Raw genomic sequence first — 56,743 nt, 5'->3', positions numbered from 1 at the left:
GACCGGGCGCCGGTGGTGTGGTTCCCGGCGCTGCCCGGCCGGGTGGCCGCCGCGCGGGCCGCCGTCGCCGAGTTCCTGCGCGTGCCCGCCGGCGACCTGGCCCTGGTGCCCAACGCCAGTGCCGGGGCCAGCGTCGTGTACGGCAGCCTGCCGCACCGGCCCGGGGGCGAGGTGGTGGTCACCGACCACGGCTACGGCGCGGTCACCATGGGCGCCGAGCGGCTGGCCCGCCGCTGGGGCGGCACCGTCCGCACGGCACGGGTGCCGCTGGACGCCGGCCCGGAGGAGGCCGCGGCGGCGGTGCTCGCCGAGGTCACCGACCGGACCGGCCTGATCGTGCTGGACCACATCACCTCGGCGACCGCCCGCTGGATGCCCGTCGCGGCGGTCGGCGCCGCCGCCAGGGAGCGCGGCGTCCCGCTGCTGCTCGACGGGGCGCACGTGCCCGGCCTCGCCGAGGACCCGCTCGACGGGCTGGAGTTCGACGTGTGGGTGGGCAACCTGCACAAGTTCGGCTGCGCGCCGCGCGGCACGTCCGCGCTGGTGGCCCGCTCCGAACTGCGGCACCGGCTGTACCCGCTGATCGACTCCTGGGCCGCCCGCGAGCCGTTCCCGGAGCGGTTCGACACCCAGGGCACGACCGACGCCACCGGCTACCTGGCGGCCCCCGCCGCCCTCGACCTGATCGAGCGCACCTGGGGGTGGAAGACCGCCCGCGACTACCTGGGCGAACTCGCCGACTACGCCGAGCAGATCATCGGCGCGGCCTTCGCGGACGCCACCGGCGAACCCTCCGCGGTGGACGTCGGCATGCCGGTCAACGCCCTGCGGCTGGTCCGGCTGCCGGACGGGCTGGCGCCCGACCGGCTCGCCGCCGACGCGCTGCGCGACCGGGTCGCGGCCGAACTGGGCGTCGAGGCGGCGTTCACCAGCTTCGGCGGCACCGGCTACTTCCGGCTGTCCACCCACGTCTACAACACGCCCGAGGACTACGAGTACTTCGCCGACTGGTGCGTACCCGCCCTCACCGCCTGGGCCAGGAACGGCCGGACGGAAGGCTGAGCCCACCGGCGGCCCGGACGGTCTCCGGAGGGGCCCCTGCTACAGTGGCGGGCCGGGGTGCCGGCCGCCGATCCGCGGCCAGGCCCACCCCGTTCCGGTACACACAGAGCGATCGCGGGGCGGGGCCGGTGGACGATCTGGAGCTGGCGGTCAAGCTGGTCAACACGGTCTACGCGCTGGCCGATCCGCCGGACAGCCTGACCGACGTCTCGCGCTACCGCCACGAACTCGTCCGGCTCGGCGAGCCCGGACTCGCGGCCGAGCTGACCGCTGCCGATCTCGAACCGCTGCGGATGCTGCGCGAGCGGCTGCGCGGGGTCTTTCACGCGGGGACACCGGCCGAGGCCGCCGTGCTGCTCAACGGCCTGGTGCGGGAGGCGAACGCGGTGCCGCAGCTGCTGCCCGACGGGCGGGGCGGGGCCAGGATCGACTGGGGCTCCGACCGCCACGGCTACTCCGCGCTCGCAGCCCGCCTGCCGGGCGCCCTGGTCTCCTTCGTCGCGGACAAGGGCGTGCGCCGGCTCGGCATCTGCGCCGCCGCGCCGTGCGAGTGCGTCTTCGTCGACCGCACCCGGCCGGGCAACCGGCGCTTCTGCTGCGACGCCTGCAACGACCGGGCCGCCGCCGCGGCCTACCGCGACCGCCGCCGCGCGGGCTGATCCGGTCCCGTTCGGCGGGCAGTGGGCCGGCGGGCGGCCGGTCGCTCACGTCCGGTGCAGCGGCCGGAGGACCAGCCCGGTCGCGGGGTGCGGCACGGCGGGTGCGCCGTCGGGGGCCACCACCAGGACGAGCCCGGCACCGCCTCCCGGAATGCGCCAGTCCCGCAGCCGGTGGTAGGCGAGGTAGCGGTGTCCGCCGTCGGCGACGACGGCCTGACGGCCGGCCAGACATCGCCGGATCTCGGCCAGGTCCGGCTGCCGCTGCACGGCCCAGATCCGGTGGTCGGCGCCGTCCGCCGTCCGGACGGCCGCCAGCGGGGTCCGGTCGGCCAGTTCCGCGACGGCCCGCAGGGCCGGGCCGGCCCCGGCGTGCCGCAGGACGACCGGTTCGGTCTGGGCTCCGACCACCCGCATCCGCGCGAGTTCGCGGTCGGCGCGGGCCGGATCCGCCGCGGCGCCCGGCCCGGTGGCCGGGAGCACGACCCCCGTCCGGCCCGGCGCCAGGGGCAGTTCGCCGTACAGCCCGCGCCAGCGGCCGGCCGGCCCGTCCTGCTCGTAGAGGTACAGCGCCGGTTCCGGGTCCTGGCGCAGGACGCCGCCCGCCACCCAGGCCCGGTAGCAGCGGGAGGCGCGCTCCCAGCGCTCGGCCGCGCCGGCGGCGGCACCGCGGGCCGTACCGGCGTCGTCGGGCTGCAGCAGGTGCAGGACGCTGTGCAGTCCGTCCGCCCGGTGGCGGCGGGCCTGCCCGGTGGTGAGCGTGTCGGCGGCCGGCGCGACCGCGGAGTGCAGCGGTACGGCGGCGGGGTCGTAGCGCAGCGCGCGGAACGGCAGCAGCGGGATCCCCGGCTCCAACAGGGGCGGCCGGTGCGCGGCGGGCTGTGCGCTTGCGGGCGGGAACGAACGGGTCGGCATCGCGGCCTCCGTGGCGATCGGGGTCGGGCGAGCGGATGGGCGGGCAGCTGCGGGCGGGTCCACTGCCTGTACGTGGCTTGCGGGCTGCGGCCGTTCGGCGAAAAGCAGGGGCGCAGGGCGCGCGGAACGGCGCCGGGAGTGGGCGCCGAAGGCTGGTGAGCAGGCCCTCGGACGGCCCGTGGCATCGGAGTTCCGGACATCGGCCGGGGCCGGGACGACGGTGGCGCGCGGCAGGTACCGGCGCCAGCGGGGTGCGGGGGCAGCGTAACCGGGCCGCACTCCGCCGACCAGAGCGCGCCGGGCAAGGGCGCCGGCGCTCCGGCCGGTCCCCGGGTGTACGGCGCGCAGTCGCCGGACCGACGGAACGTCAGGTCAGCACGGCAGTAGGGCGGTCCCGTTCCGGCGGCGGTCACCGGCTCCGCAGGCGGCGTCCGATCGGCGATGCCGATCGGTCCGTTGACCCAAGCGGAATGTTCCTCCTACAGTCGATCGCATCATCAGCTAGACGCAGTTAGCAAGTGGCACACTCGCTTGAAGTTCGAGAAATCTCGAACACGAGACATGCCCTAATGCTTGATAGCAAGTGACATTGCCGCCATGCCGGAGAGCCCGGGGCGAACGGTCGGACAGCTCGTCCGCCGTAGGCCCGGTCCCGGCAGCGGCCCGCCCGTGACCGGGTACCGCAGCGCCCCGGGGTGCGGGCGGTGCGGCCCGGCGCGATTCCGTCAGGCGCATCCGTCGTCCGTCCGGCAAGGCCATGACCAGTCCGGGAGCCATGACATGCAGTTCGCTGATTCGATCCTCGACGCGGTCGGTGACACGCCGTTGGTCCGTCTCCGACATGTCGTCGACACCAGAGCGCTGGTGCTCGCCAAGGTCGAGTACCTCAACCCCGGCGGGTCCGTGAAGGACCGCATCGGGCTCGCCATGCTCGACGCAGCCGAGCGCTCCGGCGCGATCCGCCCCGGCGGCACCATCGTCGAGCCGACCTCCGGCAACACCGGCATCGGCCTCGCGATGGCTGCCCAGCAGCGCGGCTACCACTGCGTCTTCGTCGTCCCCGACAAGGTCAACGAGGACAAGCAGGCGGTGCTGCGGGCGTACGGGGCGCGCGTGGTGGTCTGTCCGACCGCCGTGCCGCCCGACCATCCCGACAGCTACTACAGCGTCTCCGACCGCCTGGCCCGGGAGATCCCCGGCGCCTGGAAGCCCGACCAGTACGCCAACCCCGCCAACCCCCGTGCCCACTACGCCTCGACCGGCCCGGAGATATGGCGGCAGACCGAGGGCCGGATCACCCACTTCGTGGCCGGTGTCGGCACCGGAGGGACCATCAGCGGCACCGGACGCTTCCTCAAGGACGCCTCCGCCGGGGCGGTCCGGGTGATCGGCGCCGACCCGGAGGGCTCGGTGTACTCGGGCGGCGACGGCCGGCCGTACCTGGTGGAGGGCGTCGGCGAGGACATCTGGCCGGGCAACTTCGACCGGTCCGTGTGCGACGAGGTCCTCGCGGTCAGCGACCACGAGGCCTTCGCCACCACCCGGGCGCTGGCCCGCCGCGAGGGCCTGCTGGTGGGCGGCTCCTCCGGTCTGGCGGTCGCCGCCGCGGCCAGGGCCGCCCGCGACCTCGGCCCGGACGACGTCATGGTCGTGCTGCTGCCGGACGGCGGCCGCGGCTACCTCTCCAGGATCTTCAACGACACCTGGATGGACGCCCACGGCTTCGGCGACGCCACCGAGGGCGACCTGCGGGTGCAGGACGTGCTGCGGGCCAAGCGGGACGCGCTGCCGCTGCTGGTCTTCGCCCGTCCGCAGCAGACCGTCGCCGAGTCGATCGACCAGATGCGGCGGCACGGCATCTCGCAGCTGCCGGTCATGCTCGACCGCCACCCGGCCAACATCGCCGAAGTGGTCGGCTCGGTCACCGAGTCGGACCTCTTCGACGGCCTCTCCTCCGGGCGGATCTCCTCCGCCGACCCGGTGCGGGCCCACATGTCGGCACCGCTGCCGTTCGTCGGCGCGGCCGAGCCGGTCGCCACCGCGATCGGCGCCCTGAGCCGGCACCCCGCCGTCATCGTCGCGGACGAGGGCCGCTCCAGCGACATCCTCACCCGCCACGACCTGCTCGGCTTCCTGACCGCACACGCGTGACCGGCAGGCCCGGGCCGGGCTCCGGCGAGGAGCCCCTCCGACCGCACCACCCCGCCCACCGGGGCGGGCCCACAACAGCACCCGTTCCCATCCCGAACCGAAGGAGCACAGCATGAAGATCCGTGTGTTCGTCGACAACGACGAGGCCGACCTGCACGCCTTCGTCATCGTGGACAGCCTCGCGCAGGGACGCGCCATGGGCGGCACCCGGATGACCCCGGGCGTCACGCCCGACGAGGTCGCCGAGCTCGCCCGCAAGATGACGATGAAGCTCGCGCTCGCCGGGCTGGACATCGGCGGCGCCAAGGCCGGCATCGTCTGCGGGCTGCCGCTCGGCCCCGAACGCGACCGCGTGCTGGCCGAGTTCGGCAAGGCCGTCTCCCCGCTGCTGCACGGCGGCCTGTACCTGGGCGGCGACCAGGGCGTCTCGCACCGCGACCGCGACGTCTTCTTCGACGCCGCCGGCTTCGACGCCACCCTCGCCACCGACTCCACCGGCCTGCCCTGCAGCTGGCCCGAGCTGTGGAAGAAGTGCTCGGACGTCACCGGCTTCGGCGTCTGCGAGGGCATCGACCAGGGTGTCGACACCCTCGGCATCCGCGGCGAGTGTCGCACCGTCGCCATCCAGGGCTTCGGCTGCGTCGGCAGCGCGGTCGCGGCGGGCCTGTCCGCCCGCGGCTTCACCGTCGTCGCGGTGGCCGACCGCGAGGGCACCGTCAGCCACCCGGACGGCCTGCCGCTGGAGGCCCTGTTCGCCGCCACCGACAGCGCCGGCACCATCGACCGCGGCCGGCTGCCGGAGGGCCTGACCCTCGACCCGACGCCGGACGCCTGGCTCGACGTGGACGCCGACGTGCTGGTGCTCGCCGCGGGCGGCGACGCGATCACCGAGGCCAACGCCGACCGGGTGCGGGCCCGCATCGTCGCCGAGGGCGGCAACTGCACCTGCACCCCGGGGGCGCAGCGGGCCCTCGCCGCGCGCGGCGTCAAGGTGCTGCCGGACATCGTCGTCAACACCGGTGGTGCGGCCGTCACCGCGCTGCTCCTCACCGGTGAGGCGCCCGCCGAGGCGATGGCCGACGCCGACACGCTCACCGCCTGGCTCTACCGCGAGGTCGGCCGCCGCATCCGCCGCAGCACCGACCGGTTGCTCGAGTTCGCGGAGAGCAGCGGCCTGCAGCTGATGGACGCCGCCGCCGAGCTCGCCGACCGCAGGCTCGCCGAGCGGGAGACCGCCGGGACCGCCGGCGGCCGCACCACCGCGCTCAGCCTGGTCTGACCCGGTCCCGCCGTCGCGGGGGCGGTGCCGCTCCCGCCCCCGCGACCGGCCGACCACTCACCACACCACCACGACGACGGACGAGGAGAGCACCGTGCGCTTCACCGACAAGGCCCTGCTCATCACCGGCGGCACCGCCGGCATCGGGCTGCGCACCGCCGAGCGGGCGCTCGCCGAGGGCGCGCGGGCCGTGGTCGTCACCGGACGGGACGCGGGCCGCGGTGCGGAGGCCGTCCGCCGGCTCGGCGACCGCGCGCACTACCTGCCGCAGGACGTCACCGACGAGCACCGCTGGGAGGAGGTGGTGAAGGAGGCGGAGGCGGTCGGCGGCCCGCTGGACGTCCTGGTCAACAACGCCGGCCACGCGGGCACCGAGGAGCGCCAGGACCCGGAGCACATGTCGCTGGCGGAGTGGCGGCGGCTGACCGCCAGCAACCTGGACAGCGTCTTCCTCGGCTGCCGGGCCGCGATCCGGGCGATGCGCGGGCGCGGCGGTGCGATCGTCAACCTCTCGTCCACCGCGGGCCTGGCGGGCACGCCTGCCTTCGCCGCCTACGGCGCGGCCAAGGCCGCGGTCGCCCACCTGACGCGTTCGGTGGCGCTGTACTGCGCGCGCAGCGGCTATCCGATCCGCTGCAACTCCGTCCACCCGGCGCTGGTCGAGACCGACCTGCGCGACCGCATCCTCGACCACTTCCACCCCGACCGGGAGACCGCCCTGGCCGGCTACCTGGCCCGGGTGCCGCTCGGCACCCTCGGCACCACGGACGACGTGGCCGCCGCCGTCCTCTACCTCGCCTCCGACGACGCCGCCTACGTCACCGGCACCCAGCTGGTGGTCGGCGGGGGCCTGGGCAGCTGACCCGTTCCGCGGCCCCGCGCCGGGCCGCCCCGCAGACCCCGAGGAGAAGCCCGTGAGCACCATCGACCTGAGCCCGACCGCCCTTCCGACCGCGCTTCCCGCCCTCCGCACCCCCGCACGCAGGCCCGACCTCGGACCCGCCACGGCCCTGGCCTGCCGCGAGTGCGGCAGCCGGTACGAGCTGGGCGCGCTGTACGCCTGCGCCGAGTGTTTCGGCCCGCTGGAGGTGGCGTACGAGTTCCGGGGCGTCACCCGGGAGTCGATCGGGGCCGGGCCGGCGAACATCTGGCGCTACCGTGGCCTGCTGCCGGTGCCCGAGGACGTCGCCGCCACCCGGAACACCGAGCCCGGCTGGACCCGCCTGGTGCGGGCCGACAACCTGGCCCGCGAGCTGGGGATGCGCGAGCTGTGGATCAAGGACGACTCCGGCAATCCGACGCACTCGTTCAAGGACCGCGTGGTCGCGGTCGCCCTGGCGGCGGCCCGCGAGCTCGGCTTCTCGGTGCTGGCCTGCCCGTCGACCGGCAACCTGGCGAACGCGGTCGCCGCGGCCGCAGCCCGGGCGGGCATCCGCTCGGTGGTGCTGGTGCCCGCCGACCTGGAGCAGGCGAAGATCGTCACCACCGCGGTCTACGGCGGCACCCTGCTGGCCGTCCGCGGCGACTACGACGACGTCAACCGGCTCGCCTCCGAGCTGTCCGGCGAGGAGGACTGGGCCTTCGTCAACGTCAACGTCCGCCCGTACTACGCGGAGGGGTCCAAGACGCTCGGCTACGAGATCGCCGAGCAGCTCGGCTGGCGGCTGCCGGAGCAGGTCGTGGTGCCGGTCGCCTCGGGCTCACAGCTCACCAAGGTGGACAAGGCCTTCGGCGAGCTCTCCCGGCTCGGCCTGGTGGAGGAGCGGCCGGTGCGGGTGTTCGGCGCCCAGGCCGGCGGCTGCGCCCCGGTGGCGACCGCCTTCAAGGAGGGCCGGGACGCGATCCGGCCGGTGCGGCCCCGCACCATCGCCAAGTCGCTCGCCATCGGCAACCCCGCGGACGGCCCGTACGCGCTGGACGTGTGCCGCCGCACCGGCGGCGCGGTCGAGGACGTGACGGACGACGAGATCCGCGACGCGATCCGGCTGCTCGGCCGCACCGAGGGCGTGTTCGCCGAGACGGCCGGCGGGGTCACCCTCGCCACCCTCCGCAAGCTGCTGCGCGAGGGCCTGCTCGACCCGGGCGCGACGACCGTGCTGCTCAACACCGGTGACGGTCTGAAGACCCTGGACGCGGTTTCGCCGCTGGTCGGCCCGACCGCGGAGATCGACCCGACGCTGGCCGCCTTCCGCGCCGCCGGCCTCTGACCGGCACCGCGCCCGCACCGACCGCCCGCACCCGACCGCCCGTCCCGTACCACCCGTCCCGCACCCGCCCCCGTCCGAGGAGGACCCGCATGACCGTCAACGTCCGCATCCCGACCATCCTCCGCACGTACACCGGCGGCGCCGGGGAGGTGAGCGTCGCCCCGGTCGGCGCCACCGTCTCCGACGTGCTGGCCGCGCTGGACGGCGACTACCCCGGCATCACGGCCCGCGTCCTCGACGAGCAGGGTGCGCTGCGCCGGTTCGTCAACCTGTACGTCGACGAGGACGACATCCGGATGCTCGACGGGCTGTCCACCGGCACCCGGCCGGGAGCCCTGGTGTCGATCATCCCGGCCGTCGCCGGCGGCTGACCCGCAGGCCGGGCGCCCGATCACAGGCATCAGATCCAAAGATCTGTTTGATTCTGACACTCGGCCGCCCGGCCCTCCCATCGAGGAATCCGATAGCAGGAGCACAGGGCGGCCGTACCGCTTGACGGCCGGTCAGCTCGGCTCTAGCTTTTCATCAGAAGCTAAAACTTATTAGGACATGACGACAACACATCCTTCCCACACCCCGGCAGAGGAGCAGTCATGACAGGGAACCCCGGACGCCCACCGGGCGGCGCCTCGCCCCTGCTGGCGACCTCCCTCACCTCCCCCGCCGACGGCCTCACCGGCTGGGTCGTGGTCGACTCCCTGGTCGACGGCGCCGCCATGGGCGGCACCCGGATGACCGGCACCGTCACCGAGGCGGAAGTCACCCGCCTCGCCCGGGCGATGACCACCAAGCTCGCCCTCGCCGGGCTGCCCATCGGCGGTGCCAAGGCCGGGCTCCGCTCCCCCGGCAACCGGCCCGGCGACCGCGAGCGCGCCCTGCGCGCCTTCGGCCGGTCCGCGGGCCCGCTGCTGCGCGGCGGCGTCTACCTCGGCTGCGACCTCGGCACCCGCCACTCCGACCGCAACCTCTTCTTCACCGAGGCCGGCTACGACGCCCGCCGGATCGCCCGCACCCCGCGGCTGCCCGCCGACTGGGCGGAGCTCTGCGGCCGGCTCACCGACATCACCGGCAGCGGGGTGGCCGTCGCCGCCCTCACCGCCGCCCGCGACCGGCTCGGCGACCGGCCGTGCCGGGTCACCGTCCAGGGCTTCGGCACCGTCGGCCGGGCGGTCGCCCGCACCCTCGAGCGGCACGGCCACCGGGTGGTCGCCGTCGCCGACGCGTACGGCACCGTGCACGACCCGGACGGCCTGCCGGTCGACCGCCTCGCCGCCGCCACCGACCACGCGGGCACCATCGCCCGCGAGGCCCTGCCGGACTCCGTCGCACGCTACGGCGGGCTGGAGGCCTGGCTCGACATCGACACCGACGTCCTGGTGCTCGCGGCCACCGGCGACGCCGTCCGCGGCGACACCGCGGACCGGGTCCGGGCGCAGGTCGTGGTCGAGGGAGGCAACCTCTGCTGCACGCCCGGAGCGGCCGCCCGCCTGGCCGAACGCGGCATCACCCTGGTGCCGGACGTCGTCGCCAACGTCGGCGCCGCCGCGGCCGTCGGCGCACTGCTCACCGGCCGTGCACCGGCCGGCCTCACCACCGACGCCCTCGTGCACAGCCTCTTCGACCTGGTCGCCGAGACCGTGCGGCGCAACACCCGGGACGTCCTGGAGATCACCGGCGCCGGCGGCACCGATCCCGTGCCCGCCCTGCTCGCCCACCGCAGGAAGGCGGCCTGAGCCCGATGACGACAGCACACACCGCCGGCACGGCACCCGCCACCGGCTGGCACGGCCTCGACGTCCGCCTCGCCCACAGCAAGATGGCGCCCAAGCTGCTGCCCGTCCTCGAGGGGGCGCCCGGCATCCGGCTGCACGTCTCGGAGACGGTGACCGCGGACGACGCCGACGTGCTCGTCGGCTTCCAGTTCCCGCCCGGCAGCCTGGCCGGTCTCGGGCGGCTGCGCTGGCTCCACCTGACCGGCACCGGCACCGACCACCTCGCCGCCGCCGGCCTGCGCCCGGATGTCCTGGTCACCAACTCCGCGGCGGTGCCGGTCACCGCCGTCGCCGAGTACGCCCTGGCCGGCCTGTTCACCCTGCTCAAGGACGTGCCGGAGCTGGTCGGCCGCAGCGACGCCCCCTGGTACCGCTCGGACGCCGTCCTGCTCGCCGGGAGCACCGTCGCGGTGGCCGGGGCGGGCCGGATCGGCCGCGCCCTCGTGGAGCGGCTCGCCGCCCTGGGCGCCCGGCCGGTCGCCGTCACCCGCACCGGCGAGGTGCCCGTGCCCGGCGCCGTCCGCACCGTGGCGGCGGCGCGGCTCGCCACCGAGGCCGCCGGCTTCGACCACCTGGTCGCCTGCCTGCCGGGCACCCCGCAGACCCGCGAACTGATCGGCGCCGACGTCCTGGCCGCGCTGCCCGCGCACGCCGCCGTCGTCAACGTCGGACGCGCCGAGACCGTCGACAACTCCGCCCTGCACGCCCTGCTGCGGGCCGGCCGCTGCGCGGCGCCTTCGTCGACGTCCACGACGCCGAACCGCTGCCCGCCGACGACCCGGTGCACGCGGTGCCGCGGCTGGTCGTCTCCCCGCACCGCGCCTTCGCCTTCCCCGGCGAGCCCGCCGAGGTCGCCCGGACGCTCCTGGCGAACCTGGACGACCTCCGCGCCGGCCGCACCCCGCGCGACCTCACCCCCTGGCCCAGCGAAAGGAACGCGTCATGACGACCGCAGCCGCACCGGCGGGCCGCACCAACCCGGCGGCGGCCGCCGGCCCCGCACCCTTCACCGAGGCCCTGCACCGCTTCGCCGGCGCCCTGCAGGACGAGGCCCGGCTCCGGCCCGAGGACGTCCAGCCGGTGTGGCGCTCGGTGCTGCGCTCCCAGGAGGTACTGGCCGACACCGCCGCCCTGCACACCGCCGACCCCTCCCTCGGCCGGCTCGACCTGAACGGGCCGGTGTTCGTCATCGGCTTCCTGCGCACCGGCAGCACCCTGCTGCACAACCTGCTCGGCCTGCACGAGGACCTGCACAGCCCGCTGCTGTGGGAGCTCACCAGCCACACCGACGCCGTCCGCAGCCCGCACGCCCACGACCGGCTGCGCAGCCGGGCCCAGGAGTACGTCGAGGACTACTACCGCAAGGCCCCGGACCTGCCGACCATCCACTACATCGACGCCGGCCGCCCCGACGAGTGCCACCGGCTGCTCGCCAACACCTTCCACAGCATGGTGCTGGAGATGCGCTACCGGGTGCCCTCCTACGGGGAGTGGCTGCACCGGCAGAGCCTCGCCGAGCCGTACCGCTGGCACCGCAGCCAGCTGCAGACCCTGATGAGCCTGCACCGGCAGGACGACGGCACCCTGCCGGTGCCCGTCCTCAAGTGCCCCTTCCACACCTGGTTCCTGCCGGACCTGGTGCAGGCGCACCCCGATGCCCGGTTCATCCACCTGCACCGCGACCCGGTCGAGGTGGTCGGCTCCACCGCCAGCCTGTGCCGCACCCTGCGCGGCGCCCGCAGCGACGAGGTCGACACCAAGGAGATCGGCGACCAGTGGTTCGGCCGGATCACCGGCCTCTCCCAGCAGCTCGCCGACGACCGCGACGGCCTGATCGCCGGCCGCCCGGTGCTCGACATGCCGTACGAGCGGCTGGTCGGCGACCCGCAGGCGGCGATGCGGCAGATCTGCGCCTTCGTCGGCGTGCCGTACACCGCCGGGTTCGCCGCCGCGGTCGACGACCACCTGCGCGACCGGCCCGCCCGGGCCCGCGGCCGGCACGTGTACCGCCTCGAGGACTTCGGGCTCACCGCCGACGCCGTCACCGGCGCCACCGCCGACTACCGCAAGCGCTTCGGCGTCTGACCCGCCGCACCCCGCACCCACCGCCCCGACCAGGAGGAGCCCACCGTGTCCCTGTCCTACGAGGCCGCCGAACGGGCCGCCGAGCTGATCGAGCAGCAGAACCGCACCGCCGGGGAGCACGCGCTGCCCGTCGGCGTCCTCACCCCGCTCACCCTGCCGGGCGACCCGGTGGCCGGCGAACTGTGCGTCCGCGGCGCCGTGCTCGGCGCCCGCTACGCCGCCGAGCACGGCATCGGCGACGGCGTCCGCCTCTTCCTCGCCAACGACCAGATCGGCGCCGACCGGGAGCACATGTCCCGCACCGCGGTCGGCGGCCTCGGCAAGCTCGCCTTCGTCGACCGGGTGAGCGCGCTGATCGGCCAGTGGCACCTGCGCACCACGCCCGGTGTGGCCGCCGCCGCGGAGGAGATAGGCCTGCCGACCTTCATCGAGAACGGCCACAACACCGTCAACCTCGGCCGCCGGCACGTCTTCCGCACCTACTTCTCGATCGCCGACCGGGCCCCCCTGATGGCCGGCTTCATCCGCAAGCAGGGCTGGCGGCGGATCGCCCTGGTCGCCGCCGACACCGTCTTCGGGCAGATGCTCGCCGACACCCTGCAGCAGACCCTGGTCGACACCGTCGAGGGCGTCGAGGTGCTGCGGATCGACTTCCCGCAGGACGGCGTCACCGACCTCGACGCGCAGCTCGGCGAGGTCGCCGCGTTCGGCCCCGACCTGCTGCTCAACGCGGCCGTGGTGCGCACCAACTACATGGTGATCGCCTCCGCTGTGGCGGCCGGCGTGCTGCCGGGCGTGCCGATGATGGTGTGCTTCCCCTTCCCGATGCGCTCGCAGGACTACTGGGCGCTGGCCGGCGAGGCCGGCGCGGGCGTGGTCTGGCCGGCCACCCGGTTCAGCCCCGACTGGCCGGGTCTGAGCGAGGTCGGCCGCTGGTTCGTCGGGACGTATGAGGCCGAGTTCGGCAGCGCCCCGCCGGACAACGCGCTGAACGCCTTCACCGACGTGGTGGTGCTCGCCCAGGCCGCCCGGGCCGCCGGCAGCACCGACCGCACCGAGCTGCAGGAGGCGCTGGAGGGCGGCACCTTCGACACCTGGCGCGGCCCGGTCACCTTCACCTGGACGGAGGAGACCGGCCACCACGACACCCCGGAGATCGTGCTGATGCACTACCGGCACACCGGGGACAGCGCCCAGGACGCCGTCGTCGTCTGGCCGCCCGAGTCCGCCACCGGGGACTACCTCGACCCGTCCACGGCGGTGCGGCGATGACCGCCGCGGCACCCGTCCGCCCGGGGACGGCACCCCGCCCGGCCGCGGCCCGCACCACCGTCGCCCACGCCGTGCTGCGGTTCCTGCGCGGCACGCTCGGCGTCGACCGGCTGTTCACCGTGCCCGGCGAGGCCTTCCTCCCGCTGCTGGACGCCGCGGGTGGCGACGGCGCACTGACCGTCGTCACCACCCGGCACGAGAGCGGCGCGGCCTTCGCCGCCCTCGCCGACGCCCGGCTGACGGGCCGTCCGGCCGCCGTCGCCGTCAACCGCTCGCCTGGCGCCACCAATGCCAGCATCGCCCTGGACGCCGCCACCGCCGACCCCACACCGCTGCTGCTGGTCGTCGGCGGCGCCGACCGCGGCACCGACCCCGTCCTCGGCTTCCAGGGCACCGACATCGCGGCACTGCTCGGCGGGATCGCCCCCGTGGTCGTGCTGGACGACCCGGAGTCGCTGCCCGCCGCGTTCGCCCGGATCGCCCGGGCGCTGCGCGGGCCCGTCCCCGGCCCGGCCGTGCTGGTCGTCCCCGAGGACCTGTGGGACGAGCGGGCCGAGGTGCCGGAGGCCGACCGGCCGCTGCCGCCGCGGGCCGCGCCGCCCGCCGCCGCACTGGCCGCCGCCGACCGCGTCCGCGACCTGCTGGCCGCGGCCGAGCGCCCGGTCGTGCTGGCCGGCCGGCTGCTGCGCCGCGGCGGCGCCGCGGGCGCGCCGGGCTCGGCGCTCGGCCGGTTCGCGACCGCCGCCGGCGTGCCGGTCCTGCTCGGCAACAAGCAGCAGGACCTGCTGGACAACCGCCACCCGCACTACGCCGGCCACCTGCACCTCGGCACCCCGGCCGCGACCCGGGCCCGGTTGGCCGCCGCCGACCTGGTGGTGCTGCTCGGCGACCTCCCGGACGAGGTGCACCTGGCGGGCTGGCACGATGCCGGCACCCGGCTGGTCACCGTCCACCCGGACCCGCGCGGCCCGGGCGAGCTGCTCGCCGCCGACCCGCTCGCGGTGCTCGCCGACCTCGCGTCCGGCGACGCCGGCGGCCCGGTCGGCGCCCCGGCGGCGGCCGCCCGGGAGGAGTGGCGCGCCGGCTGGCGGGCCCTGGAGGACACGCTGGCCGTGGCCGAGCCGCGGCCCCGCGAGGACGGCGTGGACTTCGCCGAGGTCGCCGCCGCGCTCGACCGGCGGCTGCCCGACAACGCGGTCCTCACCCTGGACGCGGGCAACTTCAGCAGCTGGATCCACCGCCACGTCCGGCTGCGCGCCGGGCAGCGGCTGCTCGCCCTGGCGGGCGGCTCGATGGGCTTCGGGGTGCCCGCCGCGCTCGCCGCGGCGCTGCGCTGCCCCGACCGCACGGTGGTCGCCGTCGTCGGCGACGGCGGGGTGCTGATGACCGGCAACGAGCTGGCCGCGGCCCGCGCCGCCGGCCGCCGGCCCGTGGTGATCGTCGCCGACAACGGCAGCTACGGGACCATCCAGGCGCACGCCGCGCGGCGCGGCGCCGGCCACGACTGCGCGACCTCCCTGGCCAACCCCGACCTGGTGCTGTGGGCCCGCTCGTTCGGCCTGCCCGCCGAGTCGGTGGCCCATCCGCACCTGGTCGGCCCGGCCGTCCGCCGGGCGCTGGCCTCCCGCGACGGATACCTCCTGCACGTCCGCACCAGCCTGCAGGCCGTGCACGCCAACTTCGACCTGCCGTCCGATTGTTAGGAGAAATCCCGTGACCGCACCGACGCCCCTCCGGCCGGACGGCGCCGCCCGCGACGCCGAACGGACCATCGCCGCGCACGCGGACGTGCTGCGGCTCATCGTCGGGGACAGCCACGTGCTGACCGGCCCCGACCTGCCCGTGCGCTACACCCAGGACCTCTGGGGGAGCGACCGCGTCGGGGTGGCCTCGGTGGTCGTCCGGCCCGGCACCCCGGAGGAGGTCGCGCTGGTGCTGCGGTACTGCCACGACCAGCGGCAGCCCGTGGTCGTCCAGGGCGGCATGACCGGCCTGGTCTCGGGCGGGGTGCCCGCCGCGGACGAGGTCGTGCTGTCGACCGAGCGCCTCACCTCGGTCGGTGCGGTGGACGGGGCCGCGGGCACCGTCTCGGCGGGCGCCGGCGTCACCCTGGCCGCCCTCCAGGAGCACGCCGCCGCCCACGGCCTGATGGTGCCGATCGACCTCGCCTCCAAGGACAGTGCGACCATCGGCGGCTGCGTGGCCACCAACGCGGGCGGCGTCAACGTCGTCGGCTACGGGATGACCCGCAGCCACGTCCGGTCGCTGCAGGTGGCACTGTGCGACGGCACCCTGCTCGAGCTCTCCACCGACCTGGTGAAGGACAACGCGGGCTACGACCTGAAGCAGCTGTTCATCGGCAGCGAGGGCACGCTCGGGGTGGTGACCTCGGCGGTGCTGGCGCTGCGGCCCGCGCCGACCGGCCGCACCGGCGCGTTCTGCGCGGTCGCGGACGTGGACGCGGCGCTGCGGCTGCTCGGGGCGCTGCGCAGCCGGATGCCGGGCGCGCTGACCGCCTTCGAGGTGGTCTGGGCGGACGCCTACGCCGTGCTGGACGGCACCGGGGTGCGGCTGCCCCTGCCGCAGGGCCACCCGCTGTACGTGCTGGCGGAGTGCCAGACCACCCGGCCGGACGACGAGGCGGCGTTCTTCGCCTGCCTGGATGAGCTGTCGGGCGAGCTGCTCGACTCGGCGGTGGCCTCCTCGCCGGCCGACCTGAAGGCGTTCTGGCAGGCGCGCGAGCGCATCCCGTCCGAGGTGCTGCGGATGCAGCCGCTGTTCGGCTTCGACGTGAGCGTGCCGGCGCGGGAGCTGACGGACTGCCTGGCGGGGATCGGCGAGCGGCTGCGGGAGGAGTGGCCGGGGGTGCGGCTGCTGGTGTTCGGGCACCTCGGCGACGACAACGTACACATCGCGGTCGCCACCGGGGAGCGCACCCGGGAGCGGAAGGCCGAGGTGGAGCACATCGTGTACCAGGCGGTGTCGGCGTGCGGGGGTTCGATCTCCGCGGAGCACGGCATCGGCTTCGAGAAGCGGGCGTTCCTCGGCTACACCCGGTCCGCGGGCGAGCTGGAGCTGATGCGGACGCTGAAGGCGGCGCTGGACCCGCGCGGTGTCCTCAACCGGGGCCGGGTCCTGCCGTGGGGCACGGAGGAGGAGCGGTGAGCACGGACGGAACGACACAGGCGCCCGGGCGCGGGCTGACCCGCTGGCAGGCGATCCCGCTGGCGATCGGCTCGATCGCCGGGTCGGGCATCCTCTTCCTGCCGTCCGCGGTGTACGCGCGGGCCGGCAACAACAGCCTGCTGGTGTGGGCGCTCTCCACCCTGCTGTGCCTGCCGATGCTGCTGATGTTCGACGACATGGTGCGCAGCAACCCGGACGGGCGCGGGATCGAGGCGTTCATCCGGGCCGGTCTCGGCGACATGTTCGGCCGGTGCGTGCCGGTGATGTTCATCGCGCTGGTGATCGTCGGCCTGCCGTCGGGCGCGTACGTCGCCGGGCGGTACGTGGCACAGACCTTCGAGGTGGGCCGGCCGGTCACGGTGGCGATCGCGGTGGCGGTGCTGCTGACGGCCGTGCTGGTGAACTTCGCGGGCGGCCGGGCGAGCACCCGGGTGCAGACCGCCGCGACCTGGGGGCTGGTGCTGGTGGCGACGGTGCTGCTGGTCTCGGCGGTGCCCTCGGCCCGGGAGGGCCTGCACACGGTGGCGCCGGGCACCCAGCACCTCGGGGTGGTGCTGCCGGGGATCATCCTCGCCTTCTGGGCGTTCGCCGGGTTCGAGAACCTGACCTTCCTGGCGCGCGAGTTCCGCCGCCCGGAGCGGGACTTCCTGCCGGTGAGCGCGGTCGCGCTGGCGGTGTACGGGCTGTTCACCATCCTGTTGACGGTGGCGATCGCGGTGACCGTGCCGCGGGCCGAGGTCGACCAGGTGGTGGGTCTGCTGCAGCTGGCCGCGGTGGCCGGCTGGGGCAAGGTGATCATCTGGGCGGTCACCTTCATCGCGTGCTCCGCGATGCTGCTGAACGCCGTCGCCTGGGTGTGGGGCGCCTCGCAGATGGTGCGGGACGCGGCGGACAACCGGATGCTGCCGGCCGCGCTCGGCGCACTGGACGGGCGCGGCACGCCGCGCCGGGCGCTGGCCCTGCTGGTGCTGCTGTTCTCCGGGACGTCGGTGCTGCTCGCTCTGAAGCCCGACCTGGTGATCGACACCACCGCCACGGCCAGTGCGATCTTCATGCTGCTGTACATCCTGAGCATCGTCTCCTACCTGCGGGTGCGCGGCCTGACGGTCCGTTCGGGGCTCAACCTGCTGCTGCTGGTGGTGATCGCGGTGAGCCTGGTGCAGTCCCGCTGGCAGGCGCTGTACGGCGTGCTGGCGCTGCTGGCCGCGCTCGGGGTGCAGGTGGTGCAGCGCCGCCGGGCCGCCGCCCGGCCGGTGCCGGCGGGAGCGTCCGCCGGGGCCGTGACCGCCGACCTGGGAGCGGAGGGGACCGTCCGATGACACCCACCGCCGCGGCCGCACCGGCCGCCGAGTCCGTCTTCGTCCGCATCCCCGCGCTGGCCGCCCGGCACGGCGCCGTCAACCTCGCCCAGGGCGTGTTCGACCACGGGCCCGACCAGGCCCTGCTGGCGGCGCTCGCCGCCCTGGGCAGCGGGCTCGAGCACCAGTACGCGCCCAGCGCCGGGCACCCGCTGCTGCGCTCGGCGCTGGCCGGCCGGCTGCGCCTGCTGGAGGGCGTCGCCGTCGACCCGGACACCGAGGTCACGGTGACGGTCGGCGCGACGGAGGCCCTGCACTGCGTGATCGGCGCGCTGGTCGGGCCCGGCGACGAGGTCGTCCTGGTCGAGCCGGCGTACGAGCAGTACGCGCCCGCGGTGCGGTCCGCCGGCGGCACCACCCGGGCGCTGCGGCTGACCGGCCCCGGGGACCGGATCGACGCCGCGGCGCTGGCCGCGGTCGTCACCCCCGCCACCCGCGCGATCGTCGTCAACAGCCCGTGGAACCCGCTGGGCCGGGGGCTGGACGCCGAGGAGTGGCGTGCCGTCGCCGACCTGACCCGCCGCGGCGTGGTGGTGGTCTCCGACGAGACGTACGAGGACCTGAACCTCGACGGCTCCCCGCACACCGGGGTGCTCGGCGCGGTCGCCGACCCGGAGCTGCGGGTGAAGATCTCGTCGGTGTCGAAGTCCTTCGCCGCCACCGGCTGGCGGGTCGGCTGGACGGTCGCCGGACCGGAGCTGACCCGGCGGATCAGGGCCGTCCACCAGTTCGTGACGTTCTGTCCGCCGACGCCGCTGCAGATCGCCGTGGCCTCCGTCCTCGGCGCACCGGACACCCCGGAGGTGCTCGCCCGGCGGGCCCGCGACCTGCGGGCCCGGGTGGACGGCTTCGTCTCGGCGCTGCACGGCCTCGGCCTGCCCGCGACCGCGCCCGCCAACGGCTTCTTCGTCCTCGCGGACGTCGGCGAGGACGCCGAACGGTGGTGCGACCGCACCATCGTGGAGGCCCGGGTCGCCGCGCTGCCGATGTCGGTCTTCTACTCCGAGCCGGTCCCCCCGATGGCCTCCGTCGTGCGCTTCGCCGTCTGCAAGCGCCGGGAGACGCTCGACGAGGCGGTGCGCCGGCTGCGTTCCCACCACACCCGCAGGAGGACCTCATGCACGTGGCCGTGACGGCCGGCGCCCTGCCGGCCCCGGGCGGCGAGGAGCCCCGCTGCACCTGCCGCCCCGGTGCCACCGTCTGGCTGACCGGCCGGCCCGGGCCGGGCAAGACCGCGCTGGCCCGCGCCGTCCGGGACGAGCTGCACCGCAGCGGCCGCCGCGCCGAGGTGCTGTACGGCGACGAGCCGCAGGCCGACCGGGTGCTCGGCACGGCCCCGGCGCCCACGGCCGCCGACGGGCGGCAACTCGGCCTGGCCGCCGAGACCCTGGCCCGCAACGGGATCACCGTGCTGGCCCTGGTGGACGGGCCGGGCGCCGACACCGCGGGCCCCGCCGTCCGCGCCCGGCACCGCGCCGCCGGCGTGCCCTACCTCGCCGTGGAGGTCGGCCCCGCCGGGGGCCCCGGTGACCGGATCGACGTGGCCGGGCAGGACCCGGCCGCTGCCGCCGCCTCGCTGCTGCGCCTGATGAACGGCAGGGGACCGAGATGAACTCACGCGTGTGGGGGGACGCCGCACGGGTGGCCCGCGCCCGGACGGACGGCGCGCGATGTGCCTGCGGACCGCGGCGGCCGGGGGGCCCGCCCCCGGGCCGCCGCCCCGGTGGAGGAGGTACCGCCCAGGGGCGGCCGTGAGCACCGCCCGGCCCGGGGACGACCTCGACCTCGCCGTGGCCCTGGTCAACAGCGCCTGCCCGCTCGCCGAGCCGGCCGACCGGCTGGACGGCCTGGACCACCTGCGGCGCACCTTCGCCGACCTCGGCGAGCCCGCGCTCGCCGCCGACACCTCCCCCGACGACCTGCCGTCGCTGCGGCTGCTCCGCGACCGGCTGCGCGGCGTGTTCGCGGCCGGGTCGACCGCCGGCGCGGCCCGGCTGCTGAACGGCCTGCTGCGCGAGAGCAACGCGGTACCGCAGCTGCCGACCGACGGCGAGGGCCCGCTCCGGCTCGACTGGGGCGCCGACCGGCGCGGCTACCCCGCCCTCGCCGCCCGCCTGCCCGGCGCCCTCGCGGCGTACGTCGCCGAACACGGCGTCCAGCGCCTCGGCAGCTGCGCGGCCGCCCCGTGCAGCTGCGTGTTCGTCGACCGGACGAGGCCGGGGAACCGCCGCTTCTGCTGCGACCAGTGCACCGACCGGGCCGCGGCCTCCGCCTACCGCGGACGCCGGCGCGCCCGCTGACCCACCGCCAGTACCGCTGCCGGCCGGCCCGCGCCGGCCCCATGACGAAGGGAATCCATGCCATGGCCTCGCCGCCCGGCCTCGAGAGCACCACCGCCGTCGTCTTCGTCGACGTGGCCCTGGTCCTCGGGGCCGCCCATGTCTTCGGCCGCCTCGCCCGCCGGCTGCGGCAGCCCCCCGTGGTGGGCGAGATCGTGGCGGGCCTGGCCCTCGGCCCCAGCCTGCTCGGACTGCTGCCCGGCAACCCCACCGCCGTGCTCTTCCCGAAGGAGGTCCGGCCGTTCCTCCACGTGCTGGCCCAACTCGGGCTCGTGCTCTTCATGTTCGGCATCGGCTACCGGCTGGAGGCCGACCACCTGCGCGGCCGCGGCCGGCAGATCACCGCCGTGTCGCTGAGCTCGGTGGCGCTGCCGCTCGCCCTCGGCACCGGCCTCGGCTTCCTGTTCTTCCCCTGGTACGACCACGGTTTCCTGCGCTCCACCACCGCCCTGGCGCCCGCGCTCTTCCTCGGCGCGGCGATGTCGATCACGGCCTTCCCGGTCCTCGCGCGGATCATCGCCGACCGCGGCATGCAGCGCGACCGCCTCGGCGGCATCGCCCTGACCTGCGCCTCCATCCAGGACGCCCTGGCCTGGGCACTGCTCGCGGTGATCGTCGCCGCGGTGACCGCCGGCGAGTCGCACTCCCTGCTGGTGAACTCGGCCCTGTCCGCGGCCTTCGTGCTGGTGCTGCGCTACGCGGTGCGGCCGCTGCTGCTGCGCCTGCTGGCTCCGGGCGGCCGGGCCGACGCGCGGGCCGCCGCCGCCTTCCCGCTGCTGATGGGCGGTCTGCTGGTGAGCGCCTGGTTCACCTCGGTGATCGGCCTGCACGCGGTGCTCGGCGCCTTCGCCTTCGGCGCGGCCGTGCCGCGGGGCGAGCTGGAGCGGCTCGCCCCGTACGTGCCGGAGCGGATCGACCAGACCGGCTCGCTGCTGCTGCCGGTGTTCTTCACCCTGACCGGGCTGTCGGTGGACCTCACCGGGCTCGGCACCCGCGGCGCCGCGGAACTGGCCCTCGTCCTGGTGGTCGCCTGCGCCGGCAAGTTCGTCGGCGCCACGGCCTCCGCCCGGCTCACCGGGTTCGACCGCGGCGAGTCGCTGACACTCGGCGTCCTGATGAACGCCCGCGGCCTGACCGAGCTGATCATCCTCAATGTGGGCCTCGAACTGCGGGTCATCGACCAGCGCCTGTTCACCGTCATGGTGATCATGGCGATCGTCACCACCGTGATGACCGGCCCGCTGCTGAACGCCGTGCAGCGCGCCCACCCGCTGTCGGTGCCCGCCCCCCGGCCCGCGCCACGGACGGACGCGGTCAAGGTCTGACGGCGTGCACGGCCGCCCGGTGCGGCGGGAGAGCGCCGCACCGGGCGGGGTCACGGGAGGGTCAGACGACCGGGCCGGTGATCGGGAGCACGATCTGGCACGGGACCGGCCGCGGGTGCGCCGGGTCCAGCGCGTTGAGCACGTCCGTCAGCGCGATCGGGTCGTAGCCGATCTCCAGGTGGTCGGTGGCGTCCAGCAGGCACTGGTCCTGCACGGTGATGTTGGTGACGTGCGGCCCCTCGGGCAGGAAGGCGTTGGTGTACGGGGTGACCACCTCGTCGAAGCGGGTGGCGATCACCGTGTAGTCGACGCCGGGAACGGTCGTGCCGCCGGCGTTGAGCTCGGCCAGGAACGGCGAGCCGACCTCCTGCTCCACACAGGCCGCGCAGAACGTGCTCAGGAACTCGTTGGCCGGCTCCAGGACGTGGAGCTGCCGGCCGAGTTCGGTGATGCCGTCCAGGGTGGTGCCCAGGTTGTTGGGCGCGATGCCGACCAGCTTGCCCACCTTGGCGGCGCCGCCGAGGTTCTTCAGGTAGTACCGCGGCAGCAGGCCGCCGCCCTGGGAGTGCCCGACCAGGTCGACCTCGGCGGCGCCGGTCGCGGCACGGACCCGGTCGACGAACCCGGCCAGCTGCCGTGCAGAGCCCGCGATCCCCTCGGTGCCCCGGGCGGGGGAGCCCTCGGCGCCGCCGTAGTTGAACGCGAAGACGCAGTACCCGGCATTGGCGAGCAGCGGCGAGGCGCCGGCCCAGTAGTCGTTCATCGTCTCGAGGGTGCCGTGCACCAGGACGACGGGGTTCGGGTGCGCGGCCCCCGGCCGGCAGCTCCAGTCGTTCGACCCGGCCGGCGACGCGTCCGGGTCGGCGAAGCCCTTCAGGAACCCGGCGGCGAAGTGGTACTCGACCGGGTACGGGGTGGCCGCCGCGGCCGGCTGCCCGACGCCGGCCAGCAGGCCCGCCGCGGCGAGCGCCACCACGGCGAGGGTCCGCACACGCTTCGTTCTCATATTCCACACCTTCCGATTCACTCCGGAATTCCCTGACCTCCGGACCGAAACCGAAGCTAAGGACGGCCCGATGGGCCGTCAACAGACCGGGTGCCGCCCGGGGGGAAATCCTTCGGCGAATGCCATTGATTGCCCCGCCCCACCGCAGAACATGTCATCCGCGCGAGCGATGCACCGTCACCAGCCGTGTGTGACAGGCAACAAGGACACCCCGGGCCTATTGACTCGCCGGTAACCCCGCCGCATACTCCACCCCGTGACAAGACCCTGGGATGCTATTCCGCGCAATTTCTCCACAGAACTGAGAGCCGAGGGCAAGAGCCTCGCCCTCGAGATCATCAGGGAGATCAGGGCGAGCATCCCGGAATTCTCCCGCCCGCTTGCCGGACAATTCGGGGCCGGAATCCAGCACGGGGTGGAGACCGCGCTCGAGGAGTTCGCCGACCGGGTCGAGGGGGCCGGCGGCCTCGGCGCCGAACGGCTGAGGGTCTACCGCTCGCTCGGCCGCGGCGAGCTCACCGAGGGGCGCAGCCTGGACGCCTTGCAGGCCGCCTACCGCCTCGGCGCCCGGGTCGCCTGGCGGCGCTACGCCCGGGTCGCCCGCCGCTGCGGCCTCGGCCCGGAACCGCTGGTCTCGCTGGCGGAGGCCCTGTTCGCGCACATCGACGAGATCGCCGCCGCCAGCGTGCAGGGGTACGTGGAGGCGCGCGCCGACCGGGCCGGGGTGCTCAGCCGTTCCCGGCTCCACCTGCTGGTCACGCTGCTGTCCGGGGCGACCGGCGAGGAGATCCGGCAGGCCGCGGCCGCCGCCGACTGGGCCCTGCCGGAGCGGGTCGCCTGCGTGGCACTGGACCCGCCGGCCGCCGGCCGCCCCCGGCTGCCCCGGCTGCCCGATCCGGTACTGGCCGACCTGGACCGGCCCGAACCGCACCTGCTCGTCCCCGAACCCGACCTCTACCTGCGGGACGGCCAGGTCCAGGAGGCGCTGCGCGACCGCGGCGCGGTGATCGGCCCGCCGGTTCCGCTCACCGAGGCTGCCGAGTCACTGCGCTGGGCGCGGATGGTGCGCGACCGGCTGCCCGGCCCGCCGCCCGAACCGGTGGACTGCCGCGACCGGCTGGCCGACCTGCTGCTGCTCGTCGACCCCCCGCTGGTGCGGCTGATCGCCGAACGCCGACTGGCACCGCTGGAAGGCCTCACCGACAAACAGAACCACCGCTTGGCGGCCACCCTGCTGGCCTGGCTGCAGACCGACCACGGCACCGCGCCCGAGGTCGCGGCGCGGCTCGGCATCCACCCGCAGACCGCGCGGCAGCGACTGCACCGGGTGCAGGAGCTGTTCGGGGAGTCGCTCGGCGGTCCCGACGCCCGCTTCGAGCTGGAGGTCGCGCTGCGCGCGTCGCTCTGTACGGGCCCGCCGGCCGCCCCGGCGTACTGAGCGGGCCCCGGCCGCCGGGCCGGGTCAGCGGGTGGGCCTCCGGCCGGCCCGCCGCGCCCGGGCCGTACCCAGGGCCAGGGCGAGCAGGAAGACCAGCACTCCGATCACCAGCAGGTAGAACAGTCCTTCGGCGACCGCTCCGACGATGCCGAGCACGATCGCCACGATCACCAGCAGCAGAACCCATGCCATGGCGCCCTACCTCCTGTCGTCCCGGTCAGCGGCGGGCCAGCCGGCGCTCGCCGCCCGCCCCCTGCGTGTACGCCAGCTGGTAGTGGGCAAACACGTCCGGCTCCCGCTCCGCGGTCAGGACCCCGTCGATGTCGATCGCCGGAGCGTCCTTCACCTGCGTCTTCGGGAACGCGACCTTCACGTAGCCGGGCCCCAGCGTGGCACCCTCCAGCGGCACGAACACCAGCCGGTGCCGCGTCGGCAGCCCGACCCTCACCGTGGCGAAGGACGGCTCGTCCGTGGCGGTGTCCACGTACACCGACTCCATGGTGCCGATCTTCTTCCCGTCCTCGTCCACCACGTCGTGCTCGCGCCACTCGCGGACATCAGCACTCTGGATCACCACGGCCTCCCGATGGGTTCAGCTCCATCCTGCGGCCGCCCTGCCGCCCGCGCAGTCGGGCGGCCGACGGCGTCGGGTGCCCTCCCCCCGGACTGCGCAGTTCCCCGCGCCACCGACGGGGTTGCCCGGTTACGGTGAGCGGATGATCGGTGACTCCGCCACAGTGGCGATGGTCGGTGTCCGGCCGGCCGAACAGGTCCGAGAAGCCCTGGACTGGCTGGTGCTGCGGTCCCGCGACGAGACGATAGGCCCCGGCGGGCGGGGTGCCGCCGCGGCCTACCGCTGGGCGCTCGGCCACCCCTGTCCCCCGCCGACCAGCCCCGCGGCCGCCCTCCGCCCCGTGGTCGCGGCAGCGGACCCCGCCCGTTCCGGCCCCCCGGTGGACGAATCCCGGCTGATGGCCGAGGAACGCGCAGCCCTGGCCGCAGCCCGCGCCGAAGGCCGCAGCACCGAGGAGCAGGACTTCGCCCACGGAGCCGCCCAGGCCCTCGGCTGGGTCCTCGGCTACACCCACGTCCGCTTCTGACCGGCCCGTCGGACAGCCGGGCCGACGGTCAGGAGCCGCGGCGGACGGCCGGGGCGGGCTGGGAGCTGTCTTCAAAGGTGCTTGGGTGGTCACTTCAGGGGCGCGTGGGGCCTCCCGGCCGAAGGCCGGGGGAGAACTGCGCAATCCGGGGGTGGGTGTCACGACAGCACGGGCCGAGCCGTGATGTGTACGGTGGCCCGCATCCGGATTGCACAGTTCCCCGCGCCCCTTGTGGTGCACCCATGGCCTTTGAAGACACGCCCTGGGTGGCAGTGCGCCGGCCTTCGCCTCACGCGGCTTCAGGGTCCGGGCCACACCGGCGTTGTAGGCGGTGTCGCCCCCGGCGGGGCGCACCTGCCATCCGGCGGCGCCGTCCGCGTCGCACGCCCCCAGGTAGCCGAGGATGCCGTCCCCGTCGGCGACCGTGACGTGCTCCACCGCGCTGCCCGTCTCACGGCGGTATCCGACCGGGCCGCCCTCCACCACGCCGAACTGCACGTCCTCGCCGAGGCGGGCACTCGTCCAACCGCGTTCGCTCGCGCGCCGCACCTCGTCGTCCGCCGGGTCGCCTCCGGCGGTGCGGTGGGACGCGGTTGCCTGATCGTGTCGCTGTTCGCCGGTCATGGGAGCCCACGGTAGCCGCGCCTCAGCCCTCGGAATCACGCCCGGACCGGCGCCTGTGCCACCGTTCCTCCAGCCAGGAGGCTCCGAGGAAGACCGGCAGGGAGATGCCGACCAGCAGGGCGCAGCCGGTGAAGGCGCTCGCCAGGAACGGGCCGGCGGCCCGGGCCACGCCCTGGTAGTAGCCGACGACCACGGCCATCAGCAGCAGGTATCCGCCGACGGCCGTGCCCACGACCTTCCGGACCAGGCCCGGCCACCCCCGGCGCTCTGCGGGCGGGGCGTCCGGCCGTCGGCGCATGACCCGCAGGGCGAGGGCCAGGTACCCCATCAGCAGCAGGTAGCCGCCCAGCATGATGCCGACCGTCACCGGCACGGACAGCAGCGGGGCCGGCTGCGCCCCCACCGCCGGTGTCACGCCCCGTCCCGGAGCAGGAAGTGCCAGCCGCGGACGAAGGTGTGCCAGCCGAACCACAGCCACAGCGCGAACAGCGCCCACCTGGCCACCGGGTACCGCATGACCGCCCGCGTGGCGTCACTGAGGGTGGGGAAGCCCGCCTCCGCCCCGCCCTTCACCAGGGCGATCCCCTCCCATGCGAAGACCGCTCCGAACACCGCCGCCCAGACCAGATAGCCGATCACCGGATGCTGCGCCATCGCCTCGCCTCGCCCTCGCACGTCCCGCCCCCGATCGTCCGCCACCGCATGCCGCGGGCGGCGGAGCGCAGCCCGATCCGCCCGCCGTGTCGCCGCCCACCCGGCCGGAACGGGGGTTGGCCGAAAGGGGCGTCCATGACCGGGCACCGAGCGGTGGATCCCGGCTCGATGCCGCCGGGCCGTGCCCCGGGTGTCCGGCATGGAGGGTGGAGTGACCGGATACCGGCCAGTAGCGGATTCGGTCCGAAGCCTTGACGCATCCTCAGCCGCTCGCGATTCTCAGGTGATCCGGATGTCGTGCACAGCTCCACTCCCCCGCCACCCGACGAGCAGAGGTGTGATCATGACCAGGAACACCAGCGGCAGACGCGTCGCCATCTCCCTGTGGTCCGTACTCCTCGCCCTGGCCGCCACCGTGCTCGGTGTCGTGCCGGGCCCCACGGCCCGGGCCGCGGACAGCTGGTGGGAGCCGTCCGCCCGGCCGGCGCCCGACTCGCAGATCAATGTCACGGGCGCGCCGTTCAGCGGCACGGATGCGAACGGCAAGGTCCGCGGGTTCGTGGACGCGCACAACCACCTGATGTCCAACGAGGGCTTCGGCGGGCGCATCATCTGCGGTGCGACCTTCTCCGAGAAGGGGGCCGCCGATGCGCTCAAGGACTGTCCGGAGCACTACCCCGACGGCGCGCTGGCGCTGTTCGAGAACGTCACCGGCGGCGCCGACGGCCACCACGACCCGGTCGGCTGGCCCACCTTCCGCGACTGGCCGGCCCACGACTCGCTGAGCCACCAGCAGAACTACTACGCCTGGGTCGAGCGGGCCTGGCGCGGCGGCCAGCGCGTCCTGGTGAACGACCTCGTCACCAACGGCCTGCTGTGCTCGATCTACCCGTTCAAGGACCGCAGTTGTGACGAGATGACGTCCATCAGGCTGCAGGCGCAGCGAACGTACGAGCTGCAGGACTACGTCGACCGGATGTACGGCGGCGCCGGCAAGGGCTGGTTCCGGATCGTCACCGATGCGGCCCAGGCGCGGAACGTGGTGGCGCAGGGCAAGCTGGCCGTCGTCCTGGGCGTGGAGACCTCGGAGCCGTTCGGCTGCAAGCAGATCCTCGACATCGCGCAGTGCAACGAGGGCGACATCGACCGGGGGCTGGACGAGCTGTACAAGATCGGTGTGCGCAGCATGTTCCTGTGCCACAAGTTCGACAACGCGCTGTGCGGGGTGCGGTTCGACGAGGGCACCATCGGTGTGGCGGTGAACGCGGGCCAGTTCCTGTCGACGGGGACGTTCTGGAAGACCGAGAAGTGCGCGGGCCCGCAGCACGACAACCCGATCGGGCTGCCCACCGCGCAGGCGGCGTCGCTGCTGCCCGAGGGCGTGCGCATCCCGTCGTACGCCTCGGACGCCCAGTGCAACACCCGTGGTCTGACCCGGCTCGGCGAGTACGCCGTCCGCGGCATGATGAAGCGCCACATGATGCTGGAAATGGACCACATGAGCGTCAAGGCGGCGGACCGGTCGTTCGAGCTCCTGGAGTCCGAGGGGTACCCGGGTGTGATCTCCAGCCACAGCTGGATGGACCAGCAGTGGACGGAGCGGCTGTACCGGCTCGGCGGGTTCGCCGCCCAGTACGCGCACTCGGCCGAGGGGTTCGTCGGCGAGGCGCGGCGCACCCGGGCGCTGCGTGACGCGTTCCACGTCGGCTACGGCTACGGCACCGACATGAACGGCGTCGGCGGCTGGCCTGCCCCGGTCGGCGAGAGTGCGCCCAATGCGGTGCGGTACCCGTTCCGGAGCGCCGACGGGCAGTCGGTGATCGACCGCCAGGTCACCGGCGAGCGGACGTGGGACCTCAACAAGGACGGCCTGGCGCACAACGGCCTCGTCCCGGACTGGATCGAGCAGATGCGGCTCAGCGGCGGCCAGGACGTGGTGGACGACCTGATGAAGGGCGCCGAGTCCTACCTGGGCACCTGGCGGGCCACCGAGCGGCACACCGCGGGGACGAACCTGGCCGCGGGCCGGTCCGCCGGCGCCAGCTCCTCGGAGTGGGCGCTGTTCACCAGCTACCGTCCGGACCGGGCCGTCGACGGGGACCGCGGCACCCGCTGGGCCAGCGGGTGGAGCGACGACCAGTGGTTCCAGGTGGACCTCGGTTCGGTGCGCACGGTCGACCGGGTGACGCTCGACTGGGAGCGGGCCTACGCGAGGGAGTACCGGATCGAGGTGTCGTCCGACGGCAGCAGCTGGCGGACGGTGTGGTCCACGGCCGCCGGCAACGGCGGGCTGGACACCGCGCTGTTCGACCCGGCCGCCGCCCGCTGGGTGCGGGTGCACGGGGTCAAGCGCGGCACCGGCTGGGGCTACTCGCTGTACGAGGTCGGCGTCTTCGGCCCCTGAGGCCGGCGGCTGTCGTAGGCGCGACGGGCCGCGTCGACGGCCGGCAGGGCGCGCTCCACCCAGTGACCGAGGCCGCCGACGAGTTCGGCGGCCTCCTCGCCGAGCGGGGTGAGGCTGTAGTCGACCCGCGGCGGGATGACCGGGTGCGCCTCGCGGTGCACGAAGCCGTCCCGCTCCAGGGTCTGCAGGGTCTGCGCGAGCATCTTCTCGCTCACCCCGGCCACCGCTCGGCGGAGCTCGCTGAAGCGGTGGCCGCGCTCGCGCAGGGCGATCAGCACCAGGACGCCCCAGCGGCTGGTGACGTGCTCCAGGATGCCGCGGGAGGGGCACATCCGGTCGGTCACGTTGCCGGTGAGGGCTGCGGGGGCGGCGTCGGCCTGGACACTTACCTTCATGTAAGTACCGTACTTCAAGGTGGGTACTTCCGAATAGTTAGCGCCACGCCTACGGTGATGGTTGAAGTCGAAACCATCCCGAGGGAGCGCATCATGATCGTCGTCACCGGAGCCACCGGACAGCTCGGCCGCCTGGTCGTGGAAGGGCTGCTGGAGCGGGTGCCCGCACAGGAGCTGGCCGTGGCCGTCCGTTCGCCGGAGAAGGCCGCGGCCTGGGCAGCCCACGGCGTCGAGGTCCGCGAGGCGGACTACAGCCGCCCGGAGACCCTCGCGGGCGCCTTCCGGGCCGGCGAGACCGTGCTGCTGGTCTCCGGCAGCGAGGTCGGCTCGCGGATCGCGCAGCACACCGCCGTCGTCGATGCCGCCGCCGCGGCCGGCGTGGCCCGCCTGGTCTACACGGGCGTGCTGGGCGGCGACGAGGCGACCTTCGACCTGGCCGCCGAACACAAGGCCACCGAGGCCGCGATCCTCGCCTCCGGCCTGCCCTACACCTTCCTGCGCAACGGCTGGTACACCGAGAACTACACGGCCGGCGCGGCCCGCGCCGTGGAGCGCGGCACGGTGCTCGGCAGCAGCGGCGAGGGCCGGATCGCAACGGCCGCCCGCGCCGACTACGCGGCCGCCGCAGTCGCCGTCCTCACCGGCGCCGGCCACGAGAACCGCGCCTACGAGCTCAGCGGCGACACCGCCTGGAACCTCGGCGAGTACGCGGCCGAGCTCGCCGCGCAGTCCGGCCGCCCGGTGGCGTACCAGCACGTCGCACCGGCGCAGCACCTGGACGCCCTGGTCGGTGCCGGGCTGCCCGCGGGCTTCGCGGCCGTGCTGGTCGACGTCGACGCGGCGATCCTCCGCGGCGAGCTGGACCGCGACCGCGGCGTGCTGTCCACCCTCATCGGCCGCCCCACCACCCCGCTCGCCGACTCGGTCAAGGCCGCCCTCGGCGCCTGAGCGGACCCCGGGGGTGCGGGGCGCTGCGCGAGCAGTTCCCCGCACCCCTGAATCGGCCGCGGTGTCAGTGCCGGGGGGACTTGCGGCGCATCACCAGCACGCCGCCCGCGGCGACGAGGCCCAGGCCGGCGAGCACGGGGAGGACCACGTTCGCGCCGGTGGACGCGAGGCTGCCGGGGCCCGACCCGGTCGGCGACGCCGAGGACGGTCCGACGGAGGCCGACGACGAGCCGGTCGAGGGAGCGCTCGGGGATCCGCTCGACGGGCTCGCGGAGGTGGACGTCGACTGCGAGCCCGAGGGGCTCGGCGAGCCCGACGTGGACTGCGACCCCGACGGGCTGGGCGAGGCCGAGGTGGACGGCTTCGGCGAGGTGCTCGAGGAGGCCGAGGTGCTGGGCGCCGGGCTCGACGGAGTGGTGGTGGCCGGGCAGGTGTGCGAGAGGTTGAACCACTTCACCTCGCCGCCCTTGACCTGCGCCACCGCCGAAGTCAGCTTCGCGCCGGGCGCGGACGCCACGTAGGCGTGCTTGTCCGAGGGCGGTCCGAACGCGGTCACGACCACCGGCGCCCCGTTGTCGAAGGCGACCGTCAGCTTGACGAAGTCCGTGCTGCTGCCGGGGAGCACGAAGTGCCAGCCGTCCTTGGACGCGCTGATCCCGGCGCAGGTCTTCTCGTGCTCGCCGAAACCGGCGGCGGTGACGGGGAGGGTCTGGTGGACGGACACGGTGTAGGTGTCCGAGCCGACGGCGAGGGCCGGCGCGCCGGTCGCCAGGGCCGTCAGGCCCGCTGCCACGGCGGCGGCAGCACGGAGGGTGGTGGTTCTTGGCATGGCTTCCGTTCGATGCGCGTGGAATGAAATGAGCCAAAGGTGGTTCAGGGTTCCGTGGCATCTGGCGGAGGGTCAAGAGGCAGGACGAACCAATCGGGCACAAACGACGGAAACGGCCCGTACCGGGTGGAGTCGACCCGGCCCCGGGAACGGGCCGTCAGGGCCGCCAACCGGCGGTGCTGCCGAGGAGGACGAGCAGCAGGACGGCGCCGGCGTTGGTGCGCGGGTAGGCGAGCAGCAGCGCGCCGAACTCGCGGAGCACGGCGCCCGGCCAGTACCAGCCGGCCGTCGGTGCGCCCACGACCCGGCCCGGCACGCCCGCGTGCCGGGCCGCGAGGGCGGTCCGCAGCACATGGAAGTTGCTGGTGACGACGGTGCAGCGGTACTCCGGCCGCTGCTCGCGCATCAGCAGGTTGCTGAACCGAAGGTTCTCCTCGGTGTTGCGGGAGCGGTCCTCGCGCAGCACCGCATCGGCCGGGTGGCCCTGCTCCGCGGCGTACCGGGCCATCGCCTCGGCCTCGGAGAGCTGCTCGTCGCCGCCCTTGCCGCCGGAGACCACGAGGACGGGCGGCGGTCCGTGCTCGGCCTGCGCCGTGCACAGCGCCAGCGCGAGGTCGAGCCGGGCGGCGAGCAGCGGCGACACCCGGTCCCCCTCGTCCAGCCCGGCGCCCAGGGCGAGCACGAAGTCCACGTCCCGGGGCGGAGGGAGCCGGCCGTACAGGGCGGAGTACCCGAGGAAGCACAGCAGCAGGAAGGCCAGGTAGCCGGCGACCAGCAGGGCGGCCGCGGCGGCGGCGTGCAGCGGCTTCGAGTCGATCCGGGCGGCCGTCCACAGCAGGCCGGTCAGGGCGAGGCCGGCGAGGCCCGCCAGCAGCGGGAGCAGGTTCACCGGGCGGCCGCCCTCCCGGCGGAGCATCACCAGCCCGTTGCCGACCAGGAGGACGGCGACCGCCATGACGGCGAGAACGGCTGCGGCCGGCAGCGCGTCGGCGGCCGCGCGCGCCGCACCCGGCGGGAGCCGGTCGAGTTCGCCCAGCAGGCCCGCCGCGACGGCGGCCACGGCGAGGCCGAGCAGGACGGCGTTGCCGAGCCGGCGCAGGTCGCGTGCCGCACCGATGACGAACAGGGCCAGCAGAACGGCGGCGAGCAGGAAGGCGACCATGCGGCGATGGTAGGCGGCCCGGGGTGCGTCCCGAGAGCGCCTGCGAGGGGCGCGTGGGGTACCTCCCGGCCGAAGGCCGGGGGAGAACTGCGCAGTCCGGGTGCGGGTGTCGCGACGGAACGGGCCGGCCCATGGCCCGAACGGCGACCGCATCCGGACTGCGCAGTTCCCCCGCGCCCCCGAGTGAGCACCCACACGCTTTTGAGCACGCGCCCTACCGCGCTGCGGCGGGACCGTAGTCGGGCAGTTCGATGTCGCCGGCCTTGGAGAACTGGGCGGCGAGCAGCTGCCGCATCGGCCAGCGGTTCATGGAACGCATCGAGAGCTCCCGCAGGCGGATGCCGAGCGCGCTGTTCGGCGCGAAGCCGCCCGCGCCGCCGGGCGGCAGCTCCTGGGCCTTCGTCACGTACGGGCGCATCACCCGGTCGTAGTTCCGGAAGGCGGCCTGCAGGTCGCCGCCCGACCGGGCCGCCTCGCCGGCCAGCACGTAGGCGCCGACCAGGGCGAGGCTGGTGCCGAGGCCGGTGAGCGGCGAGGGGCTGTAGCCCGCGTCGCCGAGCAGGGCGACCCGGCCGCGGGACCAGCCGTCCAGGTGGACCTGGCCGAGCGAGTCCAGGTGGAAGTCGGTCGAGTCCCGCATCGCCTCCAGCAGCCGCGGCACCTCCCAGCCGACGCCGGCGAACCGGCGCGCGACCACCTCCTTCAGCGCGGCGGTGTCCCGGCGGTCGAGGGCGAGCGGCCCCGACCGGAAGGCGAATCCCGCCTTGATCTCGCGCGGCCCGCGACCGGGGCGGGCCGAGGCGACCAGCCCGCCCGGGGCGTTGTGCATCAGGTACCAGCCGTCGAGTGCGGGGCCGTCCTCGGCGGTGAACCAGGCGAGGTAGAGGTCGAGCGGCCGGACGCACTCCGGCTCCGGCCCGAACGCCAGGGAGCGGACGACGGAGTGCAGGCCGTCGGCGCCGATCACGGCGGCGAAGCGCCGTGTGCCGGCCCGTTCGAAGTCGACGGTGACGCCGTCGCCGTCCTGCGCCAGGGCGGTGACCGTGTCGTCGAAGAGGTACTCGGTGTGCGGTGCGGTGGCCTCGTGCAGCAGCCCGGCGAGGTCGCCGCGGAGGATCTCGATCTCGGAGACGATCCCCTCCCCGCCGAAGGTGTCGGCGGGGAGCCGGGAGGTGATCCGTCCGCCGGAGTCGACGGTGGCGATGCCCTTCTGGTCGAGGCTCAGCTCGCGGGCGCGCTCCATCAGCCCCATGCGGCTGATCACGGTACGCCCGGCGCCGCGCAGGTCGACGGTCTGGCCGCCGGGGCGGGGCGCGGGCGCGCGTTCGACGACGGTGACGGTGAAGCCCGCCGCGTGCAGCCAGTGGGCGAGTGCCGGGCCGGCGATGCCGCCGCCCGAGATCAGGATGTCGGTGTTCCCCATGGCCGCGACTGTACGCCGTACGCATTGACCGATGCAAGCGCTAAAGTGCGTCTCCAGCAGGGGATTTGACGACAGTGCACTAGTGCTCCAGGGATAGTGCACCGCCGCCCGGGGCCGCCGCCGCGGGAAATCGCTAGGCTGGCGGGCGCAGCAGGTGCACTAGTGCGGGAGGGAAGACGGTGGACGGAACGGACGGTGCGCGCTACCTCCGGATCGCGGCCGAGCTGCGGGGCCGGATCGAGTCGGGCGAGCTCGCCCCGGGCGACCGGGTGCCGTCCACCCGGGAGATCACCCGGCAGTGGGGGGTGGCGATGGCGACCGCCACCAAGGTCCTCACCGAACTCCGCACCGCGGGCCTCGTCCGCGCCGTGCCGGGCGTGGGCACGGTGGTGGCCGACCCCCGCGCCGGGGCCCGCCCGTCCACCCCCGCACCCGCCCCCGTCCCGAGCAGCGGGCGCAGCGGCGCACCCGCCCGCAGGAGCCCGCGCGATACCGCCCTGACCCGGGAGCGGATCGTGGCCGCCGCCGTGTCGGTCGCGGACGCCGAGGGCCTGGCCGCCGTCTCGATGCGCCGCGTCGCGTCGGACCTCGGCGTTGCCGCCATGTCGCTGTACCGGCACGTCGCCGACAAGGACGACCTGGTGCTGCGGATGATGGAGGACGTATTCGGCCGCTGGACCTTCCCCGAGCAGCCGCCCGAGGACTGGCGGGAACGCCTCGCCCTCGCCGGCCGGATGCTCTGGGAGGCCTTCCGCAGCCACCCCTGGCTGGCGCCGGCGCTCTCCATGACCAGGCCGCAGATCGTCCCCACCGCCCTGCCGTTCACCGAGTGGGTGCTCACCGCCCTCCAGGACCGCGGCCTGGACCGGTGGACGGTGTTCACCACCCACCTCACGCTGTTCAACTACGTCCGCGGCACCGCGGTCAGCGTGGAGGCGGAGGCCGAGGCAGAGGCACTGAGCGGCCTCGACGCCGAGGAGTGGATGACCACCCAGGAGCCGGCCCTGCGCGCCCTGTTGGCCACCGGCCGGCATCCCCTACTGGCCCGGTACCTCACCGACGGCTACGACTTCGACCTCGACCGCCTCTTCGAGTTCGGCCTGCAGCGCATCCTGGACGGCATCGCCGCACTCATGGCCGACGCTCCGTAAGAGTCCAGCGCCGTACCACACTTCCTCGCCGCCGCGTGCAAATCACCGTAGAAAACGCCCACTTGAGCGAATCCGGGGGCCGGGCGGCTGCATGACATGCCCTGAGCGACAAGCCTGGTGCCGGCGGCGGGTCGGGGAGACTCTCCGACAGGCGTGCGAATACCCGGCATGTCCCGCAAGATCGCACTAAATCGCTTGTAAGGCAGTGTTTTTGAGCTTGCGTCAGGTATGTCCTGAAACCGGCTATGCTACTTCCGCCCGGCCCGCCGGACCGCTCGCCGTACCAGGTCACGAGGACCGGTGCGGGCACCGGTCGGCCCGCCCGGACGCAGCCGCACGCCGCCGGAGCCGGCCGCCGCCCCGTCCGTCTCCGCACTCTTTCGACCGCTTGAGGATGCTGATGCTTCGTGCTGGATCGTCACCCGGAAGCCGGGGTTCTGCTCCCGTTCTCGTGTGGCTGCTGCCCACGTTCGTGACGGCGGCCGCCGCCGCGTTCGCCGTGTCGGCGGTCCCCGCCGGTGCCCGCGCGGGGGTCGTCTTGTGCGGGCTGGCGAGCACCGCGGCGGTGGCCGTGGTGGCCGCCGAAGCGGCCCGCAGGGGGCGCGCGATGACCGCTCTGCGCGCGCGGTGCGCCCGACAGGAGCACGAACTGCAGCGCCGGCTCGCCCAGCAGGAGGCCGAGACGGCCGAACTGGCAACCGTCGCCCTGCCCAGGGCGGTGGCCCGGCTCCAGCGCGGCGAGTTCCCCGAGGACGTGCTGAAGGCGTACGAGGCCCAGTACGGCGGCGACGGCTCCGGATTCCACGCCGCCCGGCAGGCCGTGCTGCGCACCGTGCTCGACGCCGTCGACAACGAGGAGGGCATGCGCGAGTCCGCCCAGCGGGCCTTCGTCAACATCGCCCGCCGCGTCCAGGCGATCGTCCACCGGCAGGCCCAGGACCTGCGGGAGATGGAGGACCGGCACGGCAACGACCCGGCCGTCCTCGACGACCTGCTGCTGCTCGACCACGGCAATGCGCTGATCGGCCGCCTCGCGGACAGCATCGCCGTCCTCGGCGGTGCCCGCCCCGGCCGGCAGTGGGGCAGGGCCGTGCCGCTGTACAGCGTGCTGCGCGGCGGCATCTCGCGCATCCTCGACTACCAGCGGGTCGACCTCCACCCGGTGTCCGAGGTCGCCGTGGTCGGACCGGCCGTCGAACCGCTCATCCACGCGGTCGCCGAGCTGCTGGACAACGCCACCCGCTACTCGCCGCCGCACACCAGAGTGCACCTGACCGCCGCCGAGGTGCAGGCCGGAATAGCGATCGAGATCGAGGACGGCGGCCTCAGCCTGAGCGAGGAGGGCCGGGCCCGCGCCGAGCGGATGCTCAAGGACGCGCAGGCCGGCATCGACCTCAACGACCTCGGCGAGACCCCCCGGCTCGGCCTGGCCGTGGTCGGCCGCCTCGCGCAGGCGTACGGGTTCCAGGTCTCGCTGCGCCCCTCCGCCTACGGCGGTGTGCGCGCCGTGCTGATCGTGCCCCAGGAGCTCATCACCACGGCGCCCGCCACCGGCAGGGCGCACGGCATCGGGGCGACGGCCGGTCTGCGGCCGCTCCCGGCCGCCTTCCCGGCGCCGGCGACCGATACGCGGTCGCACGGGCAGACGCCGGCGGCCGCCGCGGGGCCGTCCTTCGGCTCCTTCTCCGTGCCCCCGGCCGGGTCCGGCCCGGCAGTCGACGGGATTCCGGTGGTCGACGGACGGACCCCGAACGGTCTGCCGCAGCGGCGCCGCCACGCAGCACCCTCCCGGCCGGTCCTCCCGGAGGTCTCCAAGGTCCCCGAACCGGCCCCGGCGCCCGTCCAGCCCGGAATGTGGCTGGCGGCGTTCCACGAGGGCGTGAACGGGCACGCGCCGTCCACCGGAGCGGCCGGCCACACCAGTGACGAGCAGGCAGGGAAAGGCGAGCAGTGATTCAGCAGCGCACCAACATGGACTGGATGCTCAAGGACCTGGCGGACGGGGTCCCGCACACCCGCCACATCATCGTGCTCTCCGCCGACGGCCTGCGGATGGCCCAGTACGGCACCGACCCCGACACCGCCGACCGCCTCGCCGCCGCCTGCGCCGGGCTGCAGAGCCTGGCCACCGCGGTGGGCCACGAGTTCCCGCACGGCGACGGCCGGATGCGGCTGGTGGTGATCGAGGTGAGCGGCGGCTTCTTCTACCTGATGTCGGCCGGCGCCCGGGCGTACCTCGCGGTGCTCGCCGACGAGGGCGTCGACGCCGGGCTGATGGGCCAGCGGATGCGGGACCTCGTCGCCCGGATCGGCGAACACCTCAGTACCCCGCCACGCAACGGCGGGCAGGTCGCATGAGCGGGCGCAGCACGCGGCCCGCCGCCGGCGGCGGCGTGCCCCGCGGAACGGGTGCCGAGCAGAGCGGGGCGGGCACATGAGTGCGGACGGCCAGGACTGGGACGACGGCAACCCCGAGCGCCTGTACGTGATCACGCGGGGCCGCAGCGGCCTGGCCGAACAGGCCGTCTTCGACCTGGTCACCCTGATCGTCTCCCGCGCGGAGCCGACGCCCGCCATGCAGCCGGAGCACGCCGCGATCCTGCGGATCTGCGGCTCGCCGCTGTCGGTGGCCGAGATCTCCGCGTACCTGCGGCTGCCGACCAGTGCGGTCACCGTGCTGCTGGCCGACCTCCTCGCCGAGGAGCGGATCGAGGCCCGCTCCCCCGTGCCGCAGGCGATCATTCCCGACCGTGCCCTGTTGGAGGCGGTGATCCATGGACTTCAGAGGCTCTGACACGGTGGTGGGGCCGCGGCAGGCGGACCTGCTGCCGGACTCGGCCGCCATGGCGGTCAAGGTGGTGATCGTCGGCGGCTTCGGCGTCGGCAAGACCACCCTGGTCGGGTCGGTGAGCGAGATCCGCCCGCTGACCACCGAGGAGACGATGACGCAGGCCGGCGCCGGCATCGACGACACCGCCGGGGTCGAGCGCAAGACCTCCACCACGGTCGCGATGGACTTCGGCCGGATCAGCCTCAGCGACGAACTGGTGCTGTACGTCTTCGGCACACCCGGCCAGGAGCGGTTCTGGTTCCTGTGGAACGGCCTGTTCGAGGGAGCGCTGGGCGCCGTCGTGCTGGTCGACACCCGCCGCCTCGAGGTCAGCTTCGACGTGATCGGACGGCTGGAGGACCGCCGCGTGCCGTTCGTCGTCGCCGTCAACTCCTTCCCGGAGTCCCCGGGTTACCCGCTCGACGAGCTGCGGTCCGCCCTGGACCTGCCCGCCGAGGTGCCGATCGTGGCGTGCGACGCCAGGTCCCGCGAGTCCAGCCGGGACGTCCTGCTGGCCCTGGTGCGCTACCTGTACGACCTCTCGGCCCGGCCCGTGCACTGAGGCCGCCGCCCACCCCGGCGGCGTCCCGGGACAGGGACGCCGCCCTCTCCCCCTGCCCGCCCCGCGAGGACCCCGGAGCCATCGTGACCAGTCCGTTCCCCGACGACACCGCCCCGACCCCGCCGCCCGGCTGCCCCGCCCACGCGTTCGGCGCCGGCAGCCCCAGACGGCTCTACGGGCCCGAGGCCGAGGCCGACCCGGCCGGCCTGTACGAGAAGCTGCGCGCCGAGCACGGCGAGGTGGCGCCGGTGCTGCTGCACGGCGACGTCCCGGCGTGGCTGGTGCTCGGCCACTCCGCGAACCTCGCCGCCATGCGCACCCCGTCCCGGTTCTCCCGGGACTCCCGCCGCTGGTCGGCGTTCCAGAACGGCCTGGTGACACCGGAGTCCCCGCTGATGCCGGTGGTCGCGTGGCAGCCGCTGTGCGTGTTCGCGGACGGCGAGGAGCACCGGCGCCTGCGCGGCGCGGTCACCGACGGCCTGAACCGCTTCGACCGCCGCGGCATCCGCCGCTACGTCACCCGCTTCGCCGACCAGCTGATCGAGGGGTTCGGCCCGGCCGGCCGGGCCGACCTGGTGGCCCAGTTCGCCGAGCACCTGCCGATGCTGGTGATGACCCAACTGGTCGGCATGCCCGAGGAGTACGGCCCGCGGCTGGTCGAGGCCGCCCGCGACCTCATGAAGGGCACCGAGACGGCCGTCGCCAGCAACGAGTACGTCGTGGAGACGCTGCGCCGGATGATGGAGCGCAAGCGGGTGGCTCCCGGCCCCGACCTGGTGACGTGGCTGATGGAGCACGAGGCCGGGCTCACCGACGACGAGGTCCTGGAGCACCTGCGGGTGGTGCTGCTCGCAGCGAACGAGACGACCGTCAACCTGATCGCGGACACCCTGAAGATGGTCCTCACCGACCGGCGGTTCCGCGCCCACCTGTCCGGCGGCCAGATGACCCTGCCGGACGCCCTCGACCAGGTGCTCTGGGACTCCCCGCCGATGCTGCTCGTCGCAGGCCGGTGGGCGACCGGCGACACCGAGCTCGGCGGGCAGCGGATCAAGGGCGGCGACATGCTGCTGCTCGGCCTGGCGGCCGGCAACGTCGACCCGGCCGTCCGCCCCGACCTGGCGAAGCCGCTCTTCGGCAACCGCTCCCACCTCGCCTTCGGCAGCGGCCCGCACGAGTGCCCCGGCCAGGACATCGGCCGGGCCATCGCGGAGACCGGCATCGACATCCTGCTGACCCGCCTGCCGGACCTCGGGCTCGCCGTCCCCGAGGCCGAACTGGCCTGGACCTCCGCCTGGATCTCCCGCCACCTGGTCGAACTCCCGGTGCAGTTCTCGCCGAGGACGGCCAAGGGGCAGGCCGAGGCCGAGGCCACCACCGCGGCCGCGACCCCCTCGACGGCTGCGCCGGTACCGCCCGCACAGCCGTCCGCGGCGCCGCCGGCTCCGGAACCCGCCGCCCCGACCGCGGCCGTTCCCCGCCAACGGCGCAGCTGGTGGACCGTCCTGACCGGCCGCTTCCGGCGCTGACGGGCCGTCCGGGGGCGCGCTCGGCGAGTGCGTCCCTGGACGGTGTGCCCCGGCGGCCCTGGGCATCAGGTCCGGTCGGCCCTCCCGTCTCCCCGTCGGCCGCCGGAGGATGGAGGCAACGGACCCCGGCCTCCCGCTGCGAAGGCCCGCAGGGTCCGTCGGGCCGATGCGAGGAGAGGTGGGATCTGCCATGCAGGCGGTGATCGTCTACGAGAGCATGTACGGCAACACCCGGCTGATCGCCGAGGCGATCGCGGAGGGCGTCCACCGGGCCGCACCCGACGCCGAGGTCAGCTGCCTCCCGGTGGCCGACGCGGGCGCCGACGTGACCCGCGGGGCGGACCTGCTGGTGGTCGGCGGTCCCACGCACATGCACGGGATGTCGTCCGGCCTCAGCCGCAAGCTCGCGCGGAGCGCGGCGGAGAAGCACGGGACGGACGTCGAGGCCCCGGGCGGAGCGGACAGCCCCGGCCTGCGGACCTGGCTCCGTGCACTGCCCGAGACCGCGACCGGCACGCACGCGGCGGCCTTCGACACCCGGGCGGACATGAAGATGAGCGGCGGTGCGGCCGACGGGATCGCCAAGCGGCTCTCGCACCACCACTACGACGTGATGGTGGAGCCCGAGGGCTTCGTCGTCGAGGACTCCGAGGGCCCCCTGCGGGCCGGCGAACTCGACCGAGCCCAAACCTGGGGCGCGAGCCTCGTCTAGCCCGGTGACCGCACGCAGGTGGGCACCCCTCCCCGGGGTGCCCACCTGCGTCCCTCACTTCCCGAGGGTCTGGGTGAAGCGCAGCATGTTTCCCGACGGGTCGCGGAAGGCGCAGTCGCGGACGCCGTACGGCTGGTCCATCGGCTCCTGGAGCACTTCGCCGCCTGCGGCGCTGATCCGCTCGAAGGTGGCGTCGCAGTCGTCGGTGCCGAAGATGACGCCCCGCAGCATGCCCTTGGCCATCAGCTCCGCCATGGCCTGCCGGTCGGCCGCGGAGGCGTTGGGGTCGGCGAGCGGCGGTTCCAGGACGATGTTCACCTCCGGCTGGGAGGGCGCGCCGACAGTCACCCAGCGCATCCCCTCGAAGCCGACGTCGTTGCGCACCTCGAGGCCGAGCACGTCGCGGTAGAAGGCGATCGCCCTGTCGTGGTCGTCGACGGCGATGAAGCACTGCGAAAGCATGATGTCCATGCCGTTCACGCTACGGCCGCGCGGCGGGGCGTGCTTCTCCGTTCCTGACCGGCCTGGTGTGGATCTTGGCGATGCACGCCGGGATGGCCGCGCCGTGGTCGTGGCTGCGGGCGCGGTAGGCGCTGGGGCTCTCGCCGACCAGCTCGGTGAAGCGCGAGCTGAAGGACCCCAGCGACGTGCAGCCGACCGCGAAGCAGACCTCGGTCACCGTGAGGTCGCCGCGCCGCAGCAGCGCCTTGGCCCGCTCGATGCGGCGGGTCATCAGGTAGCTGTAGGGCGTCTCGCCGAAGGCGGCTCGGAAGCTGCGGGAGAAGTGGCCCGTTGACATCAGGGCGCCGCGTGCCAGTGCGGGGACGTCGAGCGGTTCGGCGTAGTCGCGGTCCATCCGGTCGCGGGCCCGCCGCAGCCGGACGAGGTCGTCGAGGTCCTGCCGTTTCACCCGCCCAGTTTCCCACAGCGTCCGCGGCGGGCGGCCCGTGCGCGGGGCCCGCGCCGGACCGGTCAGGATCGGAGAAGCCCCGGCCGCCGGGGCCGACCTAGTGTGACGGACATGGACATCACCATTCACTGGACCTTCCTTCCGCACACCGACCCCGAGGCCTCGCTGGCCTTCTACCGCGACCTCCTCGGCTTCGAGGTCCGCAACGACGTCGGCTACGGCGACATGCGCTGGATCACGGTCGGCCCCGCCGGACAGCCGGGCACGTCCGTCGTCCTGGAGCCGCCGGCCGCCGACCCCGGCGTCACCGAGGACGAGCGGCGGACGATCACCGAGATGATGGCCAAGGGCACCTACGCGCGGATCACCCTGGCCACCGCCGACCTCGACGGCCTGTTCGCCCGGCTGGAGGCCGGCGGCGCCGAGGTCGTCCAGAAGCCGACCGAGCAGCCGTACGGCGTGCGCGACTGCGCCTTCCGCGACCCGGCGGGCAACATGATCCGCTTCAACGAGACGAGCTGAGCTTCCACCGCGGAAAAACACCCGGCCGCCCGGCCCGGAACTGGTTGGATCGGGGCGGGCGACCCCGGCGGAGACCGCAGAGGCGGCTCCGCGTCACGGATGGAGACACGATGAGCAAGGCCGCGAGCCACGTTGCCGACAGCCACGATCTGATCCGCGTGCACGGCGCGCGCGAGAACAACCTCAAGGACGTCAGCATCGAGATCCCGAAGCGCCGGCTGACGGTGTTCACCGGTGTCTCCGGTTCGGGCAAGAGCTCCCTGGTGTTCAACACGATCGCCGCCGAGTCGCAGCGGTTGATCAACGAGACGTACAGCGCCTTCGTCCAGGGCTTCATGCCGACGCTGTCGCGGCCCGAGGTCGACGTCCTCGAGGGGCTGACCACGGTGATCACCGTCGACCAGCAGCGGATGGGCGCCGACCCGCGCTCCACGGTCGGCACCGCCACCGATGCCAACGCGATGCTGCGCATCCTGTTCAGCCGGCTCGGCAAGCCGCACATCGGCTCGCCCAAGGCGTTCTCCTTCAACGTCGCCTCGATCAGCGGAGCGGGCGCGGTCACCGTGGAGCGCGGCGGGCAGACCGTGAAGGAGCGGCGCAGCTTCAGCATCACCGGCGGCATGTGTCCGCGCTGCGAAGGCCGCGGCGCGGTCTCCGACATCGACCTCGCCCAGCTCTACGACGACTCCAAGTCGCTCTCCGAGGGCGCGATCACCGTCCCCGGCTACACGGGGGGCGGCTGGAACTCCCGGCTCTACAGCGAGTCCGGATTCTTCGACGCGGACAAGCCCATCCGCACGTTCACCAAGCGGGAGCTGCACGACTTCCTGTACCGCGAGCCGACGAGGATGAAGATCGCGGGCATCAACATGACGTACGAGGGGCTCGTCCCGCGGATCCAGAAGTCGATGCTCGCCAAGGACCGGGAGGGCATGCAGCCGCACATCCGGGAGTTCGTGGACCGGGCGGTCACCTTCACCACGTGTCCCGAGTGCGACGGCACCCGGCTGAACGAAGGGGCCCGGTCGTCGAAGATCGACGGGGTCAGCATCGCCGACGCCTGCGCGATGCAGATCAGCGACCTCGCCGAGTGGGTCCGCGGGGTCGCCGAGCCGTCGGTGGCGCCACTGCTCGCCGCGCTGCAGCACACGCTCGACTCGTTCACGGAGATCGGCCTCGGCTACCTCGCGCTCGACCGGCCGGCGGGCACGCTGTCGGGCGGCGAGGCGCAGCGCGTCAGGATGATCCGCCACCTCGGCTCCTCGCTCACCGATGTCACCTACGTCTTCGACGAGCCGACGATCGGGCTGCACCCGCACGACATCCAGCGGATGAACGAACTGCTGCTGCGCCTGCGGGACAAGGGCAACACGGTGCTCGTCGTGGAGCACAAGCCGGAGATGATCGCGATCGCCGACCATGTCGTCGACCTCGGCCCCGGCGCCGGTTCGGCGGGCGGCGCCGTCTGCTTCGAGGGCACCGTCGAGGGGCTGCGGGCCGGCGGCACCGTCACCGGCCGCCATCTCGACGACCGGGCCTCCCTCAAGGGATCGGTGCGCACGTCCACCGGTGCCCTGGAGATCCGCGGCGCGACGGCGAACAACCTGCGCGACGTCGACGTCGACATCCCGCTCGGGGTGCTGACCGTCATCACCGGTGTCGCCGGGTCCGGCAAGAGCTCGCTGGTGCACGGGTCGCTGCCGCACCGGTCGGGGGCGGCCGGCGAGGGTGTGGTCTCGATCGACCAGGCTCCGATCCGCGGCTCGCGGCGGAGCAACCCGGCGACGTACAGCGGGCTGCTCGACCCGATCCGCAAGGCGTTCGCGAAGGCCAACGGGGTGAAGCCGGCGCTGTTCAGCGCCAACTCCGAGGGTGCGTGCCCCACGTGCAACGGCGCCGGCGTCGTCTACACCGACCTGGGGATGATGGCCGGCGTCTCCACCACCTGCGAGGAGTGCGAGGGCAAGCGGTTCCAGGCGTCGGTGCTGGAGTACCGCCTCGGCGGCCGCGACATCAGCGAGGTGCTGGCGATGCCGGTGACCGAGGCCGCGGAGTTCTTCGGCGGCGGCGAGGCGCACACGCCGGCCGCGCACCGCATCCTCGAGCGGCTCGCCGACGTCGGGCTCGGCTACCTCACCCTCGGGCAGCCGCTCACCACGCTCTCCGGCGGCGAGCGGCAGCGGCTCAAGCTGGCCACCCACCTGACCGAGAAGGGCGGTGTCTACGTCCTCGACGAGCCGACCACCGGCCTCCACCTCGCCGACGTGGAGAACCTGCTCGGTCTGCTCGACCGGATCGTGGACTCCGGCAAGTCCGTCATCGTCATCGAGCACCACCAGGCGGTGATGGCGCACGCCGACTGGATCATCGACCTCGGGCCCGGCGCGGGCCACGACGGCGGCCGGGTCGTCTTCGAGGGCACCCCCGCCGATCTCGTCGCCGCCCGCTCCACCCTCACCGGCGAACACCTCGCGGCCTACATCGGCAGCTGACCGGCAGGGCCGACGTCCTTGAGGGGGCACCCGTCGGGGTGCCCCCTCAAGTTCCTTCGAGCGCACACCTCTTGCCAATTGGTATAGGCCAATCGTAGGCTCCCAGCGGCTGACGGCGCGTCGGGTCCGCGCCGCCGCGCCCGAAGGCTCCCCGGGCTGGCACCTCTCCCCCACAACCGGCCCGATTCGCAAGAGGAGAACCATGTCCTGGACTCGCAGACTGCTCGCCACCGGCGCGCTGACCGCCGGCGCGCTGGTCGCGGCCGCCGGCACCGCCGGTGCCCACGGCGCCATGTTCGGCCCCACCAGCCGCGTCGCCGCCTGCTACGCCGAGGGGCCGGAGACCCCCAAGTCCCAGGTCTGCAAGGACCTCGTCGCGATGAGCGGCACCCAGCCGCTGTACGACTGGAACGAGGTCAACATCGCGAACGCCAACGGGCAGAGCCGGCAGATCATCCCGGACGGCAAGCTGTGCTCGGCCAACCGCGACAAGTACAAGGCGCTCGACATGGCCCGCACCGACTGGCCGGCCACCGCCGTCACGGCGGGCACCAACACCTTCAACTTCCGTGTCACCGCCCCGCACCAGGGCGTCATGACGCTCTACATCACCAACAGCGGCTACAACCCGACCCAGCCGCTCAAGTGGTCCGACCTCGACCTCGCCCACCCGGTCGCCCAGTACGCCACCGGCCGGACGTCGACCAACGGCTACTACAACGTCACCGGCACCCTGCCCAACCGGACCGGCCGCCAGCTGGTCTACATGGTCTGGCAGCGCACCGACAGCCCGGAGGCCTTCTACGGCTGCTCGGACGTCGACTTCGGCGGCACCGCGGCGGCCCCCGCGGCCGCAGCGGCCCCCGGCAACCCCACCGAGCAGCAGCTCACCGCCGACGCCGCCAAGTCCACCGTGGCGTACCACGACCACGGCACGGCCGCCGCACCCGCGACCCTCGCGACCGCCCCGGTCGCGCTCGCGTCCGACTCCGGCTCCTCCGCAGCACTGCTCGGTCTGGTGGGCGCCTCCCTGGCGTCGGCCGCAGTGTCCGGCGTCATCCTCTACCGCCGCACCCGGGCCGCCGCCACCGCATAACCGCACACCCGCACGGCCACCGGCCGGGCCCGGCACCGGGCCCGGCCCCACTGATCGTCGCCCGCTCGCCTCCGGACCCTCTGAACCCGGCGCCGACAGTCGTCGCTCCGTCGCTCCTCCTTTTCGGCACCGGCGGGCCCTTCGGCTCGTGGCGGCCCGCAACCCGGCTGCCTGCGAAGGATGCTGATCATCCGTCGTCCGGGATCACAGCTCAGCAACGCCGCGGTGCGGGGGCGTGCCGCGGCGATACGGTCGTCGGCGCCTCACCACACCCGTCCCTGGGGAGCCCATGCAGCGACGCACCACCACCCTCATCTGCACCGCCGTCCTCGCCGCGGCCACCGCCTGCGGCAGTACCGGTTCCACGGCATCGGCCGGAGCCGCACCGGACAGCCCGACCAGGATGGTCGGCGACGCGACCGCCGTCACCAAGCAACTCCTCGCCACCGGCCTGCCGGTGAAGCTGACGGTCACCTACGACGGCACCACCGATCCGGACGGCCGCCTCGGCCAGCCCCACCAGTACGTCTCCAAGACGGCGTTCGACGACACCCGGGTGTCGAACAGCCCGCTGGCCAAGGAGGACGCCGTCGGGCACCGGCGCGACGCCGTCTCGTACGGCGGCACGGTCGAGGTCTTCGCCACCCCGGAGGACGCCGAGGCGTGGGTGCAGGGCCCCGGCAGCGGTCAGGCCGCGGGCAGCAGCGCACGGCCCGACTACGTCTACCGCTCGGGGGTCGTCGTCGTCCGGGTGTCCCACCTGCTGACGCCCGAGCAGGCGAAGGCCTACGCGTCCGCCATCGGCTGAGCACGCGCCGACGAGCGGGAGGCACGGCCGGGAGACCTCTGGAATCCTGGCCGTGCAACGCCCCACGCACGGCAGGCAGGAGCGAACATGTCGGGACAGTTCGAGGCGAGCGTCGAGATCGACCGCCCGGTGGAGCAGGTCTTCGCCTATCTGGCGGACGGCCGCAACGACGCCGAATTCAGCCCCCGGGTCCAGCAGATCACCAAGACCCCGGAGGGTCCGACCGCCGTCGGCACGGTCTTCCGCAGCACGGTGAAGGACGCCGGCCTGAAGACCTCCCGGGAGTTCCGCATCACCCGGCTGGAGGCACCCCGCACGGTGCGGTGGAGCGAGCAGAGCAAGAACCTCATCACCGCCGAGGGCGGCTACGACCTCGAACCGCTGCCGGACGGCCGGACCCGGGTACGGATCTTCAACGAACTCGAGGGCCACGGCATCGGCAAACTGCTCCTCGGCCCCGCCCTGCACGCCGCCCGCAAGGACGCACCCGCCTTCGGCGAACGCATCAAGGCGGCCGTCGAACGCTCCTGACGGGTGCCCCGCGCCCTGGCGGAACGGCCCGCGGTTGCCGTTCGGTGCGCGGCCGTCCACCGTGGGGAGGTGGAGTCCTGCTGCGGCCGACGGTTCGCAGCCGCCGGACCGGACCGGTGCAGAGCGCCGGACCGCGGCGTCCGATCCCCCGGACGCGTGTGCACCTCGGACGCCCGACGCCTCCGCGGTTGCGCCCTCCCGGCCCGAATGCAAGGGAGCAGCCCCATGACCGAGGCCCGACCCGGAGTGGACCGGCGTACCGCCGACGGCCGGCCGGAGTTCCCCGTCCGGCCGGACGGCGATCGCCGCCACACCGCCGCCGACCTCCGCCGTATCGGGATCAACCCGGACTTCTGGTACCCCGTGGCCGTGTCGCGCCGGGTGGCGAAGCAGCGCACGTTCGCCGCCGTGTTCGCCGGTGAGCGGATCGTGCTGTACCGCGGCCGGAGCGGCCGGGTGTACGCCCTGGAGGACCGGTGCGCGCACCGCCAGGTGCCGCTGAGCATGGGTGTCGTCGAGGGCGAGGTGCTGCGCTGCTGCTACCACGCCTGGGCCTACCGCGGGAACGGCCGCATCTCGCAGATCCCCTACCTGCCGAAGGGCTGCGAGCGGCCGCCGCGCGGGGTGGCCTCGTACCCGGTCCGCGAGGCCTACGGGCTGGTGTTCGTCTTCCCCGGGGATCCGGAGAAGGCCGAGTCGGCGCCGTTCCCGGTGCTGCCGCAGTACGCCTCGCCCTCGCACCGGACGATGACCTTCTCCCGCACCGTGCGCTGCCACTACTCGTTCATGCACGAGAACCTGCTGGACATGAACCACCAGTTCCTGCACCGCGGGGTGCTGGGCAGGATCAAGCCGGAGCTGCTGGGGTACGAGAGCGGTCCGCGGTTCGTGGAGGCCCGGTACCTGTTCGTGCCGGCCGGGGGCCGGAAGGACCGCGGTGCGGGCCTGCTGTCCGCGGAGGGGCTCGGCGGGAAGCAGACGCCCGACGTCGTCACCATCCGCACCGAGTACCCGTACCAGACGCTGCAGGACGTCCCCGAGGGCGCCGACCTGCCGGCCTTCTCCCTCTGGGCCGCCTACGTGCCGGAGGACGCCGAGCAGCGCACCAACCACGCCTACGGCCTGTTGATGATCGCCAAACCGCCGATCCCCGGGGCGATCCAGCTGGCGTGGCCGTTCATCCGGCGCTTCACCGAGCGGGTGTTCGCCCAGGACCGGATGGCGGTCGAGGCCGAGCAGCGCGCATGGGACGAGCAGGGCGCGGACCGGAACAACGAGGTGTTCCCGTTGATCCTGGACGTCCGCGACGTGCTGCGCAGCAACGGCATCCCGCTCGACGGGGACACGTCCGCGACCTTCGCACCGACCGACCGGAGGCAGCAGTGAAGGACCTCAAGTTCGAAGAGAAGCGCTCGCTTTCGCGCGTCGAGGCCGCAGCGCAGCTGGAGGCCCTGGCGGCCGCCCTGCGCCACGGCGGAGAGGCCGAGTTGGAGCTCGGCCCCGGCGTGCTCAGCCTGCGCGTCCCGGACGAGCTCAAGGCCGAGCTCGAAGTGGAAGTGGGCGAGGGAGAGGTCGAGCTGGAGATCGAACTGAAATGGCCGACGGGCCGTCAGGGTTCCTCGGAGTAACAGGCCTTGACGCGCCCGGACCGCCCGGACACCGTCACCAACCCCACTCCTGCATCCTCAACTCACCACCAAAACTCCAGACTTCGCATGATTCCCCACACAAACGCCCCACTCGGGGCGCCTTCTTCCCTGGCTCGCCGCATGCTCCGCAGGTAGATTCCTCGCAATCGCAACGACCGCGACCCTCGGCGGTCCCGGTGGGAGGCAGGTGTGCGCCCTGAGCCGTCCATCACCCAGCACGCTCCATCCCGCGCCGTCCGCGGAGCTCGCCCAGGTCCTCCGCTCGGGACCGTTCGAACTCGCGCTGCGGACGGCGATCCGGGAGAGCGGGTTGAGCCTCGAAGGCATCCAGCGCAGACTCACCCGGCGCGGCCTGCGGGTCAGCGTCTCCAGTCTGAGCTACTGGCAGCGCGGCCGCAGCAGACCCGAGCGGCCCGAATCGCTGACCGCCGTCAGGGCGTTGGAGGCGGTACTGGGGCTGCGGCCGGATTCGCTGATCGTCCTGCTCGGGCCGCGCCGGCCGCGCGGCCGCTGGATCGACCACGTGCCGGGCTCGCGCCGCTCAGACGGTGCGGGCGAGCGGGGGGAGGCGCCGGACGGCCGGGACGCACAGCAGGCCGAGTGCGGCCGGGACGGCCACGGCCGTCATCGCCCAGAGGGTCGAGTGCACGCCCAGTGAGGCGGACACCGGCCCGGCCACGGCGAGGCCGACCGGCATCAGCCCGGCGGACAGCAGGCTGTCGAAGGAGCTGACCCGGGACAGGGCGGCGCCGGGCACGTGCGTCTGCAGGGCGGTCTCCCACAGGACGAAGAACAGGGCCACCCCCACGCCGGTGACGGCCTCGAGGGCCGCGACCAGGGCGAGCGATCCGCCCGAGCCGATGATCGCCGCCTGGCAGGAGGCCACCGCGAGTGCGGCGGCGGCCACGGCCATCGGACGCTGCGACTTCAGGCGGTAGGCGCAGATGTCGCCCACGACCGAGCCGATGCCGAAGGCCGCCACCACCAGCGACCAGCCCGCCGCGCCGCCCCACTCGCTTTCGGCGAGGACGGGGCCCAGCACGAAGACCGCCGGGAGGACGACCACGTGGTAGACCGCGGCCGCGGCCAGGCCGGACCACACCCAGGCCCGGGTGCGGACCTCCGCCCAGCCGGCCCTGAGCTCGGCCAGGAAGGTGCTGCCGCCGGCGTCGGACGCCTCCTCGCGGCGGGGCCTGAGCCCGGCCAGGGAGAGCGCGCCGACCGCGAAGGTCGCGGCGTCGAAGGCCAGGGCGCCGCCCGGGCCCAGCAGTGCGACCAGCAGGCCGGCCACCGCCGGGCCGACCAGCAGCCCGGAGGACTGGACGAAGCCCCGCAGGGCATTGGCCTCGCGCAGCCGTTCCCGTGGCACGACCAGTGGCAGCAGGCCGGTGGCGGCGGGCGTGAAGAACGCCTCCGCCGTACCGAAGAAAACCATCAGCAGGGCCAGATGCGGGACGCGGGCGGAGCCGGTGATCAGCAGGGCGGCCGCCGTGGCCTGCACGGCGCAGCGCACCAGGTCGGAGACCAGCATGATGCGGTGGCGCGGCAGGCGGTCGGCCCACACTCCGCCGGCCAGGGTGAACAGCAGCAGCGGTGCGAGCGCGGCGGCGGTCACCAGCCCGACGTCGGAGGCGGACCCGCCCACCGAGAGCACCGCGAAGGGCATGGCCACGAAGGTGACGCGGTCGCCCAGCACGGACAGCGACTGCCCGGCGAAGAGGCGGGCGAACTGCGGCTCGTCGTGCAGCAGGCGGGGAAGGAGGGATTTCACGGGAGGGGCCAATCAACAGCAGCGGAACAGCATGCGCGGCCCGATGCTAGACAGCGGCCCCTCGTCCTGTCGCCCGGATTTCCGCTGCGCCGGGGCCGGCCCCGGCGCAGCGGATCAGGTACGGATCAGGAGAGGTCGAAGCGGTCCAGGTTCATCACCTTGACCCAGGCCGCGACGAAGTCCGCCACGAACTTCTCCTCGGCGTCGTCGCTCGCGTAGACCTCGGCGACCGCGCGCAGCTCGGAGTTCGACCCGAAGACGAGGTCGACCCGGCTGGCCGTCCACTTCGGCGCGCCGGTGACGGCGTCGCGGCCCTCGAAGGTGTTGGCGTCCCCGGCGACCGCCTGCCACGTGGTGCCCTGGTCGAGCAGGTTGACGAAGAAGTCGTTGGTCAGCCTCCCCGGGGCCGCGGTGAGGACGCCGAGCGGCGACTGCTGGTAATTGGCGCCCAGGACGCGGAGGCCGCCGAGGAGGGCCGTCATCTCCGGGGCGCTGAGCGTGAGCAGGTTCGCCTTGTCGAGCAGCAGGTACTCGGCCGGCAGCCGGTTGCCCTTCCCGAGGTAGTTGCGGAAGCCGTCCGCGGCCGGTTCGAGGGCGGCGAAGGACTCCACGTCGGTCTGCTCCTGCGCGGCGTCGGTGCGGCCGGGTGCGAAGGGGACCTCGACGTCGTGTCCGGCGTCCTCGGCGGCCTTCTCCACGGCGGCGCCGCCGGCGAGGACGATCAGGTCGGCGAGCGAGATCTGCTTGCCGTTGCCGCGGGCGTTGAAGGACCGCTGGATGCCCTCGAGGGTGCTCAGCACACCCGCCAGCCGGTCGGGGTCGTTGGCCTCCCAGCCGCGCTGCGGCTCCAGGCGGATGCGTGCGCCGTTGGCGCCGCCGCGCTTGTCGCTGCCGCGGAAGGACGAGGCCGAGGCCCACGCGGTGGACACCAGCTGCTGCACGGTGAGGCCCGAGGCGAGGACCTCGGCCTTGAGCGCGGCGGTGTCGGCGGCGTCGACGAGCGCGTGCGTCACCGGGGGGACCGGGTCCTGCCAGAGCAGCACCTCGGTCGGGACCTCGGGGCCGAGGTAGCGCGTGATCGGGCCCATGTCGCGGTGGGTCAGCTTGTACCAGGCCCGGGCGAAGGCGTCCGCGAACTCGTTGGGGTCGTTCATGAAACGCCGTGAGATGGGCTCGTAGACCGGGTCGAGGCGCAGCGAGAGGTCGGTCGTCAGCATCGTCGGGGCGTGGCGCTTCGACGGGTCGTGGGCGTCGGGCACGGTGCCCGCCCCGGCGCCGTCCTTCGGCCGCCACTGGTGGGCGCCGGCGGGGCTCCGGAAGAGCTCCCACTCGTAGCCGAAGAGGATCTCGAAGAAGCTGTTGTCCCAGGTCGTCGGCGTGTTCGTCCAGATGCCCTCGAGGCCGCTGGTGATCGCGTCGCCGCCCTTGCCGGTGCGGAAGGTGCTCGCCCAGCCGAGGCCCTGCGCCTCGATCGGGGCGGCCTCCGGGTCCGGGCCGACGCTCTCCGCGGGGCCGGCGCCGTGGGTCTTGCCGAAGGTGTGGCCGCCGACGATCAGGGCGACCGTCTCCTCGTCGTTCATCGCCATCCGGCGGAAGGTCTCGCGGATGTCGCGGGCCGCCGCGATCGGGTCCGGAGTGCCGTTCGGTCCTTCGGGGTTGACGTAGATGAGGCCCATCTGGACCGCGCCGAGCGGATTCTCCAGCACACGGTCGCCGGTGTACCGCGCGTCGCCGAGCCAGGTGGTCTCCGGGCCCCAGTAGACGTCCTCGTCGGGCTCCCAGACGTCCTCGCGCCCGCCGCCGAAGCCGAAGGTCGCAAAGCCCATCGACTCCAGGGCGACGTTGCCGGCGAGGATCATGAGGTCGGCCCAGGAGAGGCTCCTGCCGTACTTCTTCTTGACCGGCCAGAGCAGTCGGCGGGCCTTGTCGAGGTTCCCGTTGTCCGGCCAGCTGTTGAGGGGTGCGAACCGCTGCTGGCCCGCCCCGGCGCCGCCACGGCCGTCGCTGATGCGGTACGTGCCGGCGCTGTGCCAGGCCATCCGGATGATGAACGCGCCGTAGTGGCCGAAGTCGGCCGGCCACCAGTCCTGCGACGTCGTCAGCACTTCTTCGATGTCCCGCTTCACGGCCGGGAGGTCGAGCGTGTTGAACGCCTCGGCATAGTCGAACGAATCGCCGAATGGATTCGCCACGGCGGGATTCTTGGCGAGGATCTTCAGATTGAGCCGCTCCGGCCACCACTGGCGGTTTCCACCGCCCTGAGTGGGATGCAGCGCGCGCCCGTGGTCGACCGGGCAGCCACCTCCGCCCTCCGTCTTCGCCTCTGCGACAATCGCATCGTGGTTCTCAGACATGGGAATCCTTCCCTGAAAGGCGGATCACGGTCCTCGGGAACTGCGGCGGCAGAACGGGCAGGTCGCAGAAGGCAGGGAGCGGCCCCGGAACCGCCGATCGGACGATCGCGGCCCCGTTGTTCCTCATTCTCCCGCCGTACTGGCCCCTCCTGTCCCTTGGCTGTCGTCGAGTCCGATCCTACGATGGACGGAATCCAAGTCAAGAATCACACCAGAGCCATATCCCGCGGGCGCCCGGACCGCCATTGCCGAAATGCCGGACGCCCGCCGAGCCTGAATTGGTGGGCCAATATGAGCGACCTGCTGGAACGGCTGCGCAGACGCGGCTGGCGGATGACGGCCCAGCGCCGTGCCGTGGCGGAGGTCCTCGACGGCGACCACGTGCACCTCACCGCGGACGAGGTGCACGCCCGCGCGGCACAGCGGCTCCCCGAGATCTCCCGGGCGACCGTCTACAACGCCCTCGGCGAACTGGTCGCGCTCGGCGAGGTCAAGGAGGTCTCCACCGACGGCCGCGCCAAGCGGTACGACCCCAATGCGCACCAGCCGCACCAGCACCTGGTGTGCTCCGGCTGCGGCACCGTCCGCGACGTCCACCCGACCGGCGACCCGCTGGCCCGCCTCCCGCTGGAGGAGCGGTTCGGCTTCACCGTCGCCGAGGCCGAGGTCACCTACCGCGGCCTGTGCCCCTCCTGCGCGTAGGGCACGTGGGCACCACAACAGGGGCGCGTGGGGGCACCTCCCGCGTCCCTATGGGCTGCCCGTAGGCGAGGGCCCGCTCCGCGGCCGCGGGCCCCGCAGTTCGGTGGTGACCGCCCAGCTCATCACGATCGGGTGCAGCAGGTGGCCCTCGATCTGGCCGATCACCACGATCAGCAGCAGGACGACGATCGCGATGACCGGCCCCTTGGCGGCCAGCGCCACCAGCGAGGCGACGAGCATCGCGATCGGCGAGCCGACCAGCGGGACGAAGGAGGCGAAGAACTCCAGGACGGTCAGCGGCAGGGCGAGCGGCACCCCGAGGAAGAACAGGGCGATGCCGACCAGGACGGCATTGGTCGCGGCGACGATGAAGATGCCGCGGGTGTAGCCGGCGAAGGTCCGCCAGGCGACGCGCCCGCCGCGGAACATGCGGTCGCCGGCCGCGGCCGGCAGCTGCTCCGCGGCCCACCGCCACATCCGGTCCCCGGAGTGCAGGAAGAACACCGACATGAACATCGCCAGCGCCGCGCCGGTCGCCACCTCGACCACCCGGCCGGCGCCGCTGACCGCGGTGCTGATCAGTGTGGAGCGGTGTTCGGAGAGGTAGGTGGCGACCTTGTGCTGGAGCCCGTCGAAGGTCGAGCGGGCGATGTGGAAGGGCGGGCCCTGCGCCGCGTCCTCCAGCCGGTCCAGACCGCCCTGGAACTCCCTCGTCAGCTTGGGCACCTGGTCGGCGACGTTCTCGCCGATCAGGGCGAGCAGCCCGGCCGGCACCAGCAGGGCGCCGAGCAGCCCGACCAGCACCGCGAGCGGGCGCGGGACCAGACGGGCCATCAGGTCGACCACCGGCCGGATCACCGAGGTGATCACCAGGGCGAGGAAGGCGGCCAGGGTGATCAGGTGGTACCGCCCCAGCAGCACGAGCACCAGGTACCCGGCCGCGGCCACGACCAGCAGCCGCCAGGCGTAGTCGGAGAGGCGGCGCAGCCCGGGCGGCGCGCCCGCCCGGTCCGTCGCCGCGGTCGTCCGGCGCGGCCGGGGCCGTCTCACCGGCATGCCGCGCCGCCGGGCGCCGGGCAGTGCGCCGGGACGCGTCCGCGGCGCGCGGGGGTACCGCCCTGCGGCCGGCCGTCGGGCGGGGGCGCGCTCAGGTGCGTAAAGGGCATGATCCCTGCATAGCGGCAGAACCGCCGCCCGGGCTGTTCCCGCGCCGACGGGTGGCTGCGGTCGGGCCGAGCTTCACACCGGGAGTCGCCGGAACCGGCCGTCGGGACCTGCTCCGACGGCACGTCAGCGGGCCCGCCGGGCATCGCCTGAGAGCCCTCTCTGCACATCAAGTCAGCCTTAAGAGAGCGTTAAGCTGCAGGCCGCGATAGAAAACCGCAGGTCAGCGACGGGTAAGGGCCGGCGGCTGACGTTGCCATGGCGATTACCCCTCCGTAATACTCAGTGCCCACGGGCGACGCCGCGTCATATCTGAGAGCGCTCTCATATGACAGCCCCATGGTTCGCCCTGCCCGCTCCCTCCCTTCCCCATCCCCCAGACAAGGGTGCACGCCCATGGCTGCTGCTCATCGCGCACGACGCTGGTCCTTCGGCGGACTGGTGCTCGTCGTCACCACCGCCCTGGTCGCCGCGGTGCTCATGTCCTCCGCCGGCTCGGTCGCCTCACGGGCCGGTGCCGCGGTCGCCGCACAGACCTGGTCCGACGAGTTCGACGGCCCGGCCGGCCGCGCTCCCGATCCCGCCAAGTGGACACTGGAGACCGGTGGTTCGGGCTTCGGCAACCACGAGTTGCAGTACTACACCAACAGCACCTCGAACGCCGCGCTCGACGGCCAGGGCCACCTGGTCATCACCGCGCGGAAGAACACCGACGCCGGCCTCGGCTGCTGGTACGGGCAGTGCCAGTACACCTCGGCCCGGCTGAACACGGCCAAGACCTTCACCCAGGCGTACGGCCGCTTCGAAGCCCGCATCAAGATCCCCCGCGGCCAGGGCATCTGGCCCGCCTTCTGGATGCTCGGCAACGACCTCGGCACCGCCGGCTGGCCCAACAGCGGCGAGATCGACATCATGGAGAACATCGGCCGCGAGCCCAACACCGTGCACGGCACGGTGCACGGCCCCGGCTACTCCGGAGCGGGCGGCCTCGGCGCCGCGTACAACCTGCCCGGCGGCCGCGCCTTCGCCGACGACTTCCACGTGTTCGCCGTCGACTGGAGCCCCAACTCCATCGTCTGGTCGGTGGACGGCACCACGTACGAGACCCGCACCCCCGCCGACACCGGCGGCAACAAGTGGGTCTTCGACCACCCGTTCTTCGCCATCCTGAACCTGGCGGTCGGCGGCGACTGGCCCGGCAGCCCGGACGGTTCCACGGCCTTCCCGCAGACGATGATCGTCGACTACGTCCGCGCCTCCGGATCCGGCAGCACCCCCGCCCCCGCCGCGCGCCCGATCCGCGGCATCGGCGGCATGTGCGTCGACGTCGCCGGCGGCTCCAGCGCCGACCGCACCCCCATCCAGTTGCACAACTGCACCGGCAACGCCGCCCAGCAGTGGACCATCGGCGGCGACGGCACCGTCCGCGCCCTCGGCAAGTGCCTGGACGTGGCGGGCGGCTCCACCGCGGACGGCGCCGTCGTCCAGCTCTACACCTGCAACGGCACCAACGCCCAGAAGTGGACGTACACCGCCGCGCACGACCTCACCAACACCGGCGCCAACAAGTGCCTGGACGCCAAGGGCAATTCCTCGGCCGACGGCACCCGGCTGCAGACCTGGACCTGCACCGGCGGCGCCAACCAGAAGTGGACGGTCGGCTGACCGGCACACCCCGCCGGCAGAACCCTCCCGCCGTTCCTTCCCTTCCCCTCCCTGCACCTGACCGCTCCCCCACCCGACCTCGCGGAGAACGGACCCCCACCATGACGGCACGCCACCAGCGCACGATGTCCCGCAGAAAACTCCTCGCCGCAACCGCAGGCCTGGCCCTGGCCGTGCCCGCCGTTGCGACCTGGCTCGAGGTGGGCGCCGACGCTTCCACCACCGCCACGCTCCCCCTGGACCTGGTCAACACCACCGGCAACAACACGGTGTACGCCTACGTGCTGGGCCGCGACCCCGCGGCCGGCGGCAACTGGGCCTTCATCCAGGCCAACGGCTCCACCCTGTACCACCCGCCGTCCCCGGCCAACGACCAGACCCCGCTCGGGGTCGACTGCGCCATCCCGCTCAACGCGTCCGGCGCCGGGGCGCGGAGGGTGACCCTGCCGCACTTGGACAGCGGCCGCATCTACTTCTCCGTCGGCGCGAAGCTCACCTTCCTGATGAACCGCGGCGGTGGCCTGGCCCTCCCCTCGGTGAGCAACCCCACCGACCCCAATGCGAACGTCCACCACGACTTCTGCGAATTCACCTTCAACAACGACCAGTTGTACGCCAACATCACGTTCGTCGACATGGTCTCGCTGCCGATCGCCTTCCAGCTGGAGACCGGGCAGGGCACCCAGACGGTGCGCGGGCTGCCCT

At 73.8% G+C, this 56,743-nt stretch carries 54 protein-coding genes and 1 pseudogene (2 of these 55 only partly in view); 40 read left to right on the top strand and 15 right to left on the bottom strand.

The genetic code is table 11. The features are described 5' to 3' along the window. Positions 1–1,062, top strand: the 3' portion of a protein-coding gene (locus tag ACQ614_RS35805) for an aminotransferase class V-fold PLP-dependent enzyme (RefSeq protein ID WP_431683290.1). Its footprint begins 156 nt before the window's first position; the window shows 1,062 of its 1,218 coding nt (coding positions 157–1,218); its start codon lies beyond the left edge, outside the window; it ends in the stop codon at positions 1,060–1,062. Positions 1,063–1,190: 128 nt separating this feature from the next. Then, positions 1,191–1,721: a CGNR zinc finger domain-containing protein gene (locus tag ACQ614_RS35800; protein WP_363487876.1), complete on the top strand. Its 531-nt coding sequence runs from the start codon at positions 1,191–1,193 to the stop codon at positions 1,719–1,721. A gap of 45 nt (positions 1,722–1,766) precedes the next feature. Here ACQ614_RS35800 and ACQ614_RS35795 read toward each other — a convergent pair whose 3' ends face one another. Then, on the bottom strand, positions 1,767–2,633 hold the full coding sequence (locus ACQ614_RS35795) for a DUF1015 family protein (protein ID WP_431683289.1): 867 nt from the start codon (positions 2,631–2,633) through the stop codon (positions 1,767–1,769). A 780-nt stretch (positions 2,634–3,413) separates the two neighbouring features. On the opposite strand from ACQ614_RS35795, the gene ACQ614_RS35790 reads away from it, so the two are divergent. From ACQ614_RS35790 to ACQ614_RS35710, 17 genes and pseudogenes are all read left to right on the top strand, one after another. Beyond that, positions 3,414–4,784, top strand: a complete 1,371-nt coding sequence (locus tag ACQ614_RS35790; RefSeq protein ID WP_431683288.1) for a cystathionine beta-synthase — start codon at positions 3,414–3,416, stop codon at positions 4,782–4,784. 112 nt (positions 4,785–4,896) lie between these two features. After that, complete coding sequence (locus ACQ614_RS35785; protein ID WP_431683287.1) at positions 4,897–6,063, top strand: Glu/Leu/Phe/Val family dehydrogenase; 1,167 nt, start codon at positions 4,897–4,899, stop codon at positions 6,061–6,063. Between the two features lie 94 nt (positions 6,064–6,157). Next, positions 6,158–6,925, top strand: a complete 768-nt coding sequence (locus ACQ614_RS35780) for an SDR family NAD(P)-dependent oxidoreductase (protein WP_431683286.1) — start codon at positions 6,158–6,160, stop codon at positions 6,923–6,925. Positions 6,926–6,977: 52 nt separating this feature from the next. Next, positions 6,978–8,270, top strand: coding sequence for a threonine synthase (thrC, locus tag ACQ614_RS35775; protein WP_431683285.1), 1,293 nt, complete (start codon positions 6,978–6,980; stop codon positions 8,268–8,270). Positions 8,271–8,359: 89 nt separating this feature from the next. Then, the gene (locus ACQ614_RS35770; protein ID WP_431683284.1) at positions 8,360–8,641 is read left to right on the top strand and encodes a MoaD/ThiS family protein; all 282 of its coding nucleotides are present in this window, start codon (positions 8,360–8,362) and stop codon (positions 8,639–8,641) included. Between the two features lie 222 nt (positions 8,642–8,863). Continuing rightward, a complete protein-coding gene (locus ACQ614_RS35765; RefSeq protein ID WP_431683283.1) occupies positions 8,864–10,003 on the top strand; it encodes a Glu/Leu/Phe/Val dehydrogenase dimerization domain-containing protein in 1,140 nt (379 codons plus the stop codon). Positions 10,004–10,008: 5 nt separating this feature from the next. After that, positions 10,009–10,761: pseudogene (locus ACQ614_RS35760) on the top strand (NAD(P)-dependent oxidoreductase); the annotation flags it as partial. Positions 10,762–10,832: 71 nt separating this feature from the next. After that, entirely contained in the window at positions 10,833–10,988 is a 156-nt protein-coding gene (locus ACQ614_RS35755) for a hypothetical protein (RefSeq protein ID WP_431683282.1), read from the top strand. Continuing rightward, positions 10,985–12,127: a sulfotransferase family protein gene (locus ACQ614_RS35750; RefSeq protein WP_431683281.1), complete on the top strand. Its 1,143-nt coding sequence runs from the start codon at positions 10,985–10,987 to the stop codon at positions 12,125–12,127. Before ACQ614_RS35755 ends, ACQ614_RS35750 begins: the two co-directional genes overlap by 4 nt. Positions 12,128–12,172: 45 nt before the next feature. Continuing rightward, positions 12,173–13,399 (top strand): ABC transporter substrate-binding protein, encoded by a 1,227-nt coding sequence (locus ACQ614_RS35745; protein WP_431683280.1) that lies wholly within the window; start codon positions 12,173–12,175, stop codon positions 13,397–13,399. Further along, positions 13,396–15,102, top strand: coding sequence for a thiamine pyrophosphate-dependent enzyme (locus tag ACQ614_RS35740; RefSeq protein ID WP_431683279.1), 1,707 nt, complete (start codon positions 13,396–13,398; stop codon positions 15,100–15,102). The genes ACQ614_RS35745 and ACQ614_RS35740 overlap by 4 nt, the downstream gene beginning before the upstream one ends. A gap of 10 nt (positions 15,103–15,112) precedes the next feature. After that, positions 15,113–16,564: an FAD-binding oxidoreductase gene (locus ACQ614_RS35735; protein ID WP_431683278.1), complete on the top strand. Its 1,452-nt coding sequence runs from the start codon at positions 15,113–15,115 to the stop codon at positions 16,562–16,564. Further along, complete coding sequence (locus ACQ614_RS35730) at positions 16,561–17,904, top strand: APC family permease (RefSeq protein ID WP_431683277.1); 1,344 nt, start codon at positions 16,561–16,563, stop codon at positions 17,902–17,904. The genes ACQ614_RS35735 and ACQ614_RS35730 overlap by 4 nt, the downstream gene beginning before the upstream one ends. Next, positions 17,901–19,076: a pyridoxal phosphate-dependent aminotransferase gene (locus tag ACQ614_RS35725; protein ID WP_431683276.1), complete on the top strand. Its 1,176-nt coding sequence runs from the start codon at positions 17,901–17,903 to the stop codon at positions 19,074–19,076. The genes ACQ614_RS35730 and ACQ614_RS35725 overlap by 4 nt, the downstream gene beginning before the upstream one ends. Continuing rightward, entirely contained in the window at positions 19,061–19,555 is a 495-nt protein-coding gene (locus tag ACQ614_RS35720; protein ID WP_431683275.1) for an adenylyl-sulfate kinase, read from the top strand. The genes ACQ614_RS35725 and ACQ614_RS35720 overlap by 16 nt, the downstream gene beginning before the upstream one ends. A gap of 139 nt (positions 19,556–19,694) precedes the next feature. Beyond that, positions 19,695–20,243 (top strand): ABATE domain-containing protein, encoded by a 549-nt coding sequence (locus ACQ614_RS35715; protein ID WP_431683274.1) that lies wholly within the window; start codon positions 19,695–19,697, stop codon positions 20,241–20,243. 62 nt (positions 20,244–20,305) lie between these two features. Next, on the top strand, positions 20,306–21,607 hold the full coding sequence (locus tag ACQ614_RS35710; protein ID WP_431683273.1) for a cation:proton antiporter: 1,302 nt from the start codon (positions 20,306–20,308) through the stop codon (positions 21,605–21,607). 61 nt (positions 21,608–21,668) lie between these two features. On the opposite strand, the gene ACQ614_RS35705 is transcribed toward ACQ614_RS35710, so the two are convergent. Further along, positions 21,669–22,613, bottom strand: a complete 945-nt coding sequence (locus ACQ614_RS35705; protein ID WP_431683272.1) for an esterase/lipase family protein — start codon at positions 22,611–22,613, stop codon at positions 21,669–21,671. A 415-nt stretch (positions 22,614–23,028) separates the two neighbouring features. Here ACQ614_RS35705 and ACQ614_RS35700 point away from each other — a divergent pair, with 415 nt between their 5' ends. Next, a complete protein-coding gene (locus ACQ614_RS35700; RefSeq protein WP_431683271.1) occupies positions 23,029–24,051 on the top strand; it encodes a helix-turn-helix domain-containing protein in 1,023 nt (340 codons plus the stop codon). Positions 24,052–24,075: 24 nt separating this feature from the next. Here ACQ614_RS35700 and ACQ614_RS35695 read toward each other — a convergent pair whose 3' ends face one another. Together ACQ614_RS35695 and ACQ614_RS35690 are read right to left on the bottom strand one after the other, a co-directional pair. Further along, positions 24,076–24,243: a hypothetical protein gene (locus tag ACQ614_RS35695; RefSeq protein ID WP_431683270.1), complete on the bottom strand. Its 168-nt coding sequence runs from the start codon at positions 24,241–24,243 to the stop codon at positions 24,076–24,078. Between the two features lie 25 nt (positions 24,244–24,268). After that, positions 24,269–24,625: a PRC-barrel domain-containing protein gene (locus ACQ614_RS35690; protein WP_431683269.1), complete on the bottom strand. Its 357-nt coding sequence runs from the start codon at positions 24,623–24,625 to the stop codon at positions 24,269–24,271. Positions 24,626–24,767: 142 nt separating this feature from the next. Between ACQ614_RS35690 and ACQ614_RS35685 the strand changes: the two genes are divergently transcribed. Continuing rightward, entirely contained in the window at positions 24,768–25,151 is a 384-nt protein-coding gene (locus ACQ614_RS35685) for a hypothetical protein (RefSeq protein WP_431683268.1), read from the top strand. 646 nt (positions 25,152–25,797) lie between these two features. Here ACQ614_RS35685 and ACQ614_RS35680 read toward each other — a convergent pair. Further along, the gene (locus tag ACQ614_RS35680; protein WP_431683267.1) at positions 25,798–26,190 is read right to left on the bottom strand and encodes a DUF6256 family protein; all 393 of its coding nucleotides are present in this window, start codon (positions 26,188–26,190) and stop codon (positions 25,798–25,800) included. Continuing rightward, a complete protein-coding gene (locus ACQ614_RS35675) occupies positions 26,187–26,429 on the bottom strand; it encodes a DUF6186 family protein (RefSeq protein ID WP_431683266.1) in 243 nt (80 codons plus the stop codon). Before ACQ614_RS35675 ends, ACQ614_RS35680 begins: the two co-directional genes overlap by 4 nt. A 343-nt stretch (positions 26,430–26,772) precedes the next feature. Between ACQ614_RS35675 and ACQ614_RS35670 the strand changes: the two genes are divergently transcribed. Then, positions 26,773–28,833 (top strand): discoidin domain-containing protein, encoded by a 2,061-nt coding sequence (locus tag ACQ614_RS35670; protein WP_431683265.1) that lies wholly within the window; start codon positions 26,773–26,775, stop codon positions 28,831–28,833. Here the strand turns inward: ACQ614_RS35670 and ACQ614_RS35665 are convergent. After that, complete coding sequence (locus ACQ614_RS35665) at positions 28,797–29,228, bottom strand: winged helix-turn-helix transcriptional regulator (protein ID WP_431683264.1); 432 nt, start codon at positions 29,226–29,228, stop codon at positions 28,797–28,799. The two genes, ACQ614_RS35670 and ACQ614_RS35665, sit on opposite strands and share 37 nt — an antisense overlap. Positions 29,229–29,318: 90 nt before the next feature. Between ACQ614_RS35665 and ACQ614_RS35660 the strand changes: the two genes are divergently transcribed. Continuing rightward, positions 29,319–30,176: an NAD(P)H-binding protein gene (locus tag ACQ614_RS35660; protein WP_431684110.1), complete on the top strand. Its 858-nt coding sequence runs from the start codon at positions 29,319–29,321 to the stop codon at positions 30,174–30,176. Between the two features lie 64 nt (positions 30,177–30,240). Here the strand turns inward: ACQ614_RS35660 and ACQ614_RS35655 are convergent, their stop codons facing one another. From ACQ614_RS35655 to ACQ614_RS35645, 3 genes are all read right to left on the bottom strand, one after another. Next, positions 30,241–31,005 (bottom strand): LPXTG cell wall anchor domain-containing protein, encoded by a 765-nt coding sequence (locus ACQ614_RS35655; protein WP_431683263.1) that lies wholly within the window; start codon positions 31,003–31,005, stop codon positions 30,241–30,243. A gap of 157 nt (positions 31,006–31,162) precedes the next feature. Next, positions 31,163–32,167 (bottom strand): YdcF family protein, encoded by a 1,005-nt coding sequence (locus ACQ614_RS35650; RefSeq protein WP_431683262.1) that lies wholly within the window; start codon positions 32,165–32,167, stop codon positions 31,163–31,165. A 214-nt stretch (positions 32,168–32,381) separates the two neighbouring features. Continuing rightward, positions 32,382–33,590 (bottom strand): FAD-dependent monooxygenase, encoded by a 1,209-nt coding sequence (locus tag ACQ614_RS35645; protein WP_431683261.1) that lies wholly within the window; start codon positions 33,588–33,590, stop codon positions 32,382–32,384. 179 nt (positions 33,591–33,769) lie between these two features. Here ACQ614_RS35645 and ACQ614_RS35640 point away from each other — a divergent pair, with 179 nt between their 5' ends. The 7 genes from ACQ614_RS35640 to ACQ614_RS35610 all read left to right on the top strand — a co-directional run bounded on the left by ACQ614_RS35640 (position 33,770) and on the right by ACQ614_RS35610 (position 40,374). Further along, positions 33,770–34,741 carry a TetR/AcrR family transcriptional regulator C-terminal domain-containing protein gene (locus ACQ614_RS35640; protein WP_431683260.1) on the top strand — a complete coding sequence of 324 codons (972 nt, stop codon included), beginning with the start codon at positions 33,770–33,772 and terminating at the stop codon, positions 34,739–34,741. Positions 34,742–35,141: 400 nt separating this feature from the next. Then, positions 35,142–36,695: an ATP-binding protein gene (locus tag ACQ614_RS35635; protein WP_431683259.1), complete on the top strand. Its 1,554-nt coding sequence runs from the start codon at positions 35,142–35,144 to the stop codon at positions 36,693–36,695. Then, a complete protein-coding gene (locus tag ACQ614_RS35630) occupies positions 36,692–37,099 on the top strand; it encodes a roadblock/LC7 domain-containing protein (protein WP_363487932.1) in 408 nt (135 codons plus the stop codon). The genes ACQ614_RS35635 and ACQ614_RS35630 overlap by 4 nt, the downstream gene beginning before the upstream one ends. A gap of 76 nt (positions 37,100–37,175) precedes the next feature. Then, complete coding sequence (locus ACQ614_RS35625) at positions 37,176–37,535, top strand: DUF742 domain-containing protein (protein ID WP_431683258.1); 360 nt, start codon at positions 37,176–37,178, stop codon at positions 37,533–37,535. Next, positions 37,516–38,133 carry a GTP-binding protein gene (locus tag ACQ614_RS35620; RefSeq protein WP_363487936.1) on the top strand — a complete coding sequence of 206 codons (618 nt, stop codon included), beginning with the start codon at positions 37,516–37,518 and terminating at the stop codon, positions 38,131–38,133. Before ACQ614_RS35625 ends, ACQ614_RS35620 begins: the two co-directional genes overlap by 20 nt. Before the next feature lie 83 nt (positions 38,134–38,216). After that, entirely contained in the window at positions 38,217–39,662 is a 1,446-nt protein-coding gene (locus tag ACQ614_RS35615) for a cytochrome P450 (RefSeq protein WP_431683257.1), read from the top strand. A gap of 178 nt (positions 39,663–39,840) precedes the next feature. Continuing rightward, complete coding sequence (locus ACQ614_RS35610; RefSeq protein WP_431683256.1) at positions 39,841–40,374, top strand: flavodoxin family protein; 534 nt, start codon at positions 39,841–39,843, stop codon at positions 40,372–40,374. A gap of 54 nt (positions 40,375–40,428) precedes the next feature. On the opposite strand, the gene ACQ614_RS35605 is transcribed toward ACQ614_RS35610, so the two are convergent. Further along, the gene (locus ACQ614_RS35605) at positions 40,429–40,845 is read right to left on the bottom strand and encodes a VOC family protein (protein WP_431683255.1); all 417 of its coding nucleotides are present in this window, start codon (positions 40,843–40,845) and stop codon (positions 40,429–40,431) included. Between the two features lie 10 nt (positions 40,846–40,855). Next, positions 40,856–41,284: a helix-turn-helix transcriptional regulator gene (locus ACQ614_RS35600; RefSeq protein ID WP_431683254.1), complete on the bottom strand. Its 429-nt coding sequence runs from the start codon at positions 41,282–41,284 to the stop codon at positions 40,856–40,858. A 111-nt stretch (positions 41,285–41,395) separates the two neighbouring features. On the opposite strand from ACQ614_RS35600, the gene ACQ614_RS35595 reads away from it, so the two are divergent. The 7 genes from ACQ614_RS35595 (at position 41,396) to ACQ614_RS35565 (ending at position 48,361) form a co-directional block, all read left to right on the top strand. Then, positions 41,396–41,806 carry a VOC family protein gene (locus ACQ614_RS35595; protein WP_431683253.1) on the top strand — a complete coding sequence of 137 codons (411 nt, stop codon included), beginning with the start codon at positions 41,396–41,398 and terminating at the stop codon, positions 41,804–41,806. A 110-nt stretch (positions 41,807–41,916) separates the two neighbouring features. Beyond that, on the top strand, positions 41,917–44,298 hold the full coding sequence (locus tag ACQ614_RS35590; protein ID WP_431683252.1) for an ATP-binding cassette domain-containing protein: 2,382 nt from the start codon (positions 41,917–41,919) through the stop codon (positions 44,296–44,298). Between the two features lie 202 nt (positions 44,299–44,500). Further along, the gene (locus tag ACQ614_RS35585; RefSeq protein ID WP_431683251.1) at positions 44,501–45,394 is read left to right on the top strand and encodes a lytic polysaccharide monooxygenase auxiliary activity family 9 protein; all 894 of its coding nucleotides are present in this window, start codon (positions 44,501–44,503) and stop codon (positions 45,392–45,394) included. A gap of 289 nt (positions 45,395–45,683) precedes the next feature. After that, entirely contained in the window at positions 45,684–46,202 is a 519-nt protein-coding gene (locus ACQ614_RS35580; protein WP_431683250.1) for a hypothetical protein, read from the top strand. A gap of 87 nt (positions 46,203–46,289) precedes the next feature. After that, the gene (locus ACQ614_RS35575; RefSeq protein ID WP_431683249.1) at positions 46,290–46,733 is read left to right on the top strand and encodes an SRPBCC family protein; all 444 of its coding nucleotides are present in this window, start codon (positions 46,290–46,292) and stop codon (positions 46,731–46,733) included. A 225-nt stretch (positions 46,734–46,958) separates the two neighbouring features. After that, positions 46,959–48,119 (top strand): Rieske 2Fe-2S domain-containing protein, encoded by a 1,161-nt coding sequence (locus ACQ614_RS35570; protein WP_431683248.1) that lies wholly within the window; start codon positions 46,959–46,961, stop codon positions 48,117–48,119. Further along, positions 48,116–48,361, top strand: coding sequence for an amphi-Trp domain-containing protein (locus ACQ614_RS35565; RefSeq protein ID WP_431683247.1), 246 nt, complete (start codon positions 48,116–48,118; stop codon positions 48,359–48,361). The genes ACQ614_RS35570 and ACQ614_RS35565 overlap by 4 nt, the downstream gene beginning before the upstream one ends. Before the next feature lie 562 nt (positions 48,362–48,923). Here the strand turns inward: ACQ614_RS35565 and ACQ614_RS35560 are convergent. Next, complete coding sequence (locus ACQ614_RS35560) at positions 48,924–50,153, bottom strand: MFS transporter (protein ID WP_431683246.1); 1,230 nt, start codon at positions 50,151–50,153, stop codon at positions 48,924–48,926. Positions 50,154–50,278: 125 nt separating this feature from the next. Continuing rightward, on the bottom strand, positions 50,279–52,507 hold the full coding sequence (gene katG / locus ACQ614_RS35555) for a catalase/peroxidase HPI (protein WP_431683245.1): 2,229 nt from the start codon (positions 52,505–52,507) through the stop codon (positions 50,279–50,281). Positions 52,508–52,798: 291 nt separating this feature from the next. Here katG and ACQ614_RS35550 point away from each other — a divergent pair, with 291 nt between their 5' ends. Then, positions 52,799–53,209: a Fur family transcriptional regulator gene (locus ACQ614_RS35550; protein WP_431683244.1), complete on the top strand. Its 411-nt coding sequence runs from the start codon at positions 52,799–52,801 to the stop codon at positions 53,207–53,209. A 48-nt stretch (positions 53,210–53,257) separates the two neighbouring features. On the opposite strand, the gene ACQ614_RS35545 is transcribed toward ACQ614_RS35550, so the two are convergent. Next, positions 53,258–54,265, bottom strand: coding sequence for an AI-2E family transporter (locus ACQ614_RS35545; protein WP_431683243.1), 1,008 nt, complete (start codon positions 54,263–54,265; stop codon positions 53,258–53,260). Between the two features lie 504 nt (positions 54,266–54,769). On the opposite strand from ACQ614_RS35545, the gene ACQ614_RS35540 reads away from it, so the two are divergent. Together ACQ614_RS35540 and ACQ614_RS35535 are read left to right on the top strand one after the other, a co-directional pair. Beyond that, positions 54,770–56,038, top strand: coding sequence for a family 16 glycosylhydrolase (locus ACQ614_RS35540; RefSeq protein WP_431683242.1), 1,269 nt, complete (start codon positions 54,770–54,772; stop codon positions 56,036–56,038). A gap of 101 nt (positions 56,039–56,139) precedes the next feature. Then, positions 56,140–56,743, top strand: the 5' end (the start) of a protein-coding gene (locus ACQ614_RS35535) for a glycoside hydrolase family 64 protein (protein ID WP_431683241.1). 1,091 nt of this gene lie beyond the right edge of the window; 604 of the gene's 1,695 nt are visible here — the first part of the coding sequence; the start codon lies at positions 56,140–56,142; the stop codon falls past the right edge of the window.

This window comes from Kitasatospora dryopteridis, from assembly GCF_050749075.1.
GTDB lineage: Bacteria > Actinomycetota > Actinomycetes > Streptomycetales > Streptomycetaceae > Kitasatospora.
Note: the sequence above shows the minus strand (reverse complement) of the source record. Positions and strands in the feature narration are given on the sequence as shown.

Excerpts from the sequence above, each read along its gene's own strand:
- ACQ614_RS35795 (WP_431683289.1), bottom strand. The coding sequence starts at position 2,633 with ATGCCGACCCGTTCGTTCCCGCCCGCAAGCGCACAGCCCGCCGCGCAC.
- ACQ614_RS35790 (WP_431683288.1), top strand. The coding sequence starts at position 3,414 with ATGCAGTTCGCTGATTCGATCCTCGACGCGGTCGGTGACACGCCGTTG.
- ACQ614_RS35785 (WP_431683287.1), top strand. The coding sequence starts at position 4,897 with ATGAAGATCCGTGTGTTCGTCGACAACGACGAGGCCGACCTGCACGCC.
- ACQ614_RS35770 (WP_431683284.1), top strand. The coding sequence starts at position 8,360 with ATGACCGTCAACGTCCGCATCCCGACCATCCTCCGCACGTACACCGGC.
- ACQ614_RS35765 (WP_431683283.1), top strand. The coding sequence starts at position 8,864 with ATGACAGGGAACCCCGGACGCCCACCGGGCGGCGCCTCGCCCCTGCTG.
- ACQ614_RS35750 (WP_431683281.1), top strand. The coding sequence starts at position 10,985 with ATGACGACCGCAGCCGCACCGGCGGGCCGCACCAACCCGGCGGCGGCC.
- ACQ614_RS35740 (WP_431683279.1), top strand. The coding sequence starts at position 13,396 with ATGACCGCCGCGGCACCCGTCCGCCCGGGGACGGCACCCCGCCCGGCC.
- ACQ614_RS35725 (WP_431683276.1), top strand. The coding sequence starts at position 17,901 with ATGACACCCACCGCCGCGGCCGCACCGGCCGCCGAGTCCGTCTTCGTC.
- ACQ614_RS35720 (WP_431683275.1), top strand. The coding sequence starts at position 19,061 with ATGCACGTGGCCGTGACGGCCGGCGCCCTGCCGGCCCCGGGCGGCGAG.
- ACQ614_RS35710 (WP_431683273.1), top strand. The coding sequence starts at position 20,306 with ATGGCCTCGCCGCCCGGCCTCGAGAGCACCACCGCCGTCGTCTTCGTC.
- ACQ614_RS35705 (WP_431683272.1), bottom strand. The coding sequence starts at position 22,613 with ATGAGAACGAAGCGTGTGCGGACCCTCGCCGTGGTGGCGCTCGCCGCG.
- ACQ614_RS35695 (WP_431683270.1), bottom strand. The coding sequence starts at position 24,243 with ATGGCATGGGTTCTGCTGCTGGTGATCGTGGCGATCGTGCTCGGCATC.
- ACQ614_RS35685 (WP_431683268.1), top strand. The coding sequence starts at position 24,768 with ATGATCGGTGACTCCGCCACAGTGGCGATGGTCGGTGTCCGGCCGGCC.
- ACQ614_RS35675 (WP_431683266.1), bottom strand. The coding sequence starts at position 26,429 with ATGGCGCAGCATCCGGTGATCGGCTATCTGGTCTGGGCGGCGGTGTTC.
- ACQ614_RS35670 (WP_431683265.1), top strand. The coding sequence starts at position 26,773 with ATGACCAGGAACACCAGCGGCAGACGCGTCGCCATCTCCCTGTGGTCC.
- ACQ614_RS35665 (WP_431683264.1), bottom strand. The coding sequence starts at position 29,228 with ATGAAGGTAAGTGTCCAGGCCGACGCCGCCCCCGCAGCCCTCACCGGC.
- ACQ614_RS35655 (WP_431683263.1), bottom strand. The coding sequence starts at position 31,005 with ATGCCAAGAACCACCACCCTCCGTGCTGCCGCCGCCGTGGCAGCGGGC.
- ACQ614_RS35650 (WP_431683262.1), bottom strand. The coding sequence starts at position 32,167 with ATGGTCGCCTTCCTGCTCGCCGCCGTTCTGCTGGCCCTGTTCGTCATC.
- ACQ614_RS35645 (WP_431683261.1), bottom strand. The coding sequence starts at position 33,590 with ATGGGGAACACCGACATCCTGATCTCGGGCGGCGGCATCGCCGGCCCG.
- ACQ614_RS35635 (WP_431683259.1), top strand. The coding sequence starts at position 35,142 with ATGCTTCGTGCTGGATCGTCACCCGGAAGCCGGGGTTCTGCTCCCGTT.
- ACQ614_RS35625 (WP_431683258.1), top strand. The coding sequence starts at position 37,176 with ATGAGTGCGGACGGCCAGGACTGGGACGACGGCAACCCCGAGCGCCTG.
- ACQ614_RS35620 (WP_363487936.1), top strand. The coding sequence starts at position 37,516 with ATGGACTTCAGAGGCTCTGACACGGTGGTGGGGCCGCGGCAGGCGGAC.
- ACQ614_RS35605 (WP_431683255.1), bottom strand. The coding sequence starts at position 40,845 with ATGGACATCATGCTTTCGCAGTGCTTCATCGCCGTCGACGACCACGAC.
- ACQ614_RS35595 (WP_431683253.1), top strand. The coding sequence starts at position 41,396 with ATGGACATCACCATTCACTGGACCTTCCTTCCGCACACCGACCCCGAG.
- ACQ614_RS35590 (WP_431683252.1), top strand. The coding sequence starts at position 41,917 with ATGAGCAAGGCCGCGAGCCACGTTGCCGACAGCCACGATCTGATCCGC.
- ACQ614_RS35585 (WP_431683251.1), top strand. The coding sequence starts at position 44,501 with ATGTCCTGGACTCGCAGACTGCTCGCCACCGGCGCGCTGACCGCCGGC.
- ACQ614_RS35580 (WP_431683250.1), top strand. The coding sequence starts at position 45,684 with ATGCAGCGACGCACCACCACCCTCATCTGCACCGCCGTCCTCGCCGCG.
- ACQ614_RS35575 (WP_431683249.1), top strand. The coding sequence starts at position 46,290 with ATGTCGGGACAGTTCGAGGCGAGCGTCGAGATCGACCGCCCGGTGGAG.
- ACQ614_RS35570 (WP_431683248.1), top strand. The coding sequence starts at position 46,959 with ATGACCGAGGCCCGACCCGGAGTGGACCGGCGTACCGCCGACGGCCGG.
- katG (WP_431683245.1), bottom strand. The coding sequence starts at position 52,507 with ATGTCTGAGAACCACGATGCGATTGTCGCAGAGGCGAAGACGGAGGGC.
- ACQ614_RS35550 (WP_431683244.1), top strand. The coding sequence starts at position 52,799 with ATGAGCGACCTGCTGGAACGGCTGCGCAGACGCGGCTGGCGGATGACG.
- ACQ614_RS35545 (WP_431683243.1), bottom strand. The coding sequence starts at position 54,265 with ATGCCGGTGAGACGGCCCCGGCCGCGCCGGACGACCGCGGCGACGGAC.
- ACQ614_RS35540 (WP_431683242.1), top strand. The coding sequence starts at position 54,770 with ATGGCTGCTGCTCATCGCGCACGACGCTGGTCCTTCGGCGGACTGGTG.